The 52,144-nt window shown below is 47.9% G+C and carries 48 protein-coding genes (1 of these 48 running past the window's edge); 16 read left to right on the forward strand and 32 right to left on the reverse strand.

Features of this window, described 5'->3' with window-relative positions:
• The 8 genes from OCU21_RS02435 to OCU21_RS02470 form a co-directional block, all read right to left on the reverse strand.
• Positions 1–194 carry the 5' end (the start) of a hypothetical protein gene (locus OCU21_RS02435; RefSeq protein ID WP_261805916.1) on the reverse strand. 1,468 nt of this gene lie to the left of the window's left edge, so only the first 194 of its 1,662 coding nucleotides appear in the window; the start codon lies at positions 192–194; the stop codon falls past the left edge of the window.
• Positions 191–1,903: a glycan biosynthesis hexose transferase WsfD gene (wsfD, locus tag OCU21_RS02440; protein WP_261805917.1), complete on the reverse strand. Its 1,713-nt coding sequence runs from the start codon at positions 1,901–1,903 to the stop codon at positions 191–193. The genes OCU21_RS02435 and wsfD overlap by 4 nt, the downstream gene beginning before the upstream one ends.
• A gap of 2 nt (positions 1,904–1,905) precedes the next feature.
• On the reverse strand, positions 1,906–3,039 hold the full coding sequence (locus tag OCU21_RS02445) for a hypothetical protein (protein ID WP_261805918.1): 1,134 nt from the start codon (positions 3,037–3,039) through the stop codon (positions 1,906–1,908).
• A 389-nt stretch (positions 3,040–3,428) separates the two neighbouring features.
• Positions 3,429–4,022 (reverse strand): hypothetical protein, encoded by a 594-nt coding sequence (locus OCU21_RS02450; protein WP_261805919.1) that lies wholly within the window; start codon positions 4,020–4,022, stop codon positions 3,429–3,431.
• Positions 4,023–4,050: 28 nt separating this feature from the next.
• Positions 4,051–4,878 carry a carbohydrate ABC transporter permease gene (locus tag OCU21_RS02455; protein WP_373875456.1) on the reverse strand — a complete coding sequence of 276 codons (828 nt, stop codon included), beginning with the start codon at positions 4,876–4,878 and terminating at the stop codon, positions 4,051–4,053.
• Complete coding sequence (locus tag OCU21_RS02460; RefSeq protein ID WP_373875457.1) at positions 4,874–5,719, reverse strand: carbohydrate ABC transporter permease; 846 nt, start codon at positions 5,717–5,719, stop codon at positions 4,874–4,876. The genes OCU21_RS02455 and OCU21_RS02460 overlap by 5 nt, the downstream gene beginning before the upstream one ends.
• A gap of 285 nt (positions 5,720–6,004) precedes the next feature.
• A complete protein-coding gene (locus OCU21_RS02465) occupies positions 6,005–7,315 on the reverse strand; it encodes an ABC transporter substrate-binding protein (RefSeq protein ID WP_261805922.1) in 1,311 nt (436 codons plus the stop codon).
• Positions 7,316–7,390: 75 nt separating this feature from the next.
• Positions 7,391–8,323: a glycoside hydrolase family 113 gene (locus tag OCU21_RS02470; RefSeq protein ID WP_261805923.1), complete on the reverse strand. Its 933-nt coding sequence runs from the start codon at positions 8,321–8,323 to the stop codon at positions 7,391–7,393.
• A gap of 149 nt (positions 8,324–8,472) precedes the next feature.
• Between OCU21_RS02470 and OCU21_RS02475 the strand changes: the two genes are divergently transcribed.
• The 5 genes from OCU21_RS02475 to OCU21_RS02495 all read left to right on the forward strand — a co-directional run bounded on the left by OCU21_RS02475 (position 8,473) and on the right by OCU21_RS02495 (position 15,352).
• On the forward strand, positions 8,473–9,684 hold the full coding sequence (locus OCU21_RS02475; RefSeq protein WP_261805924.1) for an AGE family epimerase/isomerase: 1,212 nt from the start codon (positions 8,473–8,475) through the stop codon (positions 9,682–9,684).
• A gap of 64 nt (positions 9,685–9,748) precedes the next feature.
• The gene (locus OCU21_RS02480) at positions 9,749–10,480 is read left to right on the forward strand and encodes a GntR family transcriptional regulator (RefSeq protein ID WP_261805925.1); all 732 of its coding nucleotides are present in this window, start codon (positions 9,749–9,751) and stop codon (positions 10,478–10,480) included.
• Positions 10,481–10,700: 220 nt separating this feature from the next.
• Positions 10,701–11,660: an acetylxylan esterase gene (locus OCU21_RS02485; RefSeq protein WP_261805965.1), complete on the forward strand. Its 960-nt coding sequence runs from the start codon at positions 10,701–10,703 to the stop codon at positions 11,658–11,660.
• The gene (locus OCU21_RS02490) at positions 11,647–13,929 is read left to right on the forward strand and encodes an alpha-galactosidase (RefSeq protein ID WP_261805926.1); all 2,283 of its coding nucleotides are present in this window, start codon (positions 11,647–11,649) and stop codon (positions 13,927–13,929) included. The genes OCU21_RS02485 and OCU21_RS02490 overlap by 14 nt, the downstream gene beginning before the upstream one ends.
• Before the next feature lie 28 nt (positions 13,930–13,957).
• Complete coding sequence (locus tag OCU21_RS02495; protein ID WP_261805927.1) at positions 13,958–15,352, forward strand: glycoside hydrolase family 1 protein; 1,395 nt, start codon at positions 13,958–13,960, stop codon at positions 15,350–15,352.
• 438 nt (positions 15,353–15,790) lie between these two features.
• On the opposite strand, the gene OCU21_RS02500 is transcribed toward OCU21_RS02495, so the two are convergent.
• Positions 15,791–16,600: a Cof-type HAD-IIB family hydrolase gene (locus OCU21_RS02500; RefSeq protein WP_261805928.1), complete on the reverse strand. Its 810-nt coding sequence runs from the start codon at positions 16,598–16,600 to the stop codon at positions 15,791–15,793.
• Between the two features lie 47 nt (positions 16,601–16,647).
• Positions 16,648–16,971, reverse strand: coding sequence for a putative heavy metal-binding protein (locus OCU21_RS02505; RefSeq protein ID WP_261805929.1), 324 nt, complete (start codon positions 16,969–16,971; stop codon positions 16,648–16,650).
• A gap of 906 nt (positions 16,972–17,877) precedes the next feature.
• Between OCU21_RS02505 and OCU21_RS02510 the strand changes: the two genes are divergently transcribed.
• Positions 17,878–18,975 (forward strand): YibE/F family protein, encoded by a 1,098-nt coding sequence (locus OCU21_RS02510; protein ID WP_261805930.1) that lies wholly within the window; start codon positions 17,878–17,880, stop codon positions 18,973–18,975.
• Positions 18,972–19,787, forward strand: a complete 816-nt coding sequence (locus OCU21_RS02515; RefSeq protein ID WP_261805931.1) for a YibE/F family protein — start codon at positions 18,972–18,974, stop codon at positions 19,785–19,787. Before OCU21_RS02510 ends, OCU21_RS02515 begins: the two co-directional genes overlap by 4 nt.
• 210 nt (positions 19,788–19,997) lie before the next feature.
• Here the strand turns inward: OCU21_RS02515 and sdaAA are convergent, their stop codons facing one another.
• The 7 genes from sdaAA to OCU21_RS02550 all read right to left on the reverse strand — a co-directional run bounded on the left by sdaAA (position 19,998) and on the right by OCU21_RS02550 (position 24,729).
• A complete protein-coding gene (gene sdaAA, locus OCU21_RS02520; protein WP_261805966.1) occupies positions 19,998–20,924 on the reverse strand; it encodes an L-serine ammonia-lyase, iron-sulfur-dependent, subunit alpha in 927 nt (308 codons plus the stop codon).
• A gap of 16 nt (positions 20,925–20,940) precedes the next feature.
• Positions 20,941–21,591, reverse strand: a complete 651-nt coding sequence (locus OCU21_RS02525) for a serine dehydratase beta chain (RefSeq protein WP_261805932.1) — start codon at positions 21,589–21,591, stop codon at positions 20,941–20,943.
• Between the two features lie 147 nt (positions 21,592–21,738).
• The gene (locus tag OCU21_RS02530) at positions 21,739–22,167 is read right to left on the reverse strand and encodes a PTS sugar transporter subunit IIB (protein WP_261805933.1); all 429 of its coding nucleotides are present in this window, start codon (positions 22,165–22,167) and stop codon (positions 21,739–21,741) included.
• A gap of 90 nt (positions 22,168–22,257) precedes the next feature.
• Positions 22,258–23,088, reverse strand: coding sequence for an aldo/keto reductase (locus tag OCU21_RS02535; protein WP_261805934.1), 831 nt, complete (start codon positions 23,086–23,088; stop codon positions 22,258–22,260).
• Positions 23,089–23,145: 57 nt separating this feature from the next.
• Positions 23,146–23,412 carry a hypothetical protein gene (locus OCU21_RS02540; protein WP_261805935.1) on the reverse strand — a complete coding sequence of 89 codons (267 nt, stop codon included), beginning with the start codon at positions 23,410–23,412 and terminating at the stop codon, positions 23,146–23,148.
• 299 nt (positions 23,413–23,711) lie between these two features.
• Positions 23,712–24,287 carry a GNAT family N-acetyltransferase gene (locus OCU21_RS02545; protein WP_261805936.1) on the reverse strand — a complete coding sequence of 192 codons (576 nt, stop codon included), beginning with the start codon at positions 24,285–24,287 and terminating at the stop codon, positions 23,712–23,714.
• The gene (locus OCU21_RS02550; protein ID WP_261805937.1) at positions 24,277–24,729 is read right to left on the reverse strand and encodes a MarR family winged helix-turn-helix transcriptional regulator; all 453 of its coding nucleotides are present in this window, start codon (positions 24,727–24,729) and stop codon (positions 24,277–24,279) included. The genes OCU21_RS02545 and OCU21_RS02550 overlap by 11 nt, the downstream gene beginning before the upstream one ends.
• A 278-nt stretch (positions 24,730–25,007) precedes the next feature.
• Here OCU21_RS02550 and OCU21_RS02555 point away from each other — a divergent pair, with 278 nt between their 5' ends.
• Positions 25,008–26,402 carry an FAD-binding oxidoreductase gene (locus tag OCU21_RS02555; protein WP_261805938.1) on the forward strand — a complete coding sequence of 465 codons (1,395 nt, stop codon included), beginning with the start codon at positions 25,008–25,010 and terminating at the stop codon, positions 26,400–26,402.
• Positions 26,403–26,715: 313 nt separating this feature from the next.
• Here OCU21_RS02555 and OCU21_RS02560 read toward each other — a convergent pair whose 3' ends face one another.
• From OCU21_RS02560 to OCU21_RS02570, 3 genes are all read right to left on the reverse strand, one after another.
• The gene (locus OCU21_RS02560) at positions 26,716–27,183 is read right to left on the reverse strand and encodes an HIT family protein (RefSeq protein WP_261805939.1); all 468 of its coding nucleotides are present in this window, start codon (positions 27,181–27,183) and stop codon (positions 26,716–26,718) included.
• Between the two features lie 86 nt (positions 27,184–27,269).
• Positions 27,270–27,923 carry a TMEM175 family protein gene (locus OCU21_RS02565; RefSeq protein ID WP_261805940.1) on the reverse strand — a complete coding sequence of 218 codons (654 nt, stop codon included), beginning with the start codon at positions 27,921–27,923 and terminating at the stop codon, positions 27,270–27,272.
• A 32-nt stretch (positions 27,924–27,955) separates the two neighbouring features.
• The gene (locus OCU21_RS02570) at positions 27,956–28,387 is read right to left on the reverse strand and encodes a GNAT family N-acetyltransferase (protein ID WP_261805941.1); all 432 of its coding nucleotides are present in this window, start codon (positions 28,385–28,387) and stop codon (positions 27,956–27,958) included.
• Between the two features lie 207 nt (positions 28,388–28,594).
• Here OCU21_RS02570 and OCU21_RS02575 point away from each other — a divergent pair, with 207 nt between their 5' ends.
• Complete coding sequence (locus OCU21_RS02575; protein ID WP_261805942.1) at positions 28,595–28,918, forward strand: ArsR/SmtB family transcription factor; 324 nt, start codon at positions 28,595–28,597, stop codon at positions 28,916–28,918.
• A gap of 10 nt (positions 28,919–28,928) precedes the next feature.
• Positions 28,929–29,534 carry a CadD family cadmium resistance transporter gene (locus tag OCU21_RS02580; RefSeq protein ID WP_261805943.1) on the forward strand — a complete coding sequence of 202 codons (606 nt, stop codon included), beginning with the start codon at positions 28,929–28,931 and terminating at the stop codon, positions 29,532–29,534.
• 230 nt (positions 29,535–29,764) lie between these two features.
• On the opposite strand, the gene OCU21_RS02585 is transcribed toward OCU21_RS02580, so the two are convergent.
• From OCU21_RS02585 to OCU21_RS02620, 8 genes are all read right to left on the reverse strand, one after another.
• Entirely contained in the window at positions 29,765–30,685 is a 921-nt protein-coding gene (locus OCU21_RS02585; protein WP_261805944.1) for a sce7725 family protein, read from the reverse strand.
• A complete protein-coding gene (locus OCU21_RS02590; RefSeq protein ID WP_261805945.1) occupies positions 30,682–31,398 on the reverse strand; it encodes a hypothetical protein in 717 nt (238 codons plus the stop codon). The genes OCU21_RS02585 and OCU21_RS02590 overlap by 4 nt, the downstream gene beginning before the upstream one ends.
• A 52-nt stretch (positions 31,399–31,450) precedes the next feature.
• Positions 31,451–31,963 (reverse strand): acyl-CoA thioesterase, encoded by a 513-nt coding sequence (locus OCU21_RS02595; protein WP_261805946.1) that lies wholly within the window; start codon positions 31,961–31,963, stop codon positions 31,451–31,453.
• A gap of 130 nt (positions 31,964–32,093) precedes the next feature.
• Positions 32,094–33,428, reverse strand: coding sequence for a replication-associated recombination protein A (locus OCU21_RS02600; protein ID WP_261805947.1), 1,335 nt, complete (start codon positions 33,426–33,428; stop codon positions 32,094–32,096).
• An 849-nt stretch (positions 33,429–34,277) separates the two neighbouring features.
• Complete coding sequence (locus OCU21_RS02605) at positions 34,278–35,120, reverse strand: SDR family oxidoreductase (protein WP_261805948.1); 843 nt, start codon at positions 35,118–35,120, stop codon at positions 34,278–34,280.
• A gap of 230 nt (positions 35,121–35,350) precedes the next feature.
• A complete protein-coding gene (asnA, locus tag OCU21_RS02610; RefSeq protein WP_261805949.1) occupies positions 35,351–36,358 on the reverse strand; it encodes an aspartate--ammonia ligase in 1,008 nt (335 codons plus the stop codon).
• 1,435 nt (positions 36,359–37,793) lie between these two features.
• Positions 37,794–40,331 carry a M1 family metallopeptidase gene (locus tag OCU21_RS02615; protein WP_261805950.1) on the reverse strand — a complete coding sequence of 846 codons (2,538 nt, stop codon included), beginning with the start codon at positions 40,329–40,331 and terminating at the stop codon, positions 37,794–37,796.
• 231 nt (positions 40,332–40,562) lie between these two features.
• The gene (locus tag OCU21_RS02620) at positions 40,563–41,372 is read right to left on the reverse strand and encodes an AraC family transcriptional regulator (protein WP_261805951.1); all 810 of its coding nucleotides are present in this window, start codon (positions 41,370–41,372) and stop codon (positions 40,563–40,565) included.
• A gap of 204 nt (positions 41,373–41,576) precedes the next feature.
• Here OCU21_RS02620 and OCU21_RS02625 point away from each other — a divergent pair, with 204 nt between their 5' ends.
• Both OCU21_RS02625 and OCU21_RS02630 read left to right on the forward strand, forming a co-directional pair.
• On the forward strand, positions 41,577–43,466 hold the full coding sequence (locus OCU21_RS02625) for a glycoside hydrolase family 2 TIM barrel-domain containing protein (RefSeq protein ID WP_261805952.1): 1,890 nt from the start codon (positions 41,577–41,579) through the stop codon (positions 43,464–43,466).
• Entirely contained in the window at positions 43,450–44,412 is a 963-nt protein-coding gene (locus OCU21_RS02630; RefSeq protein WP_261805953.1) for a beta-galactosidase small subunit, read from the forward strand. The genes OCU21_RS02625 and OCU21_RS02630 overlap by 17 nt, the downstream gene beginning before the upstream one ends.
• Positions 44,413–44,598: 186 nt before the next feature.
• Here OCU21_RS02630 and OCU21_RS02635 read toward each other — a convergent pair whose 3' ends face one another.
• Positions 44,599–45,642, reverse strand: a complete 1,044-nt coding sequence (locus tag OCU21_RS02635) for a zinc-dependent alcohol dehydrogenase family protein (RefSeq protein WP_261805954.1) — start codon at positions 45,640–45,642, stop codon at positions 44,599–44,601.
• 413 nt (positions 45,643–46,055) lie between these two features.
• On the opposite strand from OCU21_RS02635, the gene OCU21_RS02640 reads away from it, so the two are divergent.
• The gene (locus OCU21_RS02640; RefSeq protein WP_261805955.1) at positions 46,056–47,822 is read left to right on the forward strand and encodes an oleate hydratase; all 1,767 of its coding nucleotides are present in this window, start codon (positions 46,056–46,058) and stop codon (positions 47,820–47,822) included.
• A 44-nt stretch (positions 47,823–47,866) separates the two neighbouring features.
• Complete coding sequence (locus OCU21_RS02645) at positions 47,867–48,058, forward strand: hypothetical protein (protein WP_261805956.1); 192 nt, start codon at positions 47,867–47,869, stop codon at positions 48,056–48,058.
• A 166-nt stretch (positions 48,059–48,224) separates the two neighbouring features.
• Here the strand turns inward: OCU21_RS02645 and OCU21_RS02650 are convergent, their stop codons facing one another.
• The 3 genes from OCU21_RS02650 to OCU21_RS02660 form a co-directional block, all read right to left on the reverse strand.
• Complete coding sequence (locus tag OCU21_RS02650; protein WP_261805957.1) at positions 48,225–48,797, reverse strand: TetR/AcrR family transcriptional regulator C-terminal domain-containing protein; 573 nt, start codon at positions 48,795–48,797, stop codon at positions 48,225–48,227.
• 765 nt (positions 48,798–49,562) lie between these two features.
• Positions 49,563–50,036: a LysR family transcriptional regulator substrate-binding protein gene (locus OCU21_RS02655; RefSeq protein WP_261805958.1), complete on the reverse strand. Its 474-nt coding sequence runs from the start codon at positions 50,034–50,036 to the stop codon at positions 49,563–49,565.
• Positions 49,981–50,361: a LysR family transcriptional regulator gene (locus OCU21_RS02660; protein WP_261805959.1), complete on the reverse strand. Its 381-nt coding sequence runs from the start codon at positions 50,359–50,361 to the stop codon at positions 49,981–49,983. Before OCU21_RS02660 ends, OCU21_RS02655 begins: the two co-directional genes overlap by 56 nt.
• 769 nt (positions 50,362–51,130) lie before the next feature.
• Between OCU21_RS02660 and OCU21_RS02665 the strand changes: the two genes are divergently transcribed.
• Both OCU21_RS02665 and OCU21_RS02670 read left to right on the forward strand, forming a co-directional pair.
• Complete coding sequence (locus OCU21_RS02665) at positions 51,131–51,301, forward strand: hypothetical protein (RefSeq protein ID WP_261805960.1); 171 nt, start codon at positions 51,131–51,133, stop codon at positions 51,299–51,301.
• Between the two features lie 157 nt (positions 51,302–51,458).
• Complete coding sequence (locus OCU21_RS02670; RefSeq protein WP_261805961.1) at positions 51,459–51,773, forward strand: NAD(P)H-binding protein; 315 nt, start codon at positions 51,459–51,461, stop codon at positions 51,771–51,773.
• Positions 51,774–52,144 lie beyond the last annotated feature (371 nt).

The following is a 52,144-nucleotide window of genomic DNA, read 5'->3' on the forward strand; positions in this document are numbered from 1 at the left end:
GCAGCGGCCGCGTTGATGCCATCATAAACCAATAAAACTTGAGCCGGTGGCTGTGTCTTCGCGGCATCAACGAATTGCCGCGGTGCAGATTTGAAGCCAATGATCATGAAAGCCAGTAGTAGCAGGCTCCCCAAATGATCAATAGGCCAGATAGATCGTTTGCCGAAGTGGACTGGTGAAGTAAATTTTTTCATAGGCGGCGACCTCGCTGACGAATATACTTGGCATTACTCTTCCGCAGCCCAAGCAGTTGTTTCTGGGACTCCGACAAAACGGTTTTTTCCTGCTCTGCTGTTGGCGCTTTAGCAGGCAGAGATCGGCTGACATCCAGCTCCGCAACTTGTTTGATGTGTTGCTCGACCAGTTGCCCAGCAGGCTCCGCGTTAACTGGATCCGCAGTCGGTAAACCAGTTTCGCCATTACCATTACCAAAAAGCGAGCGTCCGTTGATGTCAGAAATCAGTAATAAAGTCAACAAGTCCAAGCAAACTGGTGCCATGAACAAATGCTTGGCCAGATCAGCATCGCCATCACCGATGATCGAGATCAGACAAACCGCCAACATCGTCGCACAGCAACAGATCACTAAAGCTAGTTTGGTGATCTTTCCAGGATTCTGGTGGCGAAATCCTTGATAAGCGCCATAGCTATACAAGCCCACCATCACCACAAAGAATAAAATATAAAAGGCATAAACACGTGGATAAAAGGCCCGTTTTAAATTGCTATAAAGTGTAAAATAGTGGTTCTGCGCTTTGGCCGGCTTGCCCGCTGACTTTTCATAATCACCAACAGCACCCAACTGAACGATCTGGGTATCACGGGCAGCCAGATCCAGTAATTGGACGAATTGATTCAAATGTTTTAAATAATAGCGGAGGATCCAAACAAAATTGTATTTCTGAAGTAATTCTTTACTTAATTTCTCGCCATGCAGTGAGACTGGCATGTACGTCTCAAAATAAGGTAACCCCCGAAGCAAGGCATATTGTTGATTGATCCCCCCCTCTTTGAGAGACTTACCCGAGTCTTCTGCGTTCAACAAAACACCACGAGTCATGCTCTGATACTGATTGATATCGTTGAACTCCTTTGTGATCAAGGCATAGGTTGCCACACCGGTACCCATGATCGCCAGTGTACTGGCGACAACCAAGATTCGCCGACCGCGCCGTTTGATCCAAAAGATAAAACTAAAAGCAACTAACGCAATCAAAAAGGCCAAGGGGGCATTCTGCTGCTTGACCGTTACAAAGACAACGGTACTAAGCCCAAAAATCAAGTAAAGTGGCCAACTATGTTGATAGCGATGCCGGACCAACAATAGCGTCGTCGCAAAGATATAAATAAAAGTGATCAACATCGTGGCCTCAGCAAAGAACGAATTGAAATAAAGCGTCAGCGAACTATCACCCAAAATAAAGACGACCAATAAGGCTACCAGATACCCGCGAGCCTTTGTCAACCTGAAAGTCAAGGCTTCGGTCAATAAGTAGACCCCACCCAAGTAAAAAATGTAATGCAACGCTCCTAAGAAACGAATATCGAAGATCGTCCGGCTAAAAAACAACTTATTGATCATAATTGCAGTCTTGATAATGAGCGGTTGTGACGAGAACAGCGTTGCGCCATTTTCGTTGAAATACTGCATGATCCCAAACTGACGAACTAAATAATCGAAGTGATAATAAGGCCGATCAGGCAACACGTATAGACCACTGACATAGATCGCCCGCTCGAAATCACCATTATTGGCATAACCGCCATAGGGTGGAACGAACAACAAATAGCCCGCGATCAGGCCAATCAAAAGCACAGCCAAGATCGCCGGTGTCAAAAAGCGACAATATTTATGAAAAAAAGATTTTTCCCACCATATTTTCCAGTTATTCATCATGATCATCACTAATAGTCCAGCGCCAACAGCACCATCAAATTATTGTAAGAATAAGTCGCCAAAGTCGCTGTATCACCAAAACCACCATTCAGAGGTGACTGTTCATCCGCGATCTGTTGTGTCAAAATCAATTGTAATGCCGCGTTACGTAAATCAGCTCGTTTAGTTACTGCCCCGATCATCAGAGCCAGCGCGTAATTGGCAACCGCCTGATTGGTATCAAGTACTTGACCATCACGATCGTAAGCATTCGCCAATTGACCGGTCTGGACCAATCGAGTTAAATAATCCAAACTCGCTGACTGAGCCAAACCGACATCAGCCAGATGTAGGATCGTCAACAAGGATTCCGTCGTATTGATTTTCTTAGTGGCCGAATACGTTTGCGTGCGATAATTATACCGGGTTTGATAAAAGGGAAAAGCCGTCGAGATAAAGCCGCCTTGAACGATTTCGATCTGCGCGTTCAATTGTGCGGTGGTTTCAAACTGCCCCAAGGTTTTCAAATCAAAATAACAAAGCGTTCCTGTCATGGCTCCTTGATCAGTTTGGGGATCATAATAATCGCCGACCCGACCATCCTTCAACGCACCTTGCCGCAGCCCTTTGATCAAGCGCTTGATTTCTTGTTGATACGACTGTCGCCCAGTTTGCGCCTGAAACTCATACAACGAACGCAAGATCCGCAGATCATCGACTGTTGCATTGACTGCAGCCTGTTTGCCTTTGCTGACACGATAACTAAACTGGTCATCCTGTCCAAAAGTTTTCTTAGTCTGCTCATAAAACTGAGAAAATTGCTTGGTCCGTCCCTGCTGCGCCAAATAGCGCAAATAAAGTCCCGACGACTCACTTAGCAACTCATGACCCGTTGCCAATTCGCCGCCTGTTTCATTGGCCAGATAATTCGTATAAAAGCCTGCTTTACTTTGCATCTTACTCGTTAAAAAAGTGTCAAGTCGTTGTTGTGCTGTCTTTTGTGTTTTTGTGACCGTTGCAGTATGCGCTTTGATCGTTAATGCTTTCTTGCTGACCAGCGCCGTGGTCGTTGTTGCTGGCCGACTTTCTTTCTTCTGACATCCCGCTAGCAAAAGTAAGGCTGAAAGGCCTAAAAATCCCAACCACCAATGTGAACCTTTCATGATAACGACCACCTCCCAGCAGAACCTGTCTAGACCTGACCAACACTACTTTACCATAATCGAGCAATAATAAGAACAGGCTAACCTTCCAAATTGAGCAAAACTAAACTTGTGACGCAAGATCTTGTTGCGGCCGTGTTGCAAACTTTCAGATAATAGCCACAACCGGTGTGATGTTGATTGGGTCAAACCCTTGATGTAACTGACTTTGAGCCCTCTGGAAACCTTCCAAGGATCCTAGAACTTATCCTTAGATCGAGCAGAGAGTCTGATAGCTTACTCAAAAAAAATTTAACAAACAGTCTCCATTCAAGTCGTCTCAAGTCGTCGCCAAAATAAAAAACATCATCTCGCTTCTAGACGAAATGATGTTTTTTGTTGATTCGAGCTCATGCAGTCACGGTCAGTTCGCAAGTGCGATCAAGGATCGCACTTGTCATAGCCAGATAACCACCAGGCCCCACTAGCAGAAACAAGGGCAGGCTGAGATAGGCTAGAAAAGCCAATGCGGTCAGCGATAAAATCACGCTTAAACTGGTCAACGGTTTGCGGACGACGATGGCCAAAGTCTGCAGAAAGGCTTGGGCAACAAGGTGTTGTTCTTTTTGCAGATACCAAAGCAAAACGGTCAAGTAGACCAGATAAAGGGCGCCAGCCAACATCCAAATCAAAATCACCAGCTGGCCACCAGCGGGCAAGACCTTGATTCTCTTCAAGAAATGTCCTAGAAAAAAGATACTACCCAGATAAAGTGTTGCTAAAAATGATAACAGATTTTGATGGGCGATCTCCAAGTGATAGTTGCGACGTTGATACTTCGCGCCCTCGCCTGGTCGATGCCAGTAATGCCCTGCATAAAAGCCGGCTGTCAGCCAGCCATAAACCAGAAAGCCGCGCAGGAGGTCCAGCCAAAATAGGCAGGAGGTTTTGACCAACTGATAAAACCTTTCTACGACAACCACTAATTTACTGGGCTTTTTCATGTTAGCCAACTTCCCTTCTTATTAATGATTACTTCACGGAACCAACGACACCATTGTATATATACTTTTGTAAGGCGAGGAAGACAATCAAGATCGGCAGGATCACGATCACGACACCAGCTAAGATGACGGGCCAGTTGGTGCCATAAGGTCCCTTAAAGGCAAACAATGCGGTCGAAATCACTTTCAGGCTTGGATCAGGCATATACAGGAACGGATTATAGAAATCATTGTAGATCTGGACACCGCTGATGATCAAGATCGTCACCATTGGTGCTTTCAAGTTTGGCAAAATAATTTTTCCAAAAATCTGGAAATAATTGGCGCCATCAAGAAAGGCCGATTCATCCAGTGAAACCGGGATCTCATTCAAATACTGCATAAAGATATAGATCGAGACCACATCGGTCCCTAGATTCAAAATGATCACAGACCAGATTTTATTGAACAGGCCCATACTATTGATCAACTGGAAAGTCGCGACTTGACTGGTGATCGCTGGGATCAGCATCGCCACCATGAACAGGCTCATGATTGGCTTTTTCAACTTAAAATCGAAGCGATTGATCGCATAAGCGAAGGCCGAACCTAGCAGTAATTTACCGGCCATGCTGATAACAAAGATGATCGCCGTATTTTTGAAACCGACCAGCATCTGACCATTAACAAAAGCTGTTTTGTAATTACTGAAATCCAGATGTTTCGGAAGGCTTAATACCCCACTGGTCAAAAATTCATTGTTCGACTTAAAGGACCCGATAAAGACAACTAAAATTGGGAGGATCGCGATGACCGCGCCAATAACTAAGATCAGATATTTAAAGAAGGCTGATACTGTGAATTTTTTCATCTTAATTGGCGCTCCTTTCTCTCGTGGCCACTCTCTGAATTACTGTGACAACAATAACGATCAGCAACAAAATGATCGCCATCGCCGAGGCCAAGCCCAGCTTATTATACTTAAAGGCCGTATCAATGGTCTGGATCACAAAAGTATTGGTCCCATTGGAACCACTTGTCATAATATAAGGAATATCAAAGACGCTCAAGGAACCGCTGACCCCAAGAATAATATTCAAGAACAAAATCTCTTTGATGCCTGGGATAATAATATACTTGAATTGATTCCACCGATTAGCGCCGTCCATTTCCGCGGCCTCATAAACCTCTGGATTGATCGACTGGATCGCTCCCAGAAAAATCAAGAAGTTGAACCCGGTGTAACGCCAAACCGAAGTAAAGGCCAACGAAATATTATTGATCGAACGATCACCTAGCCATAACTTGATTTGATTGTGTAACCCGAAGAAATTCATGACAGTATCCAAGGTTCCTTGTTGTTTGTAGAAATATAGGAAAATGAAACCGATCGCGACCCCATTCAATAGATAAGGGAAGAATAGGACCCCTTTCCAAAAATTGGCAAACTTCACTTTAAACGAAAGCAAGGTCGCAAACAATAAGGCGAATCCCAATTGGAAGAAAGTCGCGATGAAATAATACAGACTGGTCCGAAAGACGGAGAAGTAAGTTGGATTGGTAAAAACAGTTTTATAGTTCTTCAAACCAACGAAATTGCTTGAAGGTGAGAACCCATCCCAGTCCGTCAAACTATATTGGATCATCTTGACCAATGGGTAATACGAAAAAACCAGTAACAGGATCACAGGAATCACAGTAAACAGAACCACGATCAGTCTCTTCTGCTTTCGGTAGTCAAAACTTCCTGACTTTGAATTTTTCAACCTAAACACACCCTTCATTCACAGTGCCGCAAGCAAAAAATAGTGACGTTACTTGAGCGCTAAATCTTATCTTGATACTTGATTCGTTTGGGAGCAGCATCTCGCTAGCGCGACAATCCGTTCTGATGATCTTTAATATTGACAGTGTCCTTACTTTGCGCCAATGATCAGCCACTATCCTAAACAAGGTATCTCGATTCTCGATCGAAATACCTCGACTTTTAACAATCGTTTCAATTAGTTTGAGCCAACGGTTTTAATGGCGTCCGCCCATTTCGTATTCAAATCTTTCATAATATCGTTAAAGCTTTCCTTAGAGTTACCTACGGCTGCTTCAATGATCCGTTGTTTAGTCTTATCTGTAGTATCAAGACCGATCTCAGAAGCATCATCGATTTCGGAGAATAGCGATTCTTTGCCTTTTGGTGCCGCGGCTGGTTCGATCAGCTTCACGCCAGATTCTTGCATCGACTTCAGAGCTTCAGGATATTCAGCGCCCTTCAAAGTTGGTAAACCACCATTATCTTTGGCGTAATCAGAATCATTGACCAACCAGTTCAACAATTTTCGTGCCGCGGCTTTATGTTTACTGTGAACATTGATCGCATAGTTGTAGTCGGCGCCAACACTAATATATTGGTTGCCATCTTTAGCAGTGGCTGGGAAAGTTTGGAAAGTGATATTATCAGCATTTTCTTTATTCGCATCTTGAACTTGGGGAACAGCCCAGCTACCTAAAACCATCACACCGATCTTGTTATTGGCCATGTCGACTTTTGATTGTTCCCAATCACTGGTCGTCGGATCTGATTCGATCAGACCGTCATGAGCAACTTGATATAAAGTGTCGTAGATCGTGTACATCACTTTACCCTTGGTGAACGGTGCTTTATCAGTCAAAAGTTTATTCGTAACTTGCTTGTCACCAGTGATACCCGGGCGCGTGAAGTCCCAGTTCGCCAAGGTCCAACCTGCCGCATAGTTCGTGTACAACGGTGTTACTTCAGGATTTTTTTCCTTGATCGTCTTCAACGCCTTGATGAATCCCTCAGTTGTCTTCGGGAATGTCTTGATCCCAGCATCCTTAAAGACCTTCATATTAACGACCATCCCTGATGCGTTCAGTTGTGAGGGGATCCCGTAAGTCGTCCCATTATATGATTTATTCGTTAAACCTAGGTATTTCTTTTCCAATGTTGCTTTTTTGCCTAAAGGTTCGACAAAGTGAGCATAATCTTTCGGCTTGATGGTATCAGGTAACATGAATAAATCACCATATTGATCGGAGTTCATCCGCGTTTTCATTTGCCCAGCATAATCCGTGATCGTTTCGATTTTGACCTTGATATTAGGATATTTCTTGTTGAATTCCTTCATGTATTCCTTCCACTTGCCGTTAGTGGTCCAGTCGGTCTTGTGGTTGATGAAGGTGATCGTTTCTGTCTTATCCTTTGCGGAACCAGAGCCTGAATCTTTGCTACCACATGCGCCCAATAATAAAACGAGTGCTGCTGAAACGCCTGCTAATAATGCTAAACGCTTTTTCATTCTAACATCCTCCTAATGATTGGAAATCGCTTTCAGGTAAAATGATAGCACATTGATTTTCATTTGTGTAGTCTTTTATTTAAAAAGTTCATATTTATTTTTGATAAGTTGCTCTGCCGGCTTGCCATAAAGGGCATAATCATCATTGCTGCTTACTTGACTCAAGGGATACAGTTGAGCTTGCCAATCCCACAGACCGAATCCGCGCACCCAAGTTTGCTGTGCGGTCTGGTCAAACATTGACCTATACCATTCTGCCTGAGCGGTGAGATCAACTTCGCCTGCTAGTGTCCAGTCGTTGGGAAGATATTCGCTCCCATGGCGGCTAGGACACCCGGCTTCACAAAAGAAAAACGGCTTATCATAGTGATCCACAACTTTCTTGATTCGCGCTAATTGGGCTGGCCAATCATTGATCGGATAGTAACCCGAGCTTGAGATCACATCGACCGCATCCCACCATTGCACACCATCTTCCTGGTACTTATCACAGTTATAAGTAATCAATCCGTGATAGACCTGGCGAATTTGGCTGATCAAATGACGCCACTGCTGCTCCCGACGATCCGTGTTGACCAATTCACAACCGATCACCAACATCTGCGCCTGCATCTGTTCGGCTAGCTTGGCGTAATGCAACATAAACTCGGTATAAGCGGCAAACCATTGATCCCAACTAGGTTCACATGGTGCCGGATGATCAAAGAAATTGATCAAGGCGCGCCAATGGCCATCGGTTAAATTGACCATGGGTTTCAAGATCACGTTCAATCCGCGTCTCCGAGCTAAGCGGGCCATTGCCAGCACCTCTGCATCGGTCAAAACCGTAGCACCCTGCCAATTGATCACAACGCTAAACGGATCCGCCTGCTCAACAACTACTGGTAGGATCACTGTATTACAACTGGTTCGTGCTTGCATCAGAGCTAACGACTTTGCTGCAGCGGCCGTGGTCCATTCACCACGTTGACTCATATAACCAAATGTCACGCCTTTGATTGCCTCCATCAGACCACTTCCTTTCAAATATTCCCAGATTTACCATTCAAAAGATAAATGACTCAAAACGCTTTCAAAAATCTAGCTTTAGTATATAATAAATATAGACAATTGCAAGATTGATCTTTACATTTATTTTGAAACGAGTGATTCAAAGTATGAATGAACACGATTTTCGTTTAGAAGCAGAACGGATCCTAACTTTCTGGTCAAAAATGATCGATCCAAAGTTTGGCGGTTTCATTGGCGAAATCAATTTTGACCAACAGAAACAACCTCATGCCGTCAAAGGCGGTGTGATGACCAGTCGCTACTTATGGACTTACGCTCGGGCATTTGCTTTAAGTAAGGATCAGTGCTGGCGTCGATGTGCCGATCAGGCCTTTGATTTTCTAGAACAACATCTCTGGGATCAAGCTGATGGCGGGATCTATTGGTTAGTGGATTATCAAGGCAAACCAATCGATCCTATCAAGCATCTTTATGCCCAGGCCTTTGCCATCTACGGTTTATCAGAATACTACCTAGCAACCGGCAACTCTAAAGCGTTAGCATTGGCGAAGCAAACTTTCAATTTGATCATTGACCATGCCGCCACTCAGGATATGCTTGGGTATCACGAAGAATTTACCAAGACCTGGCAACAAAAGGCAAGTAGCCATGTGGCCCCACCACAACCAAACCTGGCCTTTACGACGAATACTCATTTGCACTTGTTAGAAGCCTTTACGAATCTCTATCGTTGTCAACACGATGCCGCAGTCAAAAGTGCTGTCACCTCACTACTAGCCCTTTTTCGCGACGTGATCATCGCCAATCAAGGATTTTGTTATCAAGAATTCACTTCTGACTGGCACCCCATTGATGATCATATTTCGTTCGGACATGATATTGAGACCAGCTGGCTTTTAGCAGAGGCGTTGACAACCATTGGCAGTAACGATGCCCAACTGAGCCAGCAAGTACGGCACTTGGCCCAAAACGTTGCCCGGTTCGGTCGCGATCAAAAAACTGGTGCCTTGAATGATTCGCTGCGAGGAGGCACCCTTGATAGCACTAAAATCTGGTGGATCCAGGCCGAAGCTGTCACGGGTTTTTATCATCAATATTCATTATCCACAGATCAACGCTATTTAATGGCGGCGAACGAAACTTGGGATTACATCAAAAAATGGCTGATCGATCCTCGACCACACAGCGAATGGTTCGCTTATCGAACAGCAACAAATCAGTTACGCCGAGATAAAACAGAAAAAATAGCAGCGATCGGTGATCAGTGGAAAGGGCCCTACCATACAGCACGAATGTGTTTTGAAATGTCTAAAAAAATTAGACTTTTCCAGAGCGATTCCCATACAAATCTGGTATGATAACAATAGTTTCAATTATCACGAATCAAAATAATGGTCTAATTATAAAACAGGAGCTAGCACGATGAAAAAAACACCTAAATACGAACAAATCGCCAATCAATTACGCGACCGCATCAATGCTGGCGAATATCAAGCCAACGAGTTGATGCCCGATCAAGTATCACTGGCAGAGGAATTTAGCGTCAGTCGGATGACGATCAAAAAGGCGCTCGATACCTTGGCCTTAGAAGGACTGATCTATACTCGACGGGGGGATGGCACTCACGTTATGGGCGATATTTCTCTAAAAATCGAAACTAATTCTCCGGCGGATGAACATCGCGGGCTAACCGCTTTTTTTGGTCAGGATCGCGTTACCAGCAAGATCATTCGCTTTGATATCCTATTCCCCAACGAGGCTTTACAAAGCCATCTTAAATTAAATAAAAACGAGCCCATCTTCGATATTGTCCGCTTGCGACTAGTCGATGAAAAGCCCTATGTTCTCGAGCACACCTACATGCCACAAAAACTGATGCCTAACCTCTCTGAAGATATTCTCGCTAACTCGATTTACGATTATCTGAAAAATGATGTTGGTCTCAAGTTAAGTGGGGCCTATCGGAAGATCCATGCGGTTTTTGCTGATGATTTAGACATTGAATATTTACAATGCCGTCCTAATGATCCCGTCCTTGAGGTAGAGCAAGTTGCTTGGCTGGCTGATGGGACGCCGTTTGAATACTCGTTCTCACGTAATCGTTATGATGCGCGTAGTTACACTGTTTTAGACATCAATCAAGGTAACGCCTAAAAATTTGCTCGAACGCCCAGAGTCTCCAACAACGTACTTATTGCGCTGTTGGAGACTTTTAATTTAGGTACAGATCGGCCTTTCTGGTGATTGTCTCAATAGTTTTCAGACATTTTATTGACATCGTCTTTTAATAGTCTATACTAATTATTGAAAACGCTGTACTTTATTTTGAAGCTAAACTTATCAACAAAAGTGCTAGTTAAGAAGGGGTTAAATGATGATCGATCTTGAAGTAGGTAAAAAGTATCCTGGGAGTGCACAAAAGCCGGCTGATTTCGATGACTTTTGGGAGCGGGCTTTAGCGGAAATGCAGGCTTTGCCGTTGGATCATACGACGACGCCCGTTGCGATTCCATCGCGGGTCGCCCAGGCTTATGATCTGTACTTTTCCGGCGTGCAAGGGGCGCGGATTCACTGTCAGCTGATCCTGCCCAAGAATTATGACGCGCGTCAAGCCCATAAAGGCATGGTGATGTTTCACGGTTATCATTGTGACTCTGGGGATTATCAAGATAAGTTCGGTTGGGCCGCGGAAGGATATGTGGTTCTGGCGATGGATGCCCGGGGCCAAGGTGGCACCTCAGAAATGGCGGCGGTGCCTCAAGGTGACGCGATGAAAGGCTTGATCATTCGCGGAATGGAGGCCGGTCCCGAGGCGCTGTATTATCGCAGTGTTTTCTTGGATACGGCCCAAGCGGCGCGGATCTTGATGAATTATCCTGGGGTCGATCGCGAGCGGGTTTATGCGATGGGGGCTTCCCAGGGTGGTGGGCTAGCAATTGCTTGCGCTAGTTTGGTGCCTGAGATCTATCGGGTCCAAGTTAGTTATCCGTTCTTATCCGATTATCGCAAAGCTTATCAACTGGGCGCGCAAACGTCAGCTTTCGAGGAGATTCCTTATTGGTTCCAATTTCGCGATCCGCTTCATCAGCGCGAAGCTGAGATTTTCCACACCTTGGAATATATCGATATTCAAAACTTAGCATCTCGGATCCGTGGTGAAGTTTACTGGTCCATGGGGCTCCAAGATACTACCGTGCCACCGATCACCCAATTCGCAACTTATAATAAGATCACAGCTAAGAAGCATTTACTTGTGCTGCCAGAATATGGACATGAGTATTTGCCGAAGGTCAGTGATCAGATTCGAGGGTTCTTTATTGATGCAGACGACTGATTTGATTCAAGTAGATCAACAACACTTGGTTTTCCACCTTCATAATGACAAAATCAGCTACCTTTTTCGGGTGATTCCGAAGATCGGTCAATTGGAAAACTACTATTATGGTCCGCGGATCCAGCAACCCAGCCTGGATGGCCATTTGAACGAGCGGGAGATCCGACCGGGCAACAATTTATTGACAGGTAATTATACGACCTCTTTAGAGGCGATCCGGCAGGAATATCCGGTTTTCGGGACGACTGATTTCCGTCAAGGGGCTTACGCGATTCGCTATCCTGACGGTGACGAGATCACGGCCTTTAAATATTCCAGCTATCAAGTCACGCCAGGATATCCTGATCTTGGTGAACTGCCCCACGCTCGTTACGGCGATGAAACTGCAACCACCTTGACGATCACCTTGCGTGATGAAAATTCGCCGCTCACCTTGCAATTACACTACACGATCAACACGACCAATGCGCTGATCATTCGCAGTAGCACCTTCACTAATTCACCGCAAAGTAAGGCGACTTATCAATTGACCAAGGCCTTGAGCGCTAACCTTGATTTGCCTAGCGCTGATTATGACTTGATTCATTTGCATGGCGCTTGGGCCAAAGAGATGCAGATCCAGCGGCAGCCCTTGATGGTCGGACGGATGAGCATCGACAGCGATCGCGGCGCCAGCAGTCATCAGCACAATCCTTTCATCGCCTTAGCCGCCACCAACGCTGACGAACAGCAAGGTCAAGTCTATGGCGCCGCCTTGCTTTATAGTGGCAACTTCTTGGCACAGGTCGAAGTGGATAATTACGCGGTCACCCGCCTGTCGCTGGGGATCTCACCCACACAATTTACTTGGCAACTAACGCCAGGAACAAGTTTTCAAACGCCGGAAGTGGTCTTGAGTTGTACCACCACTGGACTAAATGGGATGAGTCATGAGTTCCACGACTTTTATCGGCGGCATTTGATTGATCGGCGGTGGGCGGATCAGCCTAAACCGATCTTGATCAACAATTGGGAGGCCACCTACTTCGACTTCAATGAAACCAAATTATTGCAACTGGCGACTAAGGCCCAAGCAGTAGGACTTGATTTGTTCGTCCTTGATGACGGTTGGTTTGGTCGGCGGGACAGTGATAACGGTTCGCTAGGGAACTGGACGGTCGATCGTCACAAACTGCCGGCAGGTCTGCCTCATTTGGTGACCGCGATCCATCAATTAGGTTTGAAGTTTGGCCTGTGGTTCGAACCGGAAATGATCTCAACCGACACGCCACTTTTTCAGGCCCATCCCGAGTGGCGCTTAGGTCATCCTGACAAAAACATTTCCCACGGACGCAATCAATATGTTTTGGATTTTAGCAACCCACAAGTTGTCACGGCAATCTTCGAGCAGATGGCCGCGATCTTGCGCAGCACGAAAATCGACTACATTAAATGGGATATGAATCGCTACATTTCCGAGGCCTTCTCGCCTTACCTCGCGGCGCAGCAACAAGGGGAACTCTACCATCGTTACATCATGGGCGTGTACCATCTATACGGTCTGCTGGCGCAGAGCTTTCCTGAACTAATGATTGAATCTTGCGCTGGGGGTGGTGGTCGTTTCGATGCGGGTATGCTATACTACGCGCCTCAGGCTTGGGCCAGTGACGATACCGATGCGATCGAGCGTCTGAAGATCCAGTATGGTGCTTCGCTGGGTTATCCCCTCCAAGCAATCAGCAGTCATGTTTCCGCAGTGCCGAATCATCAAGTTGGGCGGGTCACGCCGCTCCAAACTCGGGGTGATGTGGCGATGTTTGGGACTTTCGGTTATGAGTTAGATATCACGAAATTAAGTGAGGCGGAATTGGTCCAGATCAAACGTCAAATTGCTTTTGTTAAGCAGCAACAGCATTTGCTGCTGACAGGGGAGTTCACGCGGCTGGTCAGTCCTTTCACTTCGAACCAACCAGCTTGGCAAGTATACGATCGTCAAAGTGGCCAGGGGTTGATCGCCGCTTACCAGATCCTAAGTCCTGCCAATCCACCTTATCGTCGCTTGCGTCTTCAGGGGCTAGTCCCAGAACAAGCGTATCAATTGTCGCGGATCGATGCTCACTACCAGCTCGGCCAGCCGCTCCTCGTGCACGGTGATGAACTGATGAATCTGGGGATCATTTTCAGTGAAGATTATAGTGAACGGCCGGCAGATTATTGGGATCGCCCGCAACCGCACGACTTTGCTAGCCAGCTATTTGCCTTAAGGGCCGTTGCTGACCCGCAAGCCTAATCAAAAAAATATCGAAAGAGGTTTTGACATGAAATTAACATTTCCAGATCATTTCTGGTGGGGTGCCGCCACATCAGGTCCACAAAGCGAGGGCCGCTTCAATAAGCAACATGTGAACGTCTTCGATCATTGGTACGATATTGCCCCCGAGGATTTCTATAATTATGTCGGTCCTGATACGGCTTCAGACTTCTACCATAGTTTTCACGAAGATATCAAGTTGATGAAGGAAGTTGGGTTGAATACAGTCCGGACTTCGATCCAATGGTCTCGCTTGATCGATGATTTCGAAACGGCCAGTCTCAATCCAGATGGGGTGCGCTATTATAATGACGTGATCAATGAATTCATCGCCAATGGCATTACCCCCGTGATCAACCTGCATCACTTTGACTTGCCTGTCGAACTTTATGACCGTTACGGTGGTTGGGAATCCAAGCATGTCACCGACCTTTACGCCAAGTACGCCGAGCAATGTTTCCGACTCTTTGGCGATCGGGTCAAGAATTGGTTCACCTTCAACGAGCCGATGGTCATCGTTGATGGCGAATATCTCTATCAATTCCACTACCCTAAGATCGTTGATGGGAAAAAGGCCGTCCAAGTCGCTTATAATCTCTCCCTGGCCTCAGCCAAGGCGATGGCGAAATATCGCGGTCTGGACCACAACAACAATGGCAAAATCGGGATCATTCTGAATCTGACCCCAGCCTATGCCGCTTCCGCGGATCCCGCCGACCAAGCCGCCGCCAAAATGGCTGATCTGTGGACCAATAAATTATTCTTGGATCCGGCGATCAACGGCCACTTCCCCGAGAAACTAGTCACGACCTTGAAGAAAGATGGCGTCCTTTGGCAAGCGACACCGGCGGAATTACAACTGATCAGCGAGCAAACCATCGATCAACTAGGGGTCAATTACTACCATCCTTTCCGCGTCCAGCGACCTGAGATCTCGCCTGATAGTTTAATGGATTGGATGCCGACCAAATATTTCAATGATTATGAAATGCCTGGCCGCGTGATGAACGTGGATAAAGGCTGGGAGATCTATCCCAAAGCGCTCTATGACATCGCCTTGACCGTGCGCGATGACTATCACAATATTCCTTGGTTCGTTTCCGAAAATGGTATGGGCGTTTCTCGCGAAGAACGCTTTATGGATGCCAATGGGGTGGTCAACGATGACTACCGGATCAAATTCATGCATGATCACCTGACTTGGCTGCACAAGGGCATCGAGGCTGGTTCCAATTGCTTCGGCTACCACGTCTGGACCCCGATCGACTGCTGGTCTTGGGCCAACGCCTATCGCAACCGCTATGGACTGATTTCAACGAACATCCACACCCAAGTCAAAACCATCAAACGCTCTGGCCGTTGGTTCGCTGACGCCAGCAAGAACAACGGCTTTGAGGCGTAAAGTGCGGAGCGAGCCGGGTTGCTTGTGAGCATTAACCTAGCAATTGTTTTGGAAGCGCCCTTGCTTCCGGAACAATTGCGTAGTTAAGCGCAACAAGCAGGCTCGCACAGCACGTTTCAAAAGAGAGTGCGAACTGACCTGGTCAGCTCCTGAGCATAGCCTAGCTAGGATTTTGGAAGCGCTCCTTGCTTCCAGAACCCTAGCGTAGTTAAGCACAAGGAGCTAGGTCAGCGAACACGTTTCAAATCACAGTACAAAGCAAGGATGGGTGGCTGCGAGCATTAGCCTAGTCATGATTTTGAAAGCCGAACTTTGCTTTCGGAACCATGACGTAGCTAAGCACAACAGCCAATCCCCACGCAGCACATTTCAAAAAAAGAGCAAGATCACGCCTCTGAAACACGTGATCTTGCTCTTTATTTTTTTCTAGCTAGTCCGTTATTCAGCTCTGGCGGCCGCCAGAACCTTGTCGATCTCTTGCAAAACCCCATAATCATTATTACTGGCGGTACGATAATTGGCGTACTTTTTCATGAAGTCATCGCCATTGGCCACCAAATAACTGTATTTGACTGCAGCCAACATGCCCGCGTCATTGAGAGTATCGCCAAAAGCCATCATTTCGGCTGGCGTGACGCCTATATGTTGCCCAAGCTTAACGATCGCCGCTCCCTTGTCAACACCTTGGGGCATGATATCCACCCAAGCCGGCCCACCTACTGTGACCGCGTAATGTTCACCGAAAGCCGGTCGATAAGTTGCTTTGACCTGAGCCACTGCATCCATCTTTGGAAAATAGATACTGACTTTATTGGCCTCAGCCGTGATCGCGCTCAAATCATCTACGAAGTAAACTTGCGTGTAGAACTTGGCCATTTCCGCGCGATAAGCCTCATAGCGGCGATTTAAGTAGGCCCCTTCCAGCGCACAGATCACCGGAAAACCAATGCCCTGACGCTCGACAAAAGTCACCATTTCTTGATAAGACGCCACTGTTAGCAGCGTTTTGCTGATGATCTGACCATCAACAGTGATCACCCCACCATTGTCAGCGATCAACGCCATCTCTGGCGCCTCGGTGGCAAACATATCCTGCAATGTATACAACGGTCGACCACTGGCGGCGACGAATTCGATCCCCACCGCCTTTAGTTCCTTGATCCGTTGAAAAAGATGCGGAGGAAACTCGCCAGCATCCGTTAAGAGCGTACGATCCAAATCTGAAGCGATCAATTTAATCGGTGTCACTTTTAAGAAAACTCCCCTTGCCTATGTTTATCCTGACCCGTCATGATTTAATTGCTGAGTTCGACCGCAGTCCCACTACAAGTGACCATCAGCATGCCATTATCCGAACCCAAAACTTCATAATCCATTTTCATACCAACGATCGCGTCCGCGCCCATATCACGCGCGCGTTGTGCCATTTCGTCCAGCGCTTCAGTCCGCGCCTCGGACAATTCTTCTTCATAACCTTGCGACCGTCCGCCAAAAACGTTGCGGAGACTAGCCCCGATGTCACGCATAAAGTTGATTCCAGTAATGACCTCGCCAAAAACAATACCGCGGTAAGCTGTAATAGTCCGTCCTTCGACTGACGTTGTTGTCGTTACGATCATAAGAAGCCCTCACTATTCATCGATTATTTGTTTGATTACTCCCTCACCTTACAGGTTTTTACGCGGAATTGCAAAGAAAATTTAGTGGAAGTTCCGGTGCCAAAAAGCCGCTGTTTCTGTTGCAGATTTCTGGCCTAATTGCAGGGGTGGTGGTCAAACAATGTCCTTTTTCTAGTGGTACGACAACACCAACGAATTCGGATAATTATGCCCACCAGTTTGAAAAGCGTTGATAACGTTGTAACTATTCCAAACCAACTTTGGTTGAACCTGTCGACCGATTCAGATACTTCATCATAACCATGCTGCCATTCATCAGGTGGACTGTACTAGTGTCGCCGATTTGAAAATTGTAACCACTAACCATGGCTGTCGATTGCGTGGCTCCCCATTAATTGACCACAACTGGCCAATTGGCGTGAGTGCTCAAATGATTATGATAACGTTGAGCGGCTGGAGCGGAGCGTGACGTTGAAACGTGCTGCACACAACTGACTTCTGCGCTTAACTACGCTAGGTTAATGCTCGAAGTCAACCCGTTGTGTTCCGCACTCTGGCGTTGGTGGGCTGTTTATCCGTCAGGCGGAAGGTCGGGCTGGGGGTGAGTCAGCCGCGATATTATTGTTGGCGATTTATCGCCTACAATAAGGCCGAGCTTGAAGATTTTCGGTGCACTTCCGAAAAGCTTCAAGTCGTGCCCGCCGCGTTCCACCACCCCCAGACCGACCTGGAGCCCCACCACATCTGCCAACCACCAACGCCACGCGCAGTGCCAGCCACGACCAACCTAACATCATTCCAAATTTTTGCAAAACTTCGAAGTGATGATTTGCAGGTACCAGCCAATTGGCGTATAACGAAATAATTAGAACGATTTACGTACGCTAGATCAGATAGGACTCGCAAATGAAATTAACAAAGAAGAAAACGGCGTTGTTACTCATCGCCATTCTGGGAATCATCGTCACGTTTTGGGCCTACCAGCACCCACTGGGCAAGGGCACGTTAGCACAAGTAACACAGGTCCAGTCAGTTAGTCACCAGGCGGAGACGGATCAATATCAGAACAAAGACACCCAATTCGAACAACGGCTGACACTCAGGATTCTCAATGGGTCCCATCAAGGCCAGACCTACCAAGTAACCAATGATTACGACGCCTCGCAATTGATCAATCAGCGCTATTATCACAACCAGCGTGTCTACGTCCAAGTTTCCCATCAGGGTAAAGCGAATATTCTCACCGCGAAACGGGATTGGGTTCTGATTTTGGCGCTAACGGTGACCGCCTTGATTTTGGTGGCGATCCTAGCTAAGAAAAGTTGGTTGATTTTACTATCGGTGACCGTCAACTGCTTGCTATTCTTAGTAACGCTCCGCTTAGATATTTGGCGTAATGGTACGGCAACGATTCTGCTGTACAGTTCGGCAGCGATTGTTTTCGCGACGGTGACCTTTCTTATTTATCAAGGTTGGCGCCGTAAAATGGCGATCATGTTACTCAGTACGATCGGGGCGTTGGTGATCGCCTTCGGTCTAAGCTATGGCATCATGCGTGCGACGAACGAACAGGGCATCACTTATATGGCCGTTGCTTATGCTACGCAAAGTCCGCGCTCACTTTTCTTAGGGCAAACGTTACTGGGCGTCTTGGGGGCAGTTATGGATGAATCAACAGACATCGTGACCAGCCTAAGTGAATTATGGCAGCATAACCCACAACTGACGCGGCGGCAACTTTGGCACAGCGGCTTGACGATCGGTCGGGAGATCATGGGGCCGCTGATCAATGTACTCTTCTTGATTTTCATGGCCGCGGCACTGCCGATGACGATTCTTTATTTGCGCGACAACAACACGATCAGTTATACCTTCGAATACACCCTATCTTTAGGTGTCTTACAAAGTCTGATCTCTGCGATCGGGATCGTTTTGACCGTGCCGATCGCGACCCTGGCTAGCTTCTTACTACGGCCACTGACCAAGGAGGCGCAGGCTCAATGAGTACGATGACAGCACTGCTTTTGGTCTTGTTAGTCTTGATCGTCTTGGTGGGTGGCACCGCCGGGCTGAAAAGTTATCTGAGTATCTTGATCAATTTCTGCCTGATTTTTATGGCGGCTTGGTTGATTGCTGGCGGCGCGAATATTTGGCTGATCGCGGTGATTTTTATTCCCTTGAAATTAGCAACGATCGTTTATCTAGGTACTAATGAGCAAAAATTGGCCGATCAAGCTTTTCTTAGTTCCCTATTAGTCACGGTGATCATTGTTCTGCTGATCCTAGGACTGACTTGGTTGGGACAGGCTTTTGGTTTAGGCGATCAAGATGACGAGGACTTGATCGGCTTAGCGACGGCGCCGGGCATCAATTACCTGTTGATCACCGCGCTGGTGGCGATCTTCAGTACTCTTGGGGCGATCTCCGAGGCGGCTGTGGCCATGAATGCAGGATTGTTGGAATTATTGCGGCAAACACCAACGATTGAACCCGCCGCCTACCAACGGAGTGCCCAACAAATGGGGCAAGATATTCTTGGAACAGCGATCAATACGATCCTCTTCGGTTTTTTCGGGAGCAACTTGGCGTTATTCATTTGGTATCTGCGGCTAAACTATCGCCTCAACAAACTGCTGAATGACAAGCTCTTCGTCCAAGAGGCCTTGGTCCTGCTGGAATCCTTTATTGGTGTACTATTGATCGTACCGCTGACTACTTGGCTGATCGGTTGGTGGCAAAATCACGCGAAAAACCATCAACAAAAAATTACGGCCGACCAAACCCGCCCTTCCCAAGAATCACGTGAAAAGAAATAATGTCACCATAGTTTTAGCAGGTCACTTAACAGGAAAACATTCTTTGACAAACAAACCCAAACAAATCAAAAAATAGCTTTGTCCGATCAACTTCGCGGACAAGGCTATTTTTGAACTGACTAGCTACATCAAATCGACCGTAGGATCCTACTAAGTTTACGCTCCCATAAACTAGAACGATCACCGACTGCTTTTCAGGTAACTACTTGGCTAACTTTCCCGGGCCGAATCGTTATTTTCATCGTCAGGATGGATACTAACATCCTGACCAAAAATTTTCATCTTCAAGGCGATCCCAGTCGGTGTCGCGGCCAAACCACCTAGCCCAGTCTCTCGCAAACTAGCGGGCAAATTCTGCCCGATTCGTTTCATCGCTAGGATCACTTCATCAGCCGGGATCTGGCTGGTCAATCCAGCCAAGGCCATGTCGGCGGCCGTTAACGCATTGACCGCGCCCACCACATTCCGTTTGATGCAGGGCACTTCAACTAGTCCGGCGACGGGATCGCAGACTAGCCCCAGCAAGTTAGACATGGCCATCGCAAACGCCTGAGCCGCCTGTTCCGGGGTGCCGCCAGCAACCTCCACAGCAGCCGCGGCACCCATGGCCGAGGCGCTGCCAACTTCGGCCTGACAACCGCCAGTGGCGCCAGCGATCATCGCCTGATTAGCCACGATCATTCCAAAAGCCGAGGCGCAGAAGAGAAAGCGGATCTGATCATCCCGCTGTAAATGTAAACGTTCGGTGACCACACTGAGAACGCCAGGTAAAGTCCCAGCAGAACCGGCCGTGGGCGTGGCACAAATAATGCCCATGGCGGCGTTGACTTCATTGGTCGCCACCGCATTTTGCATGGCCAACAACATGGTATCCCCGGACAAGGACTGGCCCTTCTCCCGATATTTCTTCAACAAAACCGCTTCACCACCGCTGATCCCGGTGGCTGAAGTCACCCCCGCACCACTGGCACCCTTGATGGCCGCTTCGTGCATGACTTCCAGATTTTTGCCCATGGTGGCCCAAATGATCTCGCGGCTACTATGGCTCAATTTGATTTCTTGTTCAATGATCAATTCTGAGATCGGCTGCTGTTGCGCCGCCGCGGCTGCCAACAAATCCGCAATTGTTTCATACATCATATTTGCCCTATCCTTAAAGTGAGATCAAGTCTTGACTGATCCGCCGCGCCTGCTCCAATTGTTCCGGGAAAGGCTTGTCCAACAGATCTAGCTGATAAATGTGATGCCGGCCGCGCATCAAGGTCACCCGGGGCAGGCGATAATTCGCACCGAAAATCTGATCCAACGCCTGCCCAATTTCTTGCTCGGCCTCCACATAAATCAATGGCAGGCTCCCCTGTGGTTCAAAAATCAACCCGTTAAAATCGATCTTCCGAATTTCGATCGCGCCACCACCAACAGAACAACCCCAAACCGTTAAATATTTCTCAGCGTTTTCCAAAGTGATTGCCGCCGTATTCGGGTGACCAATCGGACTGGGGTGTTGATCTTCAATGAAGGTAATCTCGATTCCTTGGCGCCGCGCCAGATCCACCGCGTTGGGGACACGCCGATCTGCCGGATCAAAGCCTAAAACACCGGCGATCACTGCATAATCAGTCCCGTGGCCCCGATGCGTTTGGGCAAAAGACTCGAAGTAACGAACTCGGACTGTTTTGATCGGCGCGTGAAACAACCGATTCGCCACGTGACCGATCGCCACTGCGCCGGCTGTATGCGAGCTAGAGGGTCCGATCATGATCGGGCCGATAATATCAAAGACACTACGATAACGATTGGTCATTTTTCTTCCACCTATGCCAGGACATGATACAGCCATTCTACACTAAAACTCCGTACAACAATACGAGCTTACTCTATTTTTTTGCAAAAAAAGAGAAAGTTGATCAAATCAACCTTCTCAAAAATCAAGTGAATATCAAGAAAGATCTTACTGCTCCAAGCCATGAGGTGTCATTGTCTGCTTGGCCGCCGCAGAACGCGGGTGTAGGTCATGAATGATCGTCCGTAACGCGAGTTCACCGTTCATCGTACCAAACATCCGCATATCCAGATCATCAACTGGGATCCCCACAGGCGCTAAAGTTTGACGCAAGACTGGTGTTCGATAACGCACTTGTGGACAAACAAAAACGTGATCCACATAGGGACGAAACATTGTGTTCACCCGCCGCCAATCCACCAACTGCTCGCTACCATAACCGATCAAGATCGGATAACGCCTGCTCAAGTCATCATAATGATCCAATAAGGTTTTAAGGTCATCGAAATGGATCTCTTCAGGGTCAGCGGCTTGAGCGATATGACTGCAAAACAAACTTGACGTGGCCCCACCAGCGCAACAGATAAAAGCCAGCATGACTAATGCTCCCTTTGATTTTTTATTAGTTCTATCATAACGCAACTTTGAAGACTGGCAAACTAGATTGAACTTCGATTTATTAGTAATCTAAAACTCTTCGTAGACGGCTGGATCTTGATCCGTGGTCCGCCCATCTTTCCGCGTTAACGCATCGATCAGCGCCATATCCGCTGCCGAGATCGAGAAATCGAAAACCTGCAGATTACCGGCCTGACGAACCGGATCAGCCGACTTAGGGATCGGTAAAGTCCCATGTTGAACTTCCCAGCGCAAAATCAATTGACCCACATTTTTACCATACTTAGTCGCTAATGTCTGTAAGCGCGGATCTTTCAACATGACGCTGGCCCGACCCAACGGACTCCAATCTTCAGTCAAGATACCATATTCTTGATCATAAGCGCGCTGAGCAGCCTGATTGAAATACGGATGTAGTTCGATCTGATTGACCACTGGGAGTTCACCTGTTTCTGTTTGCAATCGCGCCAAATGAGCAGGCAAAAAATTGCAGACGCCGATCGACCGGATCAAACCAAATTTTTTAGCCGTGATCAAGGTCTGCCAGGCTTCGACGTACTGATCCCGCCGTGGATTAGGCCAATGTAACAAATACAAATCAAAATAATCCAACCCACTCCGATAAAGCGATTCTTGGATCGTTTGGATCGCCTGATCCGTTTGATAATAACGGCCTGGCAATTTTGAAGTTACCAACACATCCGCCCGCGAGAGACCGGAATGCTTGATTGCCGCGCCAACAGCCCCTTCATTCTCGTAATTGTAGGCTGTATCTAAAAGTCGATAGCCTTGCTGCAGAGCCGAACTCATGGCGTTAACACCGCTGGCCCCATTCAGTTGATAGGTCCCAAACCCAACTTTTGGTAAACGCAAGCCATCACGAAGTGTATAGTATTCCATTCAAATCATCCCTTAGTCAAATTTCATGCGTCAAATCGATTTTCTTCAAAAAAGGCGTTACTGAACCGCTTCCGTTTGCAGATCACGATAGCTGACCACGATCCGCGAATTATACTGTTCTTTTTGAAAGTCTGTTGTTTTCTGTGAGTGCGAAATATCGATCATGCAAGAATAACGGTATTTCTTGGTAATACGGCCGCGAACCACGTGCCCTAACAATTCGGAATAAAAAGGTAAAACCTGGTTCTCGTGAAAATGCTTATTCAGTTCATTTTCTTCAAACAACTCGATCTTATACATTGGTTTGTTCACTGGACTTGCCATAACGTCACCTTTCCTAAATAATGACACCGAGCCCTCAAAAATTGGTCTACGGACTCAGCTAACAATTAATAACTCAATTCTATTATACACTATTTAGGTCAAGCCCGCAGATCTCTGAGGTTTAGCTGGCCATTCCGCCAAATTGGTCCAGGTCGATTCTGGGTATTGTGCTCTTTTTTAAGAACGTCAGTTAACGCTACGACTTGCTTCACCTACTATGCTTGAGCTCCCTCTTGAGTTTGGCCTTGAGTTTAGCAAAGATGACCGACCTGAGTGCCTTTTTGATCGCTGCACCTTGATCAATGAAGCGATTTGATCAGGATCAAATCATTCTGTTGATCACTTCCCAATTGAAAGGTGTGACGACCGACTTGATGAAAGCCATTTTTTTGATAAAAGGCGCGAGCAGGCTCATTGTGTTCCCAGACGCCTAACCATAACGCCGTTTTATGCAGACGTAACGCCTGCTGCTCGGCTTGTTTGATCAATTGATGACCAAAACCATGGCGTTTATAGGCCGGTAAAATATAGATCCGTTCTACTTCTAATGCATTAGGGGCCACATGCTCCGTCTGTGCTTTTTCAACATTAAGTTTCAAATAACCAACGGTCGTACCTTGATCCTGCAAGAAATAAAAAAAGGAATCCCTATTGGCCAATTCAGCCGCTAACACAGATGTCGCATATGCTCGCTCTAAATAGGCCTTTAAATCCGCCGCTTGGTTTACCCCGCCAAAGGTATCTATAAATGTTGCTCGACTCAGTTGTTGTAATTCTGCTAAATCATTCAAGGTGCATTGGTGCAAAACTACCATATCCACGCCTACTTTCTTATTTTGTCGATTGTCACTACTAATCGCAACCTTAATACTCACGCGTTTTTCCCTGCTTCGCATTTAACCAAAGCGGACGAACATTCTGCAAGAGTTGATCTAAGTCCGCCGCAAACGCCACCAACTGCTCAGGAGAAAAACCTTGCAGCGCCGTGGCCTCAGACAACTGATTCTCCCGCTGGATCAAAGTCGCCGCCTGTTGACCAGCTTCCGTGACAAAAAGCTGGCGATTTTTTTGATTATTCGCATCGCTTCTTTTTTCAACTAGGCCGCTATCCACCAATTTCTGCAAGGCGCGGGCTGCCGTAGTACGATCAACCTTGACCATGTTCGCTAATCGATCTGGGATGATCCCAGGATTCTCGGCGATTCGTACTAAATAAAGGTACTGACCTCTGGTTAATGCAAGTGACTTGAATTCCAAATTCGCCACGGCATCAAAAATCCGCGCAACTTCACCAATTCTTCTCAAAATTTCTGTCATTAGTTGATCCGCCTTTCTTGGCTTTTTTAGTTTAAACTATTTTTGTTGTAATTGCAACAAAAAATAAAACGATTTTTCTTTGCTCGAACTTAGATCAGTATATTGGTGCCGCTTGCAAAAATGTCGTTCATTTACCCAATTCAACGCTAGGCAATGCTGATCGCAACCTACCTGCTTGGCGATCTGTTAATTCTTGACAATCGTCAACAACGTGCTAAAGTGACCATAATCAAATGATAATAAGCTGACAGGATCCTGCCTAGCTCAGGAGGAATTCAATGGTTAAATTCAATGCTTATACGAATGAGGAAATTATTGCTGATCTGCGCCAACATGTCACTGCTAGTGCCATTCATAGCGATGTCGCGACCTTAAAGGCCCACGAGAACGACCAGTACGGCGTCAAATTGGCTAGTGGCTTACCTTTAGCCTATATCGAGGCTACTTCCGTCGCTGATATCCAAGGCGTCTTACAAACGGCCCGGCGCTACCATATCCCGATCGTGCCAGAAACAACGGCGACCAGCACAGTCTCAGGTTCAGATGCGATCGCCGATAGTTTCGTACTCTCCATGGTAAAAATGAACCAGATCAAAGAAATCGATCCCGTCGATCAAATCGCGATCGTGGAGCCCGGCGTGATCAATGGTGACTTGGATAAAGCGGCCCGGGCGCAAGGCTTGTTCTATGCGCCTGATCCTGGATCGAAACCGATCTCCTCGATCGGCGGGAATGTCTCCACAAACGCTGGTGGGATGAGCACCGTTCGTTATGGCGCAACGAAAGATTCGGTACTAGGATTAACTGTTGTCCTAGCAGATGGCCGCGAATTAAAATTAGGCGGGCGCTCATTGAAACAAGCCTTTGGTTATGACTTGACCCAGCTTTTTGTCGGCTCAGAAGGAACATTGGGGATCATTACTGAGATCACGGTGCGGTTATTCCCGATCCCGTTAGGTGGGGCCATCACAGGTCAGGCCTTCTTCAAGGATATGACCACTTTGGCGCAGGCCGTTGCTGAATTACGGGGTTCGGGTGCTTATCCAGCAATGTTGGAAGCACTGGATGCCCCTACCGTCGCGGCGCTGGATCGCTATAAAAAAACTCACTATGCTGATAATAGCGGCGCGATGCTGATTTTACGTTTGGATAGTTACAATGATCTCATTCTTGAAACAACGAAACAGATCCTCGAAAAAAACGGGGCGCAACATTTGGCCTTGACCAGTGATCCTGCCAAGGCAGATCAGATCATGCAATTACGTCGCGACATGTTGCCCGCAGTTTTCGCCAACGGCCAACATGTTATGGAAGATATGGCGGTGCCTTTATCAAAGCTGGCAGAAATGATCGACTATATTCAGCAGATCGCCACCCAACTTCATTTAACGATCTACACGGCTGGACACGCTGGCGATGGGAATGTCCACCCAACGATCGTCTGGCCAGCTGCGGAAAAAGAAGTGCCGACTGCCGTTATAACGGCGTTGCAACTAATGTTTCGCAAGGCCTTAGCTCTCGGTGGCACGATCTCAGGTGAGCATGCTGTGGGGTTATTGAAAAATCAGTGGAACAACGAAGAACTTGGCCCCGAAGTCGATCTCGTTCAGCACCAGATCAAGGCCTTGTTCGACCCAATGAACCTGCTGAATCCTAAACGAAAAATCAATTAAGTTTCAAAAAAACACAACCATACTTGTGCGACCCTTAGCAACTAAATCAATGCTTAGTTTACAAAAAGGGTAGTACTGCATGGCTGTGTTTTTTGTTATAACGGCGTTATGCAGGGCCGAACGAAATCATCTATAAATGGCGTTTGGAAAAAAAGGATCCTAAAAACACTGATAAGAAGCGTTGCTCGTATTTTTCGGAATGGTTGGTTGCCCGTTTTCTTGATTCTAGGATAAATCAGCGGAACACCGCGCTCTTCTAGCATTCGAGATTTCAACTAGCACTGGGCTAATTATTGCGGCGAATCAATATTATTTACTTTGCATATTTTTCTTCAACAACATCAATTGCCTTTTGTAGGTTGAATTTCATTTCTGCTAATTCTTCCGTTGTTGGTGCAGTCTCATCTGCATACATAACTTTAGGATCGACCCACCAAATCGGACCAGGCTTGGGTGTATCGCCATTATGTCGGGGAAAAAGATGCCAGTGCACATGCGCATCGCCATTTCCCAACAGCTCGACATTCATCTTATCCGCATGAAAAGCAAGCGAACACGCTTCCGCGACCAGGCTCATCTCATTAAGAAATTGTCGTTTCAATTTTTCGGGCATCAAATGCAGTTCCGTAATGTGTTCCTTACCCAAGAATAGCGTATATCCGGGAAAGTATTGGCTATCCCCTAGAACAACATAACCAGTAGCCATTTCTTTAACAAAATACGGATTTTTATGATCCTCGATCATAGCGATACGTTGGCAAATAAAACAGTTTTTTCCCATGTCCTTGACCTCGATTTTATCTATCAGATTGCCTATCAACAAGTGCTCTTCTAATTGTAGCACATAGTATCGAATGGAAGAGCTGATCACTTGACCCGATCACTGGGAAAAACAAATGAAATGATCGGTAGGGCCAAATAAAAAATCATTGCCACCGTCGGTTGAATAAAGGCGACCCCGATCAAGGCAATGTTTAATAAAAAGCCACCAAGGATCCGCCAACGAGTAACCTGATCAAAGAAAGTCCGTGCGGCACCAGTTTTTCCAAAAAGTTCTCGATTAGTGTGATTGACCATGAGACGGCGTAACATATTGATGATCAAATAGTCGAAGCCCATGTTGGCCACGGCCAGATTAGTCGGCTGTTGCATCAACCATTTGGTCAATAATGGCAATAGTGAGAGCGCCGCGAGAAAGGCAAAGTTCATTAATAAGAATTTTTTATCGGCCCGCGGTAAAATCGCGAAAGTCTGGTGGTTTTCGTACCAGAAATTGGCCACCATGAAAAAGCTGATCAGAAAAATCAAAATCGCGCGCATAAATAAACGATAACTTCCCACGGTATTATTGGGGAGTGGCACCTCCAATACCATGACCGTAATGATGATTGCAATCACTGCATCGTCAAAAACGTCTAAATGTTCTTTCAATTTAGGGCCATCATCTTGATGCAATTCTTCTAGTTTTTGACGAACTTCGGCCATTTGCTGCTCATCCGTTTTTGACTGTTCTTTTTTCATCACAAAGTCCCCCAACTCAACAAAGCAAAACGTCAATCCTTGATTTTCCGCCAATATCCGTCATCGACCTGCTGATAACCCTGCTTTGCTAAAATCGGCGCTAAGCTTGTTGTCAGTTGCAGTCGGACTTGCCAAACACGGATTTCCGGAGCGGTCATTTCGATCAAGGTCAGGACCTGACTAGCGATCCCACACTGCTGAAAGTCAGATAAAAGTACCAGTGGACTGAGTTGCCCCCGCTGGCCAGTCTTATCCCGTTGAAGTCGCAAATAGCCAGCACGTTGATCGCCAAATAAGATAAAGAAATAATTGTTCTGCTCATTACGGAACCGCCAATGGATCTGGGCTAAAGAATCAACAAATCTCATTTGGTCTTGCGTTGGCGTGGCAAAAAATTGCTGTTGCATTTGCCAAACTGTACCAAGTTCCGTCTCCTGAACGCGTTTTAGCGTGACCTCGACCATCTGCACCCCTCTTTTCTACCGCTAGTATAGCGCGATCATTCAATCAAACAGTACTAAAAAGTCTTTTCAATTTTGCGTGTCACGCTAATAAAAAGGCCGTTAGCTGCATCTTGTCAATCATATTAATAAGTGTTAATATGATGACGCTAAACTGAATCTTCGCCTCGTTTTTTTAGTCTAACGAAATCAATAAAGGAGCCAATGATCATGACCACGATTTTACAGCAAAAAGTGATCCACGCGTTAAACAATCCCACGCGGCTAACGATTCTTGAGCAACTCACCCAAGGCGAGGCCACGGTCAATACATTGACCGCACAGATCGGCACGACTAGTCAATCAAATATTTCACAACAGTTAGCGTGCCTACGGGATTGCGGTTTGATCAAGCAGCGTCGCTCTGGAAAATACAGTTTCTATCGTTTGAGTTCACCTGAGATCACCGTGCTTCTTCAGGAGATCGATCGGGTCAGCACGGCCTTAAACTGGACGGCCGCGACTCCGTTGGCCTGTTCCAGTCAGCAGAAATGAGGCAAAGCTAATGCTAAACTTAATCATTACCGGCGCCACTGCCTACATTTCCACCAGTATCGATTATCTGATCATATTGATGCTACTCTTTGGCCGTGCCAAAAATCGGCGCGACCGTTGGGCCATTTACTGGGGTGATCTCCTCGGCACCAGCATTCTCGTTGGCACCGCTTTGATCATGGCCTTCGTGCTCCATTTCGTCCCGGCGACTTGGCTGTTGGGTTTCTTAGGCTTGATCCCGATTTACTTGGGGATCCACCTGCTGATCGAACCCGACGATGATGATCAAGATGCCATCCAACAGAAAATCAAACATCAGCGCAGCCTGATCCTAAACGTCATTTTGATCACGGCCAGTTCCTGCGGCGCGGATAATATCGGCATTTATGTGCCCCTATTCGTCCCCCTCTCAACCGGAGAAATCGGCGTGATCCTCCTCACTTTTCTCGTGATGTTAAGTCTCTTTTGCCTGATTGGCTACGAACTGGTCCGTCTCCCGCAAATCGCCGTCGTCCTGGGCAAATATGGCCGCTGGATCTCCGCGATCGTGTATCTCCTGCTAGGTCTCTATGTGATGTGGGAGAGCGGCACGTTCAGCCATCTCTTCGGCTGGTAACAGCGTCTGCATGGGGCGGATCCGGCCCTGATCACCAAAAGTTCCTAAAAAACAGGCTTAGAACCACGATAAAAACGAGCTGACCGCAGAATAACCGCAAGCTAAAAATTCTGGGGTAAAAAGGCTAGTCAGAGAAGTGCCAAAGTTGACCGGGTTGACAAGAACCCTCATCATAACGGAAAAATAGCGCCACCGCTCTGTCATGCACACTGTTCAGCCTAGTAGATTCGCTAATTTTGCTGGCTGTTCAACAGTCGCCCCATCAGCTGTAAATGATGCATCAAACTGAGTTGCTTGACGATGCCTAGACCGGGAAACTTTTGTTGGGTGTGATAGGCTAACAAAGCTGATAAGGCTGGTGTTTGATTCAATCCGTGCATATGTTCTGGTCCCCAGACAGCCAGCTTGGCCAAGGCTTCAAAGAATTTCTGCTTTTGCCCGGACATGGTGGCGTTGCTGTCGGAAACAAAATGGTGGACGCGTAAGCTGCCATCCGCTGTGACGTAGATGAGATGGATGGCGATGGCGTGGGACGGCATTCCCTTGTCGAAATAGAAACTGCCACTGATGCCATAGTCGCCAAAGCCTTCCCGGTCAGGAATCGTGCGCCACCAATTAGCTGGCGCGAAAAAAGCATCGGGCAAGGTGGCATAGTCCTCAACCCGACCCACAAACGGCATGGGGTCGGTCAGCGTCAAAGCCTTCGTCCCCGCCAGTTGCCGCAAGCGGGCCTCATCCGGCACCAAAATACCACTGACTTGTTGGAACACATTGGTCACCGCATAAGCGCGCAATAATTCGTAATTCGGCGCGATCAACAAACTCCGCTGTCCCGGGCCAGTCTTCAAGAAGTCATGGCTAAAGTCCGGCGCTAAAATCGCGCTAGGGTAATAAAAAGGTAATTGGCTAAAGTCTGGCAGCGGATAAAGTTTCTCACTATTCAAACCGTAAACACTGACTTGCGGATTAGCAATCACACTAAAGGGATGGCGGGCCGTGATCAAGGCCGCCACCGTTTGTTGCAGCTCCCGAGAATCACGGACTGGTTCAATTATCGGGACGATCTGCGGCGCCAGCTCGCCCTTGGTGACCAACGCTTTTAAGCCACGCAAATCATACATGCGGCCGCGTAAATATGGGAAATAAATCATAATTGTGCACCGAGATCCGGGTGTTGCAATTGGCGATACTGCAATTGTAACGCTTGATATTCCGCGTTGCGTGCGTCCAACTCTTCTTGCAGCGCGGTCAACTTCTGATTCTCCAGCTCTTCATTGAAGCGATCGAACAAATTGGCCTCTGGTTGATAAACATCGTAGCCCACCTGGGACCGCTTGCGTAACTCCTTATACAACTGGTCATCAGAATACAGTTGCAACCCTTTGGCCACCCGTTTAGCCTTGTCGACTTCGCGAAACAACGAACTGATGAAGTGACTGGTCAGCTCCTGTTCGTCGACCTGCAGTTCTTGATACTGGGCTTTTTTCGCCACCGTTAAGAAACCTGGCGCCCGCAAGGTTTGTGGGGCCAGCGCCACGGCTTCTTGGTCAAAAGCACGATAAATCAAGACGCCAACTTTGCTGGGAATCTCCGTGGCGACTTGCTCATAAAGTTTCTGGGGGAGGACGAAGTAATTATAGTGACCAATGAAGGACAACTTGGCTTGCGAATGGAAGTCTGCCTTGGTCACTTTTAATTCGTAACAGCGCCACTGGACCTCGCCATTGGCCAACTGTTGATAACTTAGGGTGTCGACAATGCCTTGATCCGCGGGCATCGCCACTTCTTCCACCACATAGGCGCCCTGTTCCAAGCAAAATTGATACAAGGTCGATTCTAGTTGTAGAGTTAATTTTGTTTTCATGAGAACCTCGAGTGTTGGCTGCCTAGTAACAACGCCCATCGCGCGCGTAAATTTAACGCTGCCAGGGCAGATCTAGACTGATTTGTTGACGGAAAGTCGCTTGCGCTTGTAGATGAACACGCCGCGCCGCTTGTCGTTGCGCGTAACCTTGACAAAGCGCTTGATACTCCTGATTATCGCCAGCAACCACTAATTGTGGTAGGACCAAATCACGTTCGGTCACCACAAAAGTGGCAAAGCAAGTCAGCCCTAAGAAGCGCTGACCTGTTTGTAAATGTTCGCCGATGATCTTGGTGAAAACTTCGATCGACCGGTGACCGATCCCCGTCACATAAGACTCGGCGCAAAGCGAGTCTTGCAAGCGAAAAGGCTGAATGAAATCAACGCGATCGATGGCCGCGGTGACGGTTTCCACCCGGGCCACGCGCGAGGCCGGGATCGAGGCGTTGTCGTCAACGATCGCCAAGATCTTACCGCCAAAAACGGTTTCGTGTTCGTTGAGATCCGCCGCAAAAACCCGGTGATTACTGATCGATAACGTTTGTGCAACACTGATTGTCGTCATATTTTCCCTCTGTTCTGTGATTGGTCGCTCGGCTTCACTCGTGATTGCTCTCGCTGACGCTCCATCGCCCCAGCGTGATTGACGCCGGTGCTTAATCGTCGCCAGCGTTAACGGCCCTACATTTTCGGTTTTATGGTGTCGGCTGGTCATGTTGTTGGTGCCACTGTTGCAAATAGGCTAGCCGCTTCTTGAAACGCGCTTCGTTGCCTTGTTCGGTCGGTTCATAATATTGATGCCCCGCTAGTTCTGGCGGCATTGTTTTCATCGTCGTTAATTTGTCGACATTGTCGTGGGCATATTGATAATGATCGCCATAACCTAAGTCCGCCATTAATTTCGTCGGCGCATTGCGGATCTGCAACGGTACTGGCAAATTGCCCGTCCGCTTGATTTCTTTTTTCGCGCGGGCATTGGCCAGGTAAACCGCGTTGGATTTCGGCGCGGTCGCTAAATAGATCACTGCTTCCGTCAAATGAACCTCGCATTCCGGCATGCCGATCTGCTGGCAAGCCTGGAAAACCGTCACGGCCAAGGTCAGCGCGTGGGTATCAGCCAGACCAATGTCCTCACTAGCAAAACGGACCAAACGGCGGGCAATATAAAGGGGATCTTCGCCACCGGCCAGCATGCGCGCCAGCCAATAGATCGCGGCGTCCACATCACTGTTGCGCATTGATTTATGCAACGCTGAAATAATATTATAGTGTTCCTCACCGTGTTTATCATAGCGCAAGGATTTCGTGTTGATCAACTGGTCAAGCGCCGCGCTATCCAACCGAACTTGGTGGTCACTCTGATCGGCGTTAAGCACGGCCATTTCCAAGGTGTTCAAAGCCACGCGCGCATCGCCATTGGCAAATTCCGCCAACATCCGCAAAGCCTCAGCATCCATAGTCACGGTCACACCGGGAAAGCTGGTCGGCTGGGCGATCACCCGTTGGAGCAACTGTTCAAGATCCGGCACCGTCAACGATTTCAGCACGAAAACCTTACACCGCGACAACAGCGCTGAATTGATCTCAAAGGAGGGATTCTCCGTCGTCGCGCCGATCAAAATAATACTACCCTTTTCCACGAAAGGTAAAAACGCATCCTGTTGGGCTTTATTGAAGCGATGGATCTCATCCACAAAGACGATCGTGCGCTGGCCGATCTCCCGATTGAGCTCCGCTTCTTCCATGATTTTACGAATATCCTTGATGCTACTGGTAACCGCGCTGAAATTAATGAATTGCGAAGCTGTTTGCTGCGCGATGATCCGAGCCAAAGTCGTTTTGCCCACACCAGGAGGCCCCCAGAAAATCATCGAACTCAGTTGATCCTCATCGATCAATTTGCGCAACAGCTTGCCGGGACCGAGCAGTTGTTGCTGCCCCACGAAATCCGCCAATGTATCTGGGCGCACTCGATTGGCTAAAGGCGTATTGTTATCATTGACGCTATCGAACAAGGACGCTTGTTTCATTATAATCACCTAACTTATCAGAACCTAACTGTCACTCAATCGCTACCATGATTGTAACATAATGTCGAACCGGTGTTTGCATCAGTATTACTCTGGCGAACCATTTTTCTATCATGACCGCAGCTTGCGCTGCGAAATTCGGGGTGAGCTCGCTGTGGGCGTCACTTTGAGCTTTTCGGAAGGGCACCGAAAATCTCAAAGCTGAGCCTTGGTCTAAGTGGCAAAGCCACTAAGACCAATTTCACGGCGATCTCACCCCGAATTTCTCCGCTCCAGCCGCTCAATGTTATAACAGTCGTTTAAGCACTCACGCCGACTGACAAGCTATGGTCAATTGATCGAGACCCACGCAAATTGACGACCGTGGTTAGTGGTCACCAGCTTGAAATTGGTGACACCAGTACAGTCTGCCTGATGAACAAGCTAGTTCTCAGTGAAGCAACTGAATCGGTCGGCTTTACCCATGGATTGCTAAGGAAACGAGTGGAGATATTCAGACTACACAAAATACACCAACCTCCGAATCCAAATCCGTCGGCATTGCCGTACCACCGCAAAAGAGGGGAATCGTTTGACCTCTACCTTGCAAAACTACTTCGTCAAATCCTTCGCCTCGATTACAGATAGGCTCAATTCTGTTCAGCAACCGCCGGGCTTGCGGATTGGCTCAAAACAGTGCCCACTGCGTTCCAGCCACGATAAACGTCCTGAGGCGGTTGCGTCACCGTCAGACCCACTACACCTGCAATCAGGCACAGGTTCAAAAAAGCATGACCGCCAACTGACGATCATGCTTTCGTGTATCTTGTTTATCCTGAGATTTTGTTCCGCAATAAGAACGTAGCCCGCTTAATTCGTTGTGCCAGGTCGCAAGGGTCCGTAAAAATAAGCGGCGGTGGCGCCACCATCGATCAGGAAAGTGGACCCGCTAATGAAAGCTCCCGCCTCACTCATCAGCAAATCGGCTACGTTCGCGACTTCATCAGCGGTGCCGGGGCGCCCTGCCGGCGATTTAGCAAACATGTTTTTGTAAAAATCGCCACGCGGCCCATTAAACTCATCCAAGGCTAGCGGTGTCACAATGATTCCCGGCGCGATGTCATTCAAGCGGGCGCCCCGTTGACCCCATTTGACCGCTTCGGCCATCACGCGTTTCTCGTTGCATCGTTTAGCCAATTGGTAAGCGTGCAGCGAATCGCGGACCTGTTCTGGTTGTAACAAGGGCAAATCCAAGAGCTCCTCGGTCGGCGTCAACGCTAGCTGTTCATCTTCCACCGCCGTTAGCGCCGGCATGCGATGGCCCGATTGACTGGAGATCGTCACGCCAACACCGCCGGGTGCGATCACCCGACCAACTTCTTCGAGCAAGACCGCCGTACCGTAAAGATCGACCTGTAAAATCGTCTCGATCGATGCTTGGCTCGGTGAAACACCGGCCGCGTTGACCAAAGATTTGATCACACCAAAACTTTGAGCGGTGGCAATCAACTGTTTGATTGACGTCCGTGACGCCAAATCCAATTCCACCGGCAGTGCATCAAAACCCGCCTCGTTCAGGATTTTAGCCAGCGCTTGGGCATGGGCCAACACCTTGTCACCCAAAATAATTTTCTTACCCACACCCATTCGCCGGGCGATCGCCAGGCCGATTTGACCAGCGCCAGTTACAATCATAACTTCTCTTGTTTTCATCTCATGTGCCTCCATCGTTTTTGTTTCACTTTAACAATGAGCTTAGGTTACTCCCTTATAGTAAGACGAAGGCAAGCGCTTGGCAGAGAAAATTTCAAAGAATAAAAAAACCCACCGTCATTCATGCGCAAATACGGTATTTCAAACGAGTTTCCCGTTCGAAATACCGTATTTTGACATTATTTCTTTAAAATTCCGATTTTAAAACCCAAATCAGCATTTAAATTCACTTACAAGATCTGGATCCGCTTGGCCGCACATTGATCCAGCATCGCTTGCGGCCAAATACTCGCTTGGACTTCACCAACATGCGCCTTGCCCAGAAGCAACATGCACAACCGCGACTGACCGATCCCGCCGCCGATGGTGTATGGTAATTGGTGATTCAAAACCTGTTGATGATAAGGGAATTGAAGCCGTTCCTCCAAATTCAGTTCCCGCAATTGCGACACCAGCGAATCCTGGTCCACCCGAATGCCCATGCTGGAAATCTCCAAAGCCATTTGTAATGGCTCATACCAAAAGAGAATATCGCCATTCAATTGCCAGTCGTCATAATCCGGCGCGCGATCATCATGACGTTCACCATTGCGCAGGCGACCGCCGATCTGCATGAGAAACACACACCCCAGTTCACGACAAATCGCATTTTCGCGTTCCTTATCATTGAAATCAGGATAACGATCCGCCAATTCCTGCGTCGTCACGAAATGGATCTGCTCTGGCAAATGATGGACCGCTTGCGGATAGCGATACCAAACTTCGTGCTCCATATGCTTGATCACTTTAAAAATCGTCTGAACGGTTTCCTCCAGCGTGGTCAAGGTCCGCTCGTTTTTGGCGATGATTTTCTCCCAATCCCACTGGTCAACGTAAGCCGAATGAATATTATCCAGCTCCTCGTCCTTACGAATCGCGTTCATATTGGTGTACAAGCCCTCGTGCATTTTGAAACCATAACGCTTCAAGGCGACCCGTTTCCACTTCGCCAGCGAATGAACGATTTCGATCCGTCGATCCGGCAGATCCGCCATGGTAAAATGGACCGGCTCCTCCACACCGCTCAGATTATCATTCAAACCTGTCGCCTGGTCAACGAACATCGGCGCCGACAACCGAGACAGATTCATTTCCCGACCAAACTCATCCTGGAACGTCTCCCGAATAAAACGAATCGCTTTTTGCGTTTCTGGAATCGACAATTTGGGGTCATAAGCTGTGGGGATCACTAATTTCATTACATTTTCCTCCTGATTTTTCCATAAAAAAAGTCTCTCATCCCTAAATCTAGGGACGAAAGACTTCGCGGTACCACCCAAGTTGCCTGTTCACGAACAAACCACCTCAATAGTGTACAAACATACACCACCGATGGTAACGTACCGGCAACGGCTCGACCTACTTTGATCTGCGGATCATTTTGACGAGCAACTAAGCAAGTGTTTTTCAAACGGGGCAGGCACTGGTTGGGTTTCCACTATTCCCAATTCACTGTCAGGCTGACGAGTTTTACTTGTCTTGCTTCTTGTTTTTTATTCTGTGAATCTAATCTTACCAGATTCGTCCGAATTGTAAAGCCCCTTCACCAAAAATAATCTGGTGCTGCGACAAAGTGTGAGCTGACCTGATCAGCTTCTGAGCATTAGCCTAGCAATTGTTTTGAAAGCTGGGCTTTGCTTTCGGAACAATTGTGTAGCTAAGTGGAAGAAGCTAGGTCGGCGAACACGTTTTGAGTGCGGGGCACAACGGGTTGCAACTAAATTAAGCATAGATTTTCAGATAAAAGTAGCTTGGCCGCAGCTTGCGCTGCGAAATTCGGGGTGAGCTCGCTGTGGGCGCTGTTTTGAGCCAATCCGCAAAGTGCGCGGCTTGTCTCAAAATCAGGCCTTGTCCTAAGCGGCAAAGCCGCCAAGGACAATTTCACGGCGATCGCACCCCGAATTTCTCCGCTCCAGCCGCTCAACGTTTTAACAGCCGTTTGAGCACTCACGCCGACTGGCAGGCTATGGTCAATTGATGGAGAGCCACGTAATTGACGACCTTGGTTAGTGATCACCGGCTTTGAATTTGTGACACCGGTGCAGCCTGCTTGATGAACTAGAACATGATCTTGATGAATCAGCTTAAGCGGCCGGCTTCCAACCGGAACCCGTTCAAGTCAGCGAGATTCAGATGTTCAGCTCACACAAGGTGTATCGATTTCCTAATCCAATTCCGTTGATGTTGCCGTACCACCCCAAAAGTGGGTGATTGTTTGACCTCTAGCTTGCAAAAGCACTTCGTCTAATCCTTCGCCTCGATTGCAGATAGGCTCAATTCTGCCTAGCAACCGCCTCAGGACGTGTGGCTCAGCGGTGAGATTTTTCTTTGTAGCTGCGGAGCAGATACTTAGAATAAGGCCTGATTTTGAGACAAGCCGCGCTTTTTGCGGATTGGCTCAAAACAGTGCCCACCGCGTTCAAAACAGAGTGCGATCCGACCCGGGTAGCTCCTGAGCATTAGCCTAGCAACTATTTTGGAGACCGGTCTATGCCTCCGGAATAGTTGCGTAGCTAAGCGCAGGGAGCTGGGTCGGTAAGCACGTTTCCAGCCACGACAAACGTCCTGAGGCGGTTGCGTTCCCATCCAAACCCACCAAAACCTGCAATCTAAACAGCCAACAGCTCACACACGTTATTTAGCGACAACATCTGCCACAGCGGCATTGACCGCCGCCTGTTCGTCAGCGATCAAGGCGACTCGACCTTCGATCACTTTGGTATCCATCTTGATTTCCCGCATCAAGCCGGACTCGTTGATTTTTGGCTCGAAGAAAGCCTTGAATTCAGCTAACCGCTCTGGGGTGCGGAACGCGCCTGTGGTCACTGTGATGTAGGTTGGGAATTCCATGTCGCCACCAACGGTTTTTTCTAGCCAGGACCATTCGTTGCGCAACCAGTCCCAAGCCGCTTGTTGACCGGCCTTGTTATTCAAAACATTGCTGTACCAAGCTCGCAGGTCTTGAGGTTTGATGGTGTCCGCATCTTCAAAAGCAGTCACCAGCCGGGCAATCAAGTCTGGATCCGGCGTCTTGGTCAACGCGAAGCACAGGCTGCTCTTGTAGCTGGCGTCAGCGGAATGACGATAATCCGCTAACAAGCGGTCAAAGAGTGCCGTCGAGCCATAATGGACCACTTCATTGGTCAAAATATACGGCCGCGTTTCAGCCGGCAAAGCCCCTAGATCAGCCTGATTCGCGCTGAAAATTTCGTGGGCCGCCGCAATGGCTTGCGGATTCTTAGCGTATTGAGCCGCGTCCAAAATAAATGGTCGGGTCATTTGGTCATCGATCGATTCACCGGCTTGAGCCGTCCAGCCTAACCGCGCCATTTGTCCAGCGCTCAACTGATCGACAAACGCCTGTAAGTTTTTCTCAGCGGCGGAATCTGGTTCAACGAATTTCTTAAGGTTGTTCACCACTCGGTATAAGGCTGCATTGGTCAGGCTGGCAGCGCTGTTGGCGAATTTTGGTAAAAGGGGCACTAAGTCAGCGTAGGAAATCTGGTGTCCTTCCGCGAGTAAGCGCAAGTCTTGCAAAATCTGTAATTGTGAGATCGGGTCCATTGCTGGCGCCTGTTGTAAAAGATCAGCCAATAACGTCTGATCATATTTGACGATGAAGTGGGAATTGTTGCCCACATTCAAACGGAAAGGCTGGCCCGTAGCGGCGCGGAGGGTGGCATAATCGCCGAGCACAACTTGTTTTTCGGTCATGATCGTTGGGGCGGCGTCATAATTGCTGTTCAATGGAATTTGCCATTGGCGACCAGACTCCTGACCAGCGCCAATGAAGAATTGTTGCTGACTAATGGTCAATTGTCCGGCAACCACGCTAGCACTGACCACTGGATAGCCTGGTTGTTCCAGCCAAGACTGCATGATTGCGCCAACATCCATTCCTGAAGCCGCGCCTAAAGCTGCCCATAGATCGGCGCCGGTGGCGTTGCCATATTGATGGGCGGCGAAATAATTCTTCAAACCAGCTCGCAAAGCTTCATCGCCTAGCAGTGCCCGGACCATCACCAACATCCGCGCCCCTTTAGCGTAAACGATGGCGCCGTCGAATAAGGAATCGATCTCGGCTGGATCCTCCACGGTAACATGGACGGATTGAACGCCATCCGTGGCATCCCGCGTCAAAGCAGCCGGCACATCAGACTTTTGGAACAATTCCCAAACATGCCAATCTGGTTCGATCGCGTCGATGGCCACGTATTCCATCATATTGGCGAAACTTTCATTCAACCACAGATCATCCCACCACTTCATCGTCACCAAATCACCAAACCATTGATGGGCCAATTCGTGGGCGATCACCGTCGCGACCAATTGCTTCATCTGTAAAGCGGTATTGTCCGGATCGATCAACAAGTAGGCCTCCCGATAAGTCACCAGCCCCCAGTTCTCCATCGCGCCGGCGGAAAAATCAGGTAAGGCCAACTGCCAAGAATGGGGCAGTGGATAAGGTGTTTGATAGAAGTCTTCGTAAAACTCGATCGATCGCTTGGCAATATCTAAGGCAAAATCCAGCTCTTTGGCCGCATGGGCTTTCGTGCCAAAAACACCGACTTGCACGCCACTCTTAGTTGTCGTCAATTTGCTTTGCAACTCGCCAAACGCGAAGGCAACCAAGTATGTCGACATTTTGACCGTGGTCTCAAAATAATGGACGCCATTTTCCACACGCAGTTCCGGCATGTTGCTCAAAGTGGTCTCACCTGGTCGCTCATCATATTTGATGGCCAAATCAAAGGTTGCTTTAGCTTCGGGTTCATCCACACAGGGGAAAGCCTGCCGAGCAGCGTTGGTTTCAAATTGAGTGCCAATGATCTGTTCCTTGACGCCGTTCAATTCATAGTAGGAAGGATAGATCCCCATCATCGTGTCGGTCAACGGCGCGGTATAGGTAATGGTCAGGGACACAGCGCCTGCTTGTGGTAATTCGATCCGCAGGGCATCATTTGCTTGATCCAAAGTAAAGGGCACTGCCGCGCCGTCTGCAACAACAGTAGTCACTGCCAGATCCTTCTGATGGATCGCGATTTGTGCCGTGCTCGCTTGGCCACTGATCGTGGTTTTCCCGCTGATCACCTTCGTACCACGATCGATGTCGAGATAAACCTGATAATGGTCTGGTTGAAATGCCTGATAAAAACGTGTTGTTTCTGTCATAATTGCCTCCAATAATTATATTTGCTGAGAAAAATCAATAGATTTATTATACAACTTTATCCGCCCGCTTGTCGCTCGTTCTGTAGCCGATCGTCAGTCGGCCACGATCAACTGCAACTGATGAATACAAAACACATAGTTTCATTTTACTTGCTTCCAGTTAACAAAACTAAGAATAGCGCCCGCTGATTTGCAGAAGACAAAACACAACACCTGCCCACATCCCCATTATCATTGATAAAATTTGCGGAATTTGGCTGGTGTGACTTTATTGGCCGCCTTGAACTGTTTGATGAAATTACTTGGCGCGGCGATCCCGACTGCGTGCGCGATCTCAACGATTGGTAATTGTGGTCGACTGATCAATAATTCCTTGGCCTGATTCAGACGTGTTTCCAAAAGATACTGTTGCGTGGTGACCCCAGTATAACGTTTAAACAAACGGGTCAAATACTGCGGGGTAATGAAACAGGCTCGTGCTAATAATTCCACGGTCAATGGTTGCGCAAAATCAGTTTCTATTTTTTTGATCGTGGGTAAGACAAATTCGCGATAGCGGGGCTGATCATTCTTAACATCAGTCAATTCGTAATTCTGGCTCAGCGCCAGTAGAAATCGATAGACTGCAACCGAAGTCTGCTGCTGGTCCAGCGCATGATCCAAGTAAGCGGCGATCGTTTGGTCGATCCATGCCGAAAATGAGAATATGGCCTGATCCTCACTACGAATAAATGGCGCCTCACCAACGATTTGATGAATATTCGGCTCTAAGCGGCCATTAAAAGTGGCAAATTTTGTGCGCCAAGGTTGTTTAGCCCAATAACGATGAGCGACAAAAGGTCTGATCAAAACACCCTGACCTGGTTTAAGTAAGAACGTCTGCTGTTCGATCGTCAAGACCCCAACGCCAGTCTCAGTTTGGAGCCAATGATAATAAGGATAGCCTTGTGGTCGCTCAACTTGATCTTCAGGCCAGTGATGCCCGATCGACTCCAAGGCCAAAGGTAATGATTTAGGTAAGATCTGTAAATAAAGCGCCATGGTCGTCCTCGTTTCGATTTTTTATATTATTATAGTGATCTCCGATTTATCCTTATTGTAACACTATTCTTAGTTATTTCTTTTCTTGTAAAATAGTTGATTTGAACCTTTCCGGTTTTGCTATGTACAAAGCAGAAATTCGGTTCTAGAATGGAAATAAAGGCGCTTACATCAACGCGTTTTATTCTTGAAAGGAGTGTTATCATGATTCCTGATCTTAAATGGCTTGATGATCCTGAGGTCTTCCGGGTCAATCAACGTCCGGCCCACAGCGATCATTATTTTTACAAAAATTCAGCCGAGCTTGCAACTGGTCAAAGTAGTTATGTCCAAAGTCTCAATGGCCCTTGGCAATTTCGTTATAGTGCGACACCGCAAGAACGTCCGCTAGATTTCTATCGCGAGGATTTTGACGCGCGCGACTTCGATATGATCAAGGTTCCCGGCCATATCGAACTAGCCGGTTATGGTCAGATCCAGTACATCAATACGCTTTACCCTTGGGAAGGCAAAACTTTTAGACGCGCGCCTTACACGTTGAGCGACCAACTGACACCGGGGATTTTTAGCGCCGCCGCTGATAATAGCGTTGGTTCTTATTTAAAGGAATTTGACCTCAGTCCTGAATTTATCGGTAAGCGGACGATCATTCAATTCCAAGGCGTTGAAGAGGCCTGCTACGTTTGGCTCAATGGCCACTTCATCGGTTACGCCGAAGACAGTTTCACCCCGTCTGAATTTGATTTGACGCCCTACATTCGCTCTGGTCGCAATCGACTAGCCGTGCGCGTTTATAAATATTCGACTGCCGCTTTCATTGAAGATCAAGACATGTTCCGTTTCTCTGGTATCTTTCGTGATGTTAATTTATTAGCGTTACCCGCAGTCCACGTTGATGATCTCAAAATGACGCCTAGCGTTGATCCAGATTTCAAATCAGGCCGTTTCGAGCTTCAACTGAAACTGTCTGGTGCGGCGCTCCCAACAGCCCAGCTAAAATTGGCCTTGTTTGACCAAAACAACCAGTTGTTGGCGCAACAAACTCAGACAGCTGCTGAAAAAGTCACTTTTGAGCCGATCGATTTTCCCAAAGTGACACTATGGCAACCTGAAGACCCTTATCTCTATCATTTGCAACTAGAGGTCAGGGATCAGACTGGTCAGCTTCTAGAAGTCATTCCTTACGATTTTGGTTTCCGTCGCGTTGAATTACGCGCTGATAAAGTGATCTATGTCAACGATCAACGCCTGATCATCAACGGTGTCAATCGGCATGAATGGAGCGCTGAGACTGGGCGTGCGATCACCTTGGCTGAGATGAAGGCTGATATTGCTACCATGAAGGCTAACAATATCAACGCTGATCGAACCTGTCATTACCCTGATCAGATCCCTTGGTACTATCTTTGTGACCAAGCCGGAATTTATTTGATGGCAGAAACGAATTTGGAATCCCATGGCTCGTGGCAAAAAATGGGGGCAATCGAACCCTCTGTCAACGTGCCCGGTTCCAATCCCCATTGGTTAGCCGTTGTTTTGGACCGGGCGCGGAGTAACTACGAAACCTTCAAAAATCACACCGCGATCATTTTCTGGTCCTTAGGCAATGAATCTTTCGCTGGTGAAGATATCGCCGCGATGAATCAATTCTTTAAAGATAGCGACCCAACACGACTGACTCATTATGAAGGCGTCGTTCACGCCCCTGAACTGAAAGCGCGGATCTCCGATGTGGAAAGTCGGATGTATGAACGACCAGCCAATATTGCCGCTTATTTGGAGGATGAACCGGCTAAACCATTTATCCTCTGTGAATACATGCATGATATGGGTAACTCGCTTGGTGGTCTCAAGTCGTATATCGACCTACTAGATCGATATGACATGTATCAAGGCGGTTTTATCTGGGACTTCATCGATCAAGCATTGTTCGTTGTTGATCCACTTACTCAGCAAAAAGTCTTGCGCTACGGCGGGGATTTTGATGAACGTCACGCAGATTATGAATTCTCCGGCGATGGTCTACTATTCGCTGATCGTCAACCAAAACCAGCACTACAGGAGGTGAAATACTATTATGGCTTACACAAATAATCAACTTAAACTTGTTTATGGTGATGGTTCCTTAGGGGTCCAAGGACATGGTTTTCGTTACCTTTTCAGTTATGAGCGTGGTGGCTTAGAATCCTTGAATATCAATGGCAAAGAGTGGCTTTACCGCGTCCCCCAACCAACTTTTTGGCGGGCGACGACGGACAACGATCGTGGCAATGGCTTCTCCCGTAAATCAGCGCAATGGCTAGCCGCGGATCAGTTCTCAGCATGTACTAAAGTCACCGTTAAAATCGATGGGCAAGTGATCGAGCTCCCGATCGCACCCTTGAACAATCGCTATACCGGCGCTGAAACGGCGGCGACAGCCGAAATAGATTTTGAATTCACGACGAATACGCTCCCGACAACCACGGTTCACGTTAACTACCTCGTTTCACCTAATGGCGCGATCAAAATCGCTGTCCACTATTTGGGGCAGGCCGACCTGCCAGAGCTTCCTGTGCTTGGTTTGCGTCTGGTTATGCCGACCAGTGCCACCGGCTTTACTTATCAAGGACTTTCTGGTGAAACTTATCCAGATCGCATGGCTGGCGGGATCCCGGGCACTTATCACATCAAGGGATTACCCGTTACTCCTTATCTGGTCCCGCAAGATTGTGGTATGCACATGCAAACGCAGTGGCTCAAGATCACCCGCGCAAGCACGCAGAATAATGCCGATAACGATCCCGTGCCATTTTCATTAACGATCCAGGCTGCCAGTCAGGCTTTTAATTTCAGTTGCTTGCCGTACACCGCTGAGGAATTGGAAAATGCGACCCATCACGAAGAATTGCCGCTGCCTAGACGAACCGTTCTCTGTATCGCCGGCGCAGTTCGTGGTGTTGGTGGGATCGATAGCTGGGGCGCTGATGTCGAATCTGACTATCAAATCTCCGCTGCCCAAAATATTGATTTTGATTTTACGATCGTTCCTGAAAGATAACTATCCTGCAAAGTGCCAAGTACGCTTAAAGTGATTGCAGACAGCAAAAGACCCCAAGTTAGTTGAAAAACTAGCTTGGGGTCTTTATGATCAGTGAATCAGATCGGTCGCTCAAACGACTGTGCTATTCGTGTTTCAAGGTCAGAATAAGCATGTTCCTACTATTACAGACAGCGGTCTGGATGATCACGCTTTGCTGATGATCAACAAAGATTTGATCGCCTGCCGTTGATCCATGGCTTGATAGGCGGCTTGGATCTGGTCAAGACTGAAGCGCTGGGTGAAGACTTTGCCAGGATTGATTGTTCCCTTTAACACTGCCTCCAACAAAACGGCCTTGTCATCGCTAGTCACGGAAGCGATCCCGCCGCGCAACCCAACATTACGCCAGAACAAATCATTGGTATTCATTTCTGCTTGCTGCGGAACACCGACACGACCAACAACGGCGCCGGGACGCGCAACTTTGACCGCGGTCGCAACAGACTGTTCGGTCCCCACACATTCCAAAACCGCATCCGCGCCAGCGCCACCCGTCATGGCTAATACTTTTTCAACCGCCGCGTCGCCCCGTTCCGGCACGATGTCCGTCGCGCCAAATTCCCGGGCCAATTTTTGGCGATCTTCGTGGCGGCTCATGGCGATGATCCGCTTAGCGCCCAGCAATTTCGCCGCGATCACACCGGATAACCCTACGGCGCCATCGCCCATCACCACCACCGTATCGCCAGCCTTGACTTCAGCGGAAGTGGCGGCGTGGTAACCCGTGGCCATCACATCGGCCAGGGTCAAAAGTGAATTCAATTGCGCGTCCGTATAATCGGCGGGTTGGCCGGGCACCTTGACCAGCGCCCAATCCGCGTTAGTGAAGCGGAGATATTCACCTTGATAACCACCATTACCACCGGCTTCACGGTTCAAACAATCCCCATCAAAACCAGCCAGGCAGGCGGCACAATGCCCACATCCATGGGTGAACGGCGCGATCACAAAATCACCAGGTTGAACGGCTTTGACCGCTGACCCTACTGACTCGACGATGCCGATTGCCTCATGACCGATCAACGAATTGGCGGCCCGTTGCGAGATCCCCCGATACCACCACAGATCCGACCCACAAACACAAGCCCGCAAGACGCGGATAATCGCGTCGGTTGGCTTTTCCAATTCTGGTTTGGCCACCTCTGCAACCGCAACTTGACCAGGTTTAACAAAAATTCCTGCTTTCATCTGAAACACTCCTTCTTTGATCTTCCGATAAATGTGCTCTGCACTGCAATTTGAAACGCGCTCGCCACCCCAGTGCTTGCGCATTAGCCGGGGTGGCTCACACTCTGATTTTAAACGTGCTCACCGACCTAGCTTCTTCCGCTTAACTACGCTAGGATTCCGGAAGCGAAACCCGCTTCCATAATCCTAGTTAGGTTAATGCTCAGAAGCTGTACAGGTCGGCTCGCACTCTGATTTTAGTCTACAACGTTGTAGTAGGTAGAAGGCAAGTGAATTTTGTAAATTATTGCGAAAAAGTCCAAAATGGGGCTTCTATTTTTGGACAAACGTGCTGAGTTGTCCATTGTTGCTGCTGGGAAATCGCTCTAGACTAGAGGCAAGTGATTCGAGGAATCACACTAAGGAGGCAACATATGTACTATTCAAATGGTAATTATGAAGCTTTTGCACGGCCGAAAAAGCCGGAAAATGTCGATCAAAAATCGGCTTATTTAGTTGGATCTGGTCTGGCGTCACTGGCCGCTGCGGTTTTTCTGGTTCGTGATGGTCAAATGGCAGGAAAGAAGATCCACGTTCTAGAAGAGCTCAGCCTACCTGGCGGGAGCATGGATGGTATTCTGAACAGCCACGGCTACATCATTCGTGGCGGCCGGGAAATGGAGCCCCATTTTGAAACTTTGTGGGATTTGTTCCGCTCGATCCCGACCTTGGAGGACCCGAAAGTTTCTGTGCTGGACGAATTTTATTGGCTCAACAAAGAGGATCCTAGCAAGTCCGCCTGCCGGGTCATTGAAAATCGCGGTCAACGTTTGGCTAGCGATGGTCAGTTGACCTTATCCAAACAAGCCATCAAGGAAATCATCGATTTGGTGATGACGCCGGAAGCTGATCTCCAAGATGTTAAAATCAACGATGTTTTCGGTCCAGAATTCTTCCAAAGTAACTTCTGGCTGTACTGGTCAACCATGTTCGCCTTCGAACCATGGGCCAGCGCCACGGAAATGCGCCGTTATCTGATGCGTTTCGTTCACCACGTCGCCACGCTGCAAGATATGTCCGCCTTGAAGTTCACGAAATATAATCAATACGAATCCCTGGTCAAGCCCATGATCAAGTACCTGCAAGATCGAGGCGTGGACTTCCAATTTGACACGGTGGTCAACAATATTGAATTGAATCACGACAATCACGGCCTGACCGCCACCCAAATCGACTTGACCGTTGCGGGTAAAGCGACGACGATTCCGTTGACCCAAAACGATCTGGTTTTCGTCACCAACGGTTCGATCACTGAGAGTACCACTTACGGCGACAACGATCATCCGGCGCCAATGGAACACGAAGTCGGCGCTAGCTGGCAATTGTGGGAAAACTTAGCCAAACAAGACCCGGCGTTAGGTCATCCAGATAAGTTTTATCGGAATATTCCAGCGGCTAACTGGGTCATGTCCGCCACTTGTACCTTCAGCGATGATCGCATCGTTCCTTACATCCAGAAAATCACTGGCAAGGATCCCCACAGTGGCTCGATCGTCACCAGTGGTCCCTTGACGATTCGCGATTCCAATTGGCTATTAGGCATCTCCATCAGCCGGCAACCCCATTTCCAACAACAAAAAGACAACGAATTGATTGTTTGGTTATATGGTCTGTTCTCTGACCAACCTGGTAATTATGTTCATAAGAAGATCACCGAATGCACCGGCCAGGAAATCTGTCAGGAATTTCTGTATCACATCGGCGTACCAACTGATGAGATCGCCGACATCGCCGCCGACGCCAATTCAATTCCTCAGCACATGCCTTACATCACCAGCTACTTCATGCCTCGGTCCACAGGTGACCGGCCGCTGGTTGTGCCAACTGGTTCAACCAACCTGGCCTTTATTGGTAACTTCGCGGAAACGGAACGCGATACTGTTTTCACGACCGAGTATTCCGTTCGGACCGCCATGGAAGCCGTTTATCAATTATTGAATGTGGATCGGGGCGTGCCCGAAGTCTTCGATTCATCCTTCGACGTCCGAGTCTTGATGCGGGCCGTTTATTATTTGAACGACCACAAATCCCTGCGAGAGTTACCATTAAATTCAGCGGAACAACTGGGCGTCAGTGCCCTCTTGAAGAAAGTCAAAGGCACCTATATTGAACAATTATTGCATGACGCGAAATTGATTTAAGCTGGCTCATAGCTATCTGTATTGATTTTGAAGGAGGTTTTCTCATGAAACATAAAAATTTGATTCTGGTTCCCATCGTATTGGCCGCTGGTATTTATGTTGGCCACCGTTTCGGCCACTCTATCGCCGCCGCGATCAATGAACACTGCGGTGATGCCCCGGCAACCGACAATGCGGCGGCCGCTGATCAACCCGTTTATCTGCGCGAAACCTTAACTGATGGTCAAGGTCTCTAAACCGGAGTAACCGCCAGACTTGGCGCCTAATTAAAAAGCAGATCGAGTGAACGACGCACTCGACCTGCTTTTTTGATAGGCAATTTATGGTGCGCGAACCGCAGAAAACACGGAGGCAGGCAATGTTTGCCCCAGCACAACCGCCGCAGTCAACTATGAAACATCGCTAATGATCCGCCGCCGAATCATTTTCATGCAGCGACTTCTGCACGATCAATTCGATCGTCCCCTGCAACATCAACTTGGCCCGCGCCAACATTTGCGCCTCGGTCTCGCGCAATTGATCATCCAACCACCGCAGCAATTGCGCCGCCAAAGCACCCGCGTAAAAGTCAACGATGTCGTCAGCGACGGCGGGCGCCAAATGACTATCAATATCCTTGACCACCGGCCGCACCACTAAAACCCCAACCGAATAGAGAAAGTTTTCCAAAAAATGCCGACCGACTGAATTTGCCGCCGCCAAACAAAAGTCGCGGTTATCCTGAACATAAGTCAACATTTGTTGATACTTCTCCTGCCAATTCGCGGCGGACAAATTGGTTTGGATCTGGGTGACGATTTCCTGATCGAAAGTCCACTCCAACAATTCATAAATATCTTCGAAATGATAATAGAACGTATTGCGGTTGACATGCGCTCGCTTGGTCAGCGCGTCGATCGTGATGTGCGCCAATGGCTGCTGCGTCATCATGATCTTCAAATTATCGGCCAGCACTCGCTTCGTCGTTTTGGTCATCGTTGACCTCCATTCTCAGCTCTCAGCAAAAAAATCGATAAACTAACTATAGCACTTACCGGCTAATTTAGGCGGAAATTCACCTAGGCTTGAAATGAGGTTGTTGCGATAACTGCTTGCGATGTGGTACCGCCGTGACGTTGGTGGTTGGCAGATGTGGTGGGGCTCCAGGTCGGTCTGGGGGTGGTGGAACGCTGCGGGTGTCACTTTAAGCTTCGCGAAACCCACACGAATCTCAAAGCCGAGCCTTATTCTAGGCGGCAGAGCCGCCAAGAATAATATCGCGGCTGACTCACCCCCAGCCCGACCTTCCGCCTGACGAATGAACAGCCCACCAACGCCAAAGAACCTGTTTATTTATTTCTTGACCACATCTGTCATAACTACCCCCTTGGGCCAGATTCTGATCAATTGCGCCGACTATCTTGTGGGTCAAGGTTTTTCAAGTTAGGCCAGCTTAGCCGCCGTTAATTGCAGGGAAAAAGCACCGACCGCGTCATCAAGATACTTGGTTTTATTTTTAGTCGCCCCAATAATGGACGCCATGACTCCCTGCCCCCGCTGCCAAGCAATGCGATTTGAGCCAGCGTCACTTGCTGTTTCTCCGCTAATTCATGGACCTGTTCCGTAATTTCCAACTCATCGGCCTTAGTAGCCAACCATTTGTTAATTCCGTTGTTAGTTTGAAACCTTTGTTGCCTGACCATATTCACGCAACCGCTCCAAAAACACTTCAGTGGCTTTGGGATGGGGTCGTCTTGCTCGCTATGCTACGATTGAATCCAAAGACAGTTTGGGCTTTAACGAAACAAACCGCATGCCGGAGAACTCTTGAGGCAATTTCAAGCACACGATTACGCCGTCGGTTTGTCGCGCTAGCGTGATTGCACTTGACAACAGGTTGTATCTCGCCCAACTAGCCATTTGCGCTGCGTACTGGCCTGACCAACTGGCCAATTCACGTTGAACAACTTCATCCAAAATCGTGATCACTGGTGTACCAATCAAATCTCCAGGAACAATCTCAGCATACGTTGCGAAAGGGGAGGTTTCCGCAACTAAAACACCCCATTCTTCAACTTGGCTCATTCGCACAAATTCATAGTTTTTAACATCCATGGGTTCCAACATCAGTGCTAAATCAATTGATCCACGCTCCAGCCAAAATTGTAATTCTTGGTTATTACCACTGTGGAGCGCGAAATGAACTGGGGGGATGCATGAGGTGGAATTCGGCAATTAATTGTGACAGTTCCGTTAAGCTTTGTAGTTCACTCACCCCAACAGCAATTTCCCCAGCCAGAATACCACTCTGTGTGAGCTCCTCCTTGGCTCGTCTTTCTATACTGATAAGATCGCGGGCCCGTTGTTGAAATAAAATACCCGCATCTGTTAGTTCGATCCGATGATGGGCTCTTAGAAATAATTGCACGCCCAGCCCATCTTCAAGCCCTTTTAACTGACGAGATAAAGTCGGTTGCGTGATATGCAATAAGCTCGCCGCCTTGGTAATATTCTCCTCACTCGCAGCTAACAAAAAATAGTTTAATACACGTGTATCCACTCTTCCGAATCCATCCAGTCGCCTCAGTGGTATAATTGGCTTATTAAATCAACATCTCGTGATTCTTACTCTGTTAAGAATTACAAAATTACCGCTAATCGCAAATTCAAATCAAGCTCTCCTCCAAGAAATCAAAACAAACAATTTTGACGCTGCTTACCAACTTCTGGAATCTTGGCGCGCTAATCGCATCAGTCAGCGCCAGTATTTACGGCTGACTAGTTGGCTGCAGGAGCGGCGCTTTGATGGAGAATGACAGCAATCAAGCATGAGGTTTTTAATGAACGAAGAATTGGTCTTTGGTACGTTCAAAATTTCAAACTGGTTTTCTCACAATAAACAGACTGTAAAAATTCACGCTCAACAGATTGCAGAGCTGTCCATAGTGCTGTCCTTGAATATTTAGCAAAAAGAAGCGCTGATCGCTTCCATTGAGCGAACTCCTTCAGAGCAATATTTCGAAAATTTTTGGTAATTTAGTAGTCTAATAACGGCCAAAGCAAACTTTGATTAGCTACCCACCTAGTACAACTATTTTCCCAGCCAAGCTTGTATAGACAACTCAAAAACTGTTATGATAATGACAATATTGATGGTACTAATTCGAACGCAGAGCTTCAGAAGAATGATGACATCGATCTGGACCATCATCGAGTTGGCCGCTACCATCTCGCTCGCTGAGGATTTTCCACGTAATCATCGCCCTACTCGCACTTAACAACGCCACTTTGACAGCAACATATTTTGACGCAAACGAGGAGATCAGCCCATGGACAAAGAACAACTACTCATCAAAATCGCTAAAAGTATCTTGATGGTTCTTTTATTTTATCTTGTTCTAAACTATCATTTCGCAGGGTATATTCAGCTCCTAATGTGGGTGGCCATGGTGGCCCTTATTTGGACGCCGAATAGCTTCGCAAATCGTCAAAGAAAATAAGAAACGTCAAAAACCTTGTCAGCCGGTAATCTGACAAGTTTTTTGATAGAGACACATTTGGGCATGGCAACCCTGCTGATTTTTCTTCCACGAGCGGCTATTGGCAACCGGCCGAAGTGAGCGTCAAGCCGCGCCCACTTCTGGAAATTGACTCCGAATGCTCGTCACCAATACGCGCTATCCCTACAAATTCGGCGCCGCAACTTTTCTAAAAGGCAACTTTGCGGACCATGAAGCCGGCGAATCACAGCTACGCGCCAGCGACCTTAATTGGACCACCATCCACCCCGGACCACTGATGAACAGCCCCCGCACACCCCACCCCTTCGTTCGTGACGCCGCCAGTGGCATCAAACTCCCCGGCGCCCCCCGAACGAATCGCCAAGACGTCGCCGCCGTGATGCTCGCAGCGATCAACGATCCGAAAACGTTTCGCAAACAATTGGTGATGACGTCTGCGTGGCAGGATTAGGAATGACGACGATGATATAAAGTCATTTGGAGACTGAGGACCGGATAGTTGAAAATTCTATCAGCATTTCATAACGCCGTTTTCACCGCTTGAATCGGAGGATGTTGTTGAAAAAGAATTGACCCTATCTCCGGGAAGCGGCGATAAAACGGTTATAAATACGATAGAATTTATCAAGAAACAATCCGGACTAGCGGCGACTCTCTGGAACAAGAGTAAAACCCTATCCGGATGTTATTGAATCCAAATACCAACAGATTATGCTCGTAGACAAAGTGCTTAGCCAATGCAAAGGTTGGCGTAAAGTTTAAGTGGGTGGAATTGTTGAAGATAAAAAGGGAGCGATTCCCTTTATGCTAGAATAGTAATTG

This window comes from Lapidilactobacillus luobeiensis, assembly GCF_024345205.1.
Lineage (GTDB): Bacteria > Bacillota > Bacilli > Lactobacillales > Lactobacillaceae > Lapidilactobacillus > Lapidilactobacillus luobeiensis.

Excerpts from the sequence above, each read along its gene's own strand:
- wsfD (WP_261805917.1), bottom strand. The coding sequence starts at position 1,903 with ATGATCATGATGAATAACTGGAAAATATGGTGGGAAAAATCTTTTTTT.
- OCU21_RS02445 (WP_261805918.1), bottom strand. The coding sequence starts at position 3,039 with ATGAAAGGTTCACATTGGTGGTTGGGATTTTTAGGCCTTTCAGCCTTA.
- OCU21_RS02450 (WP_261805919.1), bottom strand. The coding sequence starts at position 4,022 with ATGAAAAAGCCCAGTAAATTAGTGGTTGTCGTAGAAAGGTTTTATCAG.
- OCU21_RS02465 (WP_261805922.1), bottom strand. The coding sequence starts at position 7,315 with ATGAAAAAGCGTTTAGCATTATTAGCAGGCGTTTCAGCAGCACTCGTT.
- OCU21_RS02470 (WP_261805923.1), bottom strand. The coding sequence starts at position 8,323 with ATGGAGGCAATCAAAGGCGTGACATTTGGTTATATGAGTCAACGTGGT.
- OCU21_RS02475 (WP_261805924.1), top strand. The coding sequence starts at position 8,473 with ATGAATGAACACGATTTTCGTTTAGAAGCAGAACGGATCCTAACTTTC.
- OCU21_RS02480 (WP_261805925.1), top strand. The coding sequence starts at position 9,749 with ATGAAAAAAACACCTAAATACGAACAAATCGCCAATCAATTACGCGAC.
- OCU21_RS02485 (WP_261805965.1), top strand. The coding sequence starts at position 10,701 with ATGATCGATCTTGAAGTAGGTAAAAAGTATCCTGGGAGTGCACAAAAG.
- OCU21_RS02490 (WP_261805926.1), top strand. The coding sequence starts at position 11,647 with ATGCAGACGACTGATTTGATTCAAGTAGATCAACAACACTTGGTTTTC.
- OCU21_RS02495 (WP_261805927.1), top strand. The coding sequence starts at position 13,958 with ATGAAATTAACATTTCCAGATCATTTCTGGTGGGGTGCCGCCACATCA.
- OCU21_RS02505 (WP_261805929.1), bottom strand. The coding sequence starts at position 16,971 with ATGATCGTAACGACAACAACGTCAGTCGAAGGACGGACTATTACAGCT.
- OCU21_RS02510 (WP_261805930.1), top strand. The coding sequence starts at position 17,878 with ATGAAATTAACAAAGAAGAAAACGGCGTTGTTACTCATCGCCATTCTG.
- OCU21_RS02515 (WP_261805931.1), top strand. The coding sequence starts at position 18,972 with ATGAGTACGATGACAGCACTGCTTTTGGTCTTGTTAGTCTTGATCGTC.
- sdaAA (WP_261805966.1), bottom strand. The coding sequence starts at position 20,924 with ATGTATGAAACAATTGCGGATTTGTTGGCAGCCGCGGCGGCGCAACAG.
- OCU21_RS02525 (WP_261805932.1), bottom strand. The coding sequence starts at position 21,591 with ATGACCAATCGTTATCGTAGTGTCTTTGATATTATCGGCCCGATCATG.
- OCU21_RS02530 (WP_261805933.1), bottom strand. The coding sequence starts at position 22,167 with ATGCTGGCTTTTATCTGTTGCGCTGGTGGGGCCACGTCAAGTTTGTTT.
- OCU21_RS02535 (WP_261805934.1), bottom strand. The coding sequence starts at position 23,088 with ATGGAATACTATACACTTCGTGATGGCTTGCGTTTACCAAAAGTTGGG.
- OCU21_RS02540 (WP_261805935.1), bottom strand. The coding sequence starts at position 23,412 with ATGGCAAGTCCAGTGAACAAACCAATGTATAAGATCGAGTTGTTTGAA.
- OCU21_RS02550 (WP_261805937.1), bottom strand. The coding sequence starts at position 24,729 with ATGACAGAAATTTTGAGAAGAATTGGTGAAGTTGCGCGGATTTTTGAT.
- OCU21_RS02555 (WP_261805938.1), top strand. The coding sequence starts at position 25,008 with ATGGTTAAATTCAATGCTTATACGAATGAGGAAATTATTGCTGATCTG.
- OCU21_RS02560 (WP_261805939.1), bottom strand. The coding sequence starts at position 27,183 with ATGGGAAAAAACTGTTTTATTTGCCAACGTATCGCTATGATCGAGGAT.
- OCU21_RS02565 (WP_261805940.1), bottom strand. The coding sequence starts at position 27,923 with ATGAAAAAAGAACAGTCAAAAACGGATGAGCAGCAAATGGCCGAAGTT.
- OCU21_RS02570 (WP_261805941.1), bottom strand. The coding sequence starts at position 28,387 with ATGGTCGAGGTCACGCTAAAACGCGTTCAGGAGACGGAACTTGGTACA.
- OCU21_RS02575 (WP_261805942.1), top strand. The coding sequence starts at position 28,595 with ATGACCACGATTTTACAGCAAAAAGTGATCCACGCGTTAAACAATCCC.
- OCU21_RS02580 (WP_261805943.1), top strand. The coding sequence starts at position 28,929 with ATGCTAAACTTAATCATTACCGGCGCCACTGCCTACATTTCCACCAGT.
- OCU21_RS02585 (WP_261805944.1), bottom strand. The coding sequence starts at position 30,685 with ATGATTTATTTCCCATATTTACGCGGCCGCATGTATGATTTGCGTGGC.
- OCU21_RS02590 (WP_261805945.1), bottom strand. The coding sequence starts at position 31,398 with ATGAAAACAAAATTAACTCTACAACTAGAATCGACCTTGTATCAATTT.
- OCU21_RS02595 (WP_261805946.1), bottom strand. The coding sequence starts at position 31,963 with ATGACGACAATCAGTGTTGCACAAACGTTATCGATCAGTAATCACCGG.
- OCU21_RS02600 (WP_261805947.1), bottom strand. The coding sequence starts at position 33,428 with ATGAAACAAGCGTCCTTGTTCGATAGCGTCAATGATAACAATACGCCT.
- OCU21_RS02605 (WP_261805948.1), bottom strand. The coding sequence starts at position 35,120 with ATGAAAACAAGAGAAGTTATGATTGTAACTGGCGCTGGTCAAATCGGC.
- asnA (WP_261805949.1), bottom strand. The coding sequence starts at position 36,358 with ATGAAATTAGTGATCCCCACAGCTTATGACCCCAAATTGTCGATTCCA.
- OCU21_RS02615 (WP_261805950.1), bottom strand. The coding sequence starts at position 40,331 with ATGACAGAAACAACACGTTTTTATCAGGCATTTCAACCAGACCATTAT.
- OCU21_RS02620 (WP_261805951.1), bottom strand. The coding sequence starts at position 41,372 with ATGGCGCTTTATTTACAGATCTTACCTAAATCATTACCTTTGGCCTTG.
- OCU21_RS02625 (WP_261805952.1), top strand. The coding sequence starts at position 41,577 with ATGATTCCTGATCTTAAATGGCTTGATGATCCTGAGGTCTTCCGGGTC.
- OCU21_RS02630 (WP_261805953.1), top strand. The coding sequence starts at position 43,450 with ATGGCTTACACAAATAATCAACTTAAACTTGTTTATGGTGATGGTTCC.
- OCU21_RS02635 (WP_261805954.1), bottom strand. The coding sequence starts at position 45,642 with ATGAAAGCAGGAATTTTTGTTAAACCTGGTCAAGTTGCGGTTGCAGAG.
- OCU21_RS02640 (WP_261805955.1), top strand. The coding sequence starts at position 46,056 with ATGTACTATTCAAATGGTAATTATGAAGCTTTTGCACGGCCGAAAAAG.
- OCU21_RS02645 (WP_261805956.1), top strand. The coding sequence starts at position 47,867 with ATGAAACATAAAAATTTGATTCTGGTTCCCATCGTATTGGCCGCTGGT.
- OCU21_RS02650 (WP_261805957.1), bottom strand. The coding sequence starts at position 48,797 with ATGACCAAAACGACGAAGCGAGTGCTGGCCGATAATTTGAAGATCATG.
- OCU21_RS02665 (WP_261805960.1), top strand. The coding sequence starts at position 51,131 with ATGGACAAAGAACAACTACTCATCAAAATCGCTAAAAGTATCTTGATG.
- OCU21_RS02670 (WP_261805961.1), top strand. The coding sequence starts at position 51,459 with ATGCTCGTCACCAATACGCGCTATCCCTACAAATTCGGCGCCGCAACT.